We start from the raw sequence: 56,564 nt of genomic DNA, 5'->3' as shown, positions 1-56,564 counted from the left end.
GACACTGAGGGTGCAGTGCCCGCCCGGGGTCGAACTCAGAAGAACCCCATCGGGCCTTCTGCATACGAGACCAGGAGGTTCTTGGTCTGCTGGTAGTGATCGAGCATCATCTTGTGGTTCTCGCGCCCGACTCCCGACTGCTTGTATCCGCCGAACGCTGCATGCGCCGGGTACTGGTGATACGTGTTGGTCCAGACGCGACCGGCCTCGATCGCGCGCCCGGCACGGTAGGCGGTGTCGCCGCTGCGACTCCAGACGCCGGCGCCGAGTCCGTAGAGCGTGTCGTTCGCGATCGAGATCGCGTCGTCGAAGCCGTCGAACGAGGTGACCGACAGCACCGGCCCGAAGATCTCCTCCTGGAAGATGCGCATGTCGTTCGTGCCCTCGAAGACGGTCGGTGCCACGTAGTATCCCTCGCTCAGATCGCCGCCGAGGTCGACGCGGTCGCCTCCCGTGAGCAGCCGCGCTCCACCCTGCTTTCCGATGTCGATGTAGCTGAGGATCTTCTCCAGCTGATCGTTCGACGCCTGGGCGCCGATCATCGTGGCCGGGTCGAGCGGGTTGCCCTGGATCACCTTGCCGACGCGCTCGAGTCCATCGGCGAGGAAGCCGTCGTAGATCGACCGCTGGATCAGCGCGCGCGACGGGCACGTGCAGACCTCGCCCTGGTTCAGGGCGAACATCGTGAAACCTTCGAGTGCCTTGTCGTAGAACGGATCGGCGGTGTCACGGGCGACATCCTCGAAGAAGACGTTCGGGCTCTTGCCCCCGAGTTCGAGCGTCACCGGGATCAGGTTCTGCGAGGCGTACTGCATGATCAGGCGACCGGTCGTGGTCTCACCCGTGAAGGCGACCTTGCGGATGCGCTTGTGCTGCGCGAGCGGGGCACCCGCCTCGATGCCGAAGCCGTTGACGATGTTCACGACGCCGGCGGGCAGCAGGTCGCCGATGATGTCGAAGAGGAAGAGCAGGGATGCCGGCGTCTGCTCTGCGGGCTTGATGACCACGCAGTTGCCTGCGGCGAGCGCCGGCGCCAGCTTCCATACGGCCATCAGGATCGGGAAGTTCCAGGGGATGATCTGCCCCACCACACCGAGTGGCTCGTGGAAATGGTACGCGACGGTGTTCTCGTCGAGCTGGCTGATACCGCCCTCCTGCGCACGGAGAACACCTGCGAAGTAGCGGAAGTGGTCGACCGCGAGGGGGATGTCGGCGGCGAGCGTCTCGCGCACCGGCTTGCCGTTCTCCCACGTCTCGGCGACGGCGATCTCCTCGAGGTGCTGCTCGATGCGGTCGGCGATCCTGTTGAGGATGACGGAGCGCTCTGCGGGGCTGGTCTTGCCCCAGGTGGCGAACGCCTTCCAGGCGACGTCGACGGCGCGGTCGATGTCTTCGACGGTTCCGCGGCCCACCTCGGTGAAAGGCTTGCCGTTGACGGGACTGACGTTCTCGAAGAACTGGCCCTTGACCGGATCCACGAACTCGCCCCCGATGTAGTGCCCGTACCGCGGGCGGTAGGTGGCGACGGCTCCCGGCTGGCCGGGGGCGGCGTACGCGGAGGATGCGGGGGCGGTGGACACGTCTTCTTCGACGATCGTCATCGGAACTCCTTCGACGGGCCACGGCGTCGGTGCTGCGGCTGTCCTCCGACGGTAGGTCGGCGGGGGTTGCGCCCCGATGCGCAACGTTGCGAAGGGTTGCAGGCGGTCACAGGCTGGATCCGCTCGAACGGCTGATGATTCCCCGGATGGCGGGCATACCGTCGGCGTGTGCACGTCCGGGCGGGAATCCGTCAGCCGGATGAACCCGGGTCAGCGATCTTCGATGCGTTCGATGCGCGCGACGAGTCCCGCGCGCTTGGGAGACCGAGCGGGCAGCATCTCGAGAGCGAGACGGAGCGCCGCCGCATCCCCCTGTCCTTCGGGGATCTCGGCGTATTCCAACAGGACGTCGAGGCTCGCCTCCGAGAGCATCGTCTCGCGCAGCGCCGCTCTCACCGATTCCCGGAACTCCTCCACGCCGGGCGAGGTCGACTCGGGAAGCACAGGGCCGCGATAGGCGGTGAGCGCGACGCGGTGCGCGCCTCGGTCGAGCAGCGAGAGCACGTCGTGCGCGTCAGTCTCGAGCGGCACAGTCAGTCGGTAGGGCCGGGACTCGGGGACGAGGCTGGGCGCATGCTTCTCGAGGACCTTGCGCAGGCGCACCATCTCCGGACGCAGGGTGTCGGCAGACGCTTCGGGTCCGTAGACGAGTTCGCTCAGTCTCTCGGCGGACAGGCCCTGACGGTTCACCGCGAGCATCAGCAGGATGGCGGCATGGCGCGCACTGAGCTCGATCATCGACTCCTCGAGCTCGCTCTCGGACTCGAGGCGCGCCCTGTCCCGCCCCAGCACGTGCAGGGTCGCACGGGTCGTGGGCTTGGCGCGAGAAGAGAACGTCGTGGGACGGGGCGATTCGCTGCGCGCCCGGAGCCGCGCCACCAACAGCTCGGATTCGACGGCGCGCGCGGTCGCATCGACCAGAAGCCGCGCCTGAGTCGAGACGACCTCGTCTCCGCCCGTCACGTCGATCACTCCGAGCACCCGCTTCGTCTCGGGGTCGCGCACGGGCGCCGCGGTGCACGACCACGGATGCACCAGTCGGTTGTAGTGCTCCGCCCCCCGGATCTGCACCGAGTGACCGAGCTCGAGGGCGGTGCCGGGAGCCGTCGTGCCCACCGCATCCTCCGCCCAGTTCGCGCCGGCCACGAATCCCATCCCCTCGGTGAGCGATTGCAGCTGGCGGTCGCCTTCGATCCACAGCAGTCGTCCGGCCTGATCGCCGACGGCGACGACGACACCCGACTCGTCAGGGGTGCCGGGGAGCAGAAGCGCACGGATCATGTCCATCGCGGATGCGAGCGGATGCGCGAGTCGATACGCCTCGAGCTCCTCGGTCACGAGCTCGATCCGCGGCGCCTCTTCGGGCCCGACCCGTCCTCGCCACGAGCGCACCCACGACTCGCGCACGAGGGGACGCACCTGCTGCAGCCGTTGATCGTCGAGGTTGCCGGCGATGAGCTCTTCATGCGCACGCTCGATCAGCAGACGAGAGGCCTCAGGAGGGCCATCGCGTGACACCTGCCACGACGCAACCACAGCGTCTCCGTTCGTCGTCGGTGGAGCGTTACCTCAGTGTAAGAGCCGGATGCCGTGGGCGGAAGGTGCGATATTCCGGTGCGCTCGTCTTGAATGCATGCTCAGATCACAGACGCATGCCGAGACCGACGATCCGAGCATACGAGTGTCATCCGACCACGCACATGCGCGGTCGATGGCCGAGCGGAGCGAGACACGCAGTTGCGCACCTCGCACACTACTGTGCACTGCGTGGTAGCGTGCACTGCATCGAAGGAGATCGGATGGACACCACCCAATTGTTGAAAGGCGTGCTCGACGTCGCGGTGCTCGCCGTGCTGCGCACCGAAGACGGCTACGGCTACGACATCGTGCGAAGGCTGCGCGATGCAGGCCTCGGCGACGTCGGAGATGCCTCGGTCTACGGCACCCTGCGGCGCCTCTACGCCGCGGGCAGCCTCTCGAGCTATGTGGTCCCCTCAGACGGCGGACCGCACCGAAAGTACTACGCGATCAACCCCCAGGGCCGCACAGCCCTGGAGACACAGACGGTCACGTGGCTCGACTTCGCGGGAGCGATGTCGACGCTGCTCACCGCCGACAGCACAGACACACCCACGATCGGAGAGAACCGATGAACGACACCGCCGTCTCGATCGATGAGCACATCCGCTCCTTCGCGCTCGCCGTTCGAGAGAACCTCGATGACCTTCCCGCAGACGAGCTCGACGAGATCGTAGGCGGGCTCACCGCTGACCTCGCCGACCAGGCCGCCGACAACGACGGCGAGCTCGACCTCGGCGACCCGGCTGCGTATGCCGCGGAGCTGCGGTCGGCCGCCGGCCTGCCCCCGCGAGCCGAAGCGCGGCGGCGGGTGCGGATGAGGGCACGCCTACGCACCTGGCGCCACGGCGCGGTGGACGGCATCCGTCGCAGCGCCGCCGGCGCGTGGATCCTCGATCTGCTGCTCGCCCTGCGGCCGGTGTGGTGGGTGCTGCGCGGCATCGGACTGTATGCGGTGGTCTCGGTCGTCGTCGCCGTCATCCCGCCCTTCTCCTACCTGCCGATCGAGTCGTACACCGCGTGGGCCATCCCCACCTCGCCGCTGCAGTGGATCGCGCTGTTCGTGTTCGTGCTCGTCAGCGTGCAGTGGGGTCGCGATCGGTGGTTGCCGAGGAACCCCCTTCGCCACGTCCGAACGCTCGCGGGCATCCTGGCGGTGATCGTGCTGCCGGGTCTCGTCGCCTCGGTGCTGTCGCCTCGCGTCGAGCACGTCTACGCGACCGAACCCGTCGGCATGATGGGCCTCGCTCTCGACGGCGTGCAGATCAACAACATCTTCGCCTACGACGCGCAGGGCAATCCGATCGACCACGTCCAGCTGTTCACCGGCAAGGGCACTCCCCTCGACCTCTACGGCTCGGCGGGCGGTCAGGAGGCCTTCTCGGACGAGAACGGCATGACCGAGTTCGGAATGCACGACGACGGGCTGCTGGCGACGATTCCCTCCGAGGACTACCGAGGAAAGTCGGTCTGGAACATCTACCCGCTGGACGAGGCGGAGTGGGATCCGATGACCGGTCAGCCCGACGTCTCGACGAAGAAGCAGCCGGAGCCGCCGTTCCAGAAGGCTCCGAGCATCGAGGCAGCGGATGGGACGCCCGCGCCCATCCCTGATCCTCAGACGACCCCTCAGCCCACCGAGACCCCTGCTCCCTAGGAGACGACATGGCCGAGCGAATCATCTCCATCGACATCTCGCACCTCGTCCGGGAGGCGCTCGCACAGGCCGTCGAGGTCGACGAGCCGGAGGAATGACGGGCCGGCCCGGTCGGCGCACGACCCCGGGGATCACTTTCAGCGGGGCCACCTGAACCGGTGTACCGGTACTCCGCAACGAAGTCCGTATCATGCACGAAGACACCTGCTGGTACGACCGTGGTGGCCTCTCGCGAACGGCGCGACGCCCCGGGCGCGGTGACACCCCGGGACGACCTCTCGCGGCGCACACCTCCTCCCCTCCGTCCGCTGCCTCCCGACCAGGTGAGTCGTCGCGAGCGGAGGGGTCATGCGCACAGGCACGGTCGCGGCATCCATCGAAGAGACGCCACCCCGAAGAGCCTCGCGGAGCGCCATTCTCGTGGCGCAGACACTCGCATTCGCCACACTGCTCGCGGCTGCGCTGGTCGGCGCGCTGCTCTTCACGGGAGCGGAGAACGCCCGCGGCGCCGTCGGAATGCTCACGGGTGGCGTGGCCGATGAGCTGGCCGACCGGATTCTGAGCGGCGACCCTCGACCGATCGGACGGCCGTTCTCGCTGTATGCGGTCATCGACTCCGACGAAGAGGTCATCGCGACCGCCGGAGCCGAAAGAGAGCGGGCGAACGGCCTGCACCTCACCGGCCTCGTCGACGAGCCGGGAGCCCCCGTGGCGGGCGGCTACTCACTTCCGCTCGAGGGGGGTGGGTGGTTGTACGTCGAGGTCGACTCCCGTTGGAGGGACGGGCGCGTCCTCGGGATCGCGCTGCCGATCGCCCTGCTCATCATCGGCGCCGGCGTGCCGTCGTTCTACGTGCTCAGGGTGCTCTCAGTGCGCTTCACGCGGGCCGCCTATCGGATGGAACCGGAGCAGGTCGACCAGATAGTCCGTGAACGCGCGGCGCTGCTCGAGAGCATCCAGGACGCGGCGATCGGCATCGATCGCGACGGCAGGCTGCTGTGGTTCAACTCCACCGCCGGCGAGCTCCTCGCGCTGGCGGACGACGACGTCGGCGAGGACGCCGAGCAGCTTCTGTCCACGGCGTGCGGAGGCCACGGTGGGCGTGCACTCGATGCGCAGCTGATCCAGATCGGCGATCGCGTGCTCATGCTCTCCGCCGACAGGGACGTCTCCCCCGTCGCCGGAGAGAGTCGGCTCGTGATGCTCCGGGACTACTCGCGCGACGCCGCCCTGCTGCGAGAACTGGATGGGGCGCAGAACCTCATAGACGCGCTGCGCTCGCGCGGCCACGAGTTCGCCAACACTCTTCACATCATCGAGGGGCTGCTCGACATGGACGAACCGGATCGCGCTCTCGCCTTCGTACGCGCCGGAGGCGTGTCGGGGGAGTTCGGCATGCCGGACCACGGAGTCGAGGACCCGAGTGTTCGCGCACTCGTCTACGCGCACCGCGCCCGCGCCAGAGAGCGCGGCATCAGTCTGGTCGTCTCTCCGTCGGCCGCACTGCCGGATCTCGCCGACGCTGACCACGGTTTCGCGCAGGCGATCCTGCTGATCGTCGGCAACTTCCTCTCGAACGCGGTCGAGAGCTGCTCGTCGGGTGACGACGTGGAGCTGACGATGCGCGTCGGCGCGGCTGCCGACGGATCCGGCCTCGTACTCGACATCGCGGTGGATGACAGCGGTCCAGGCGTCCCGGAACACCTGCGCGATCGCGTGTTCTCTCTGGGAATGAGCACGAAGACAGGTCGGGACGCCCGCGGCTACGGTCTCGCGATCGTGCGCGGAGCCGTCACCCGACTCGGTGGAAGCTGCGCGTGCCGGACATCGCAGCTCGGCGGCATGAGGTTCGAGGCGAGCATCCCGGTTCCGGATTCGGAGTGCTCGAGGTTCACGGATGGCTGAGCTCCGCGTGCTGATCGTCGACGACGAGCCGATGGCGGCACAGCTGCATCGGATGTTCGTCGAGAGGACTCCCGGTTTCCTCGTGAGCGGAGTCGCCTCCTCCGGCGAGGCCGCGGTGGAGCTGATGCAGAGCGACCCCCCTGATGTCGTCCTGCTCGACCTTCAGCTCCCGGGCATCTCGGGAGTCGACGTCCTGAGGTATCTGCGGACGCATCTCGGCGATGACGTCGATGTCATCGCCGTCACCGCGGATCGCCGAGCGACCAGTGTGGCGCAGATGCGGATGCTGGGCGTCGCCCACTACCTCGCCAAACCGTTCTCGGTGCGAGAGCTGCGCTTCAGGCTCCGCTCCTTGGCGAGAGTGCGCAGCGCCCTGGCGTCGCGGCAGAGCTTCGAGGGTCAATCGCAGATCGACGAGGTGATGCACAGTGAGTTCGTCGGTGCAGATCTCTCGCCGAGCCGAGCGGGGGACGCCGCCGATCAGGAAATCCGCGCTGGTCACCCCCTCGATGCGCTGCGCGAACGCGGCGACCTCGTGATCTCGGATCGAGGCCATTCGATCGATTTCGGTCTCCACACCCTCGCCGACGCGCTGCACGTATCGGCACGTCAGCTGCAGAGGGCGTATGCGCGCGATGAGCGCTCAGTCCAGGATGCGATCCGCGACCACCGCGTCGGGGTGTCCGCGATGCTGATGCTCGGAGTCGAACGCCTGACAGCGGGCGAGATCGCACGTCGCAGCGGATTCAGCAGCCCACGCAGCATGCGACGCGCATTCCAGGACGTGCACGGGGTGGCACCGGCGAGATGGAGAGCCGCACACGCGACCTTCGAGGTCGACGAGTCGCGATAGCGACGGGAAAGGGACAGAACGCGTCGGGCTGACGGCGAAAGCGTCGTCGGCTGCGGGTGCTGCGTCGCGAACAGCGAGGATACTCGGGAGGTTGCTGCGGTTCGAAGGCAGCGGAGTTGCCGCTCGAACGCTGGATCCTCGGTCGCGCGTGGGGCGCGACGAAGGCACACGTCTTCGGACGTCTGCGTCAGAGGAACCGATGAGGTCTCCTCGCCGTGAGGGGGCGTCATCTGGGGGGACCCCCCTCATGGGGGCGCCCGCGCGCGCCGCCGCGTCGCGGTCGGTGCGGCTCGACGAGCTCAGACCCGGGCGGCCCACCATTCGCGGAGGCGCTGCTCGGCGGCATCCGTGCCGATGACTCCTTCGTCGAGACGCAGCTCGAGCAGGAATCGGTAGGCCTCGCCGACCTCGCGACCAGGCGCGATGCCGAGGATCTGCTGGATCTGATTGCCGTCGAGCTCCGGGCGGATGGAGTCGAGCTCCTCCTGCTCGCGCAGCGCGGCGATGCGCGACTCGATGTCGTCGTAGGCTCCGGCGAGGCGGCCGGCCTTGCGCTTGTTGCGCGTGGTGACATCGGCGCGGGTGAGGATGTGCAGGCGCTCCAGCAGGTCGCCGGCATCGCGCACGTAGCGGCGCACTGCGGCATCCGTCCACGCACCCTCTGCGTACCCGAAGAATCGCAGGTGCAGCTCGATCAGCTTCGAGACCGACTCCGTCGTGTCCGAGTCGAAGCGCAAGGACTGCAGGCGCTTGCGGGCCATGCGCGCGCCGACCACGTCGTGATGATGGAACGTCACCACTCCGCCGTCTTCGAGCTTGCGGGTGCGGGGCTTGCCGATGTCATGCAGCAACGCAGCGATGCGCAGGGCGACATCGGGCTCGGCGCCGGGGTGCCGCGAATGCTCGAGCGAGATCGCCTGGGCGAGCACCGTGAGCGAGTGCTCGTAGACGTCCTTGTGGTGGTGATGCTCGTCGACCTCGAGGCGCAGAGCACTCACCTCGGGCAGGAACTCCTCGATCAGTCCCGTGTCGACCAGCACGCGGATGCCGCGCACCGGGTCGTCCGTCTGCATGAGTCGCACGAGCTCGGACTGGATGCGCTCAGGGCTCACGATCTCGAGGGTCGCTCGCAGCTGAGTGATCGCGTCGAAGGTGTCGTCGTCGATGCGGAAGCCCAGCTGTGCGCTGAAGCGCGCGGCCCGGAGCATGCGCAGCGGGTCGTCGCCGAACGACACCTGCGGGTCGGCAGGAGTGCGCAGGACACCGGCGATGAGGTCTTCGACTCCCCCGGTCGGATCCACGAGCTTCACGGCCGGGACCAGCAGCGCCATCGCGTTGACGGTGAAGTCCCGTCGGTGCAGGTCGGCGTCGATCGTGTCGCCGAACTCGACGGTCGGCTTGCGGGTCACGCCGTCGTAGCTGTCGGCTCGATACGTCGTGACCTCGACCTGCTCGCCCTGCACCCGCGCGCCGATGGTGCCGAACGCGCGCCCGATGTCCCACTGGGCGGTCGAGATCGGCTTGACGATGCGCAGGATGTCGTCGGGCATCGCGTTCGTCGTGAAGTCGAGGTCGTGGGTCGGCCTGCCGATCAGCGCGTCACGCACCGGCCCGCCGACGACAGCGAGATCGAAGCCCGCCTTCTCGAACGCCTCCGCGAGGGTGCGGACGACCGGATTCTCGGCGAGCGCGCCGAGACGGGCGAGGCCGTCAGCCATGTTGAGCATGGGTTCCAGCGTACCGGGGCACGGGTGTCATCCGTCGGCGCCGGTGAGTCGGGGCAGGGCGTCAGAACAGGGGGTTCTCGCCCTTGGCCTGCGCCACGGCGCGAACCCGCGCCTGCATGAGCCGCACGAGGAACATGCTGAGCAGGAAGCCACCGACGAGTGCGACGGCGACGATGAACCAGATGCCGATCTCGGGGTCGATGACCTCGAACCCGTAGATCGCGACAGCGAGGAGAAGAAGCACCGGTCCCTCGATCAACGCGAACGTGACGAACAGTCGCGTCTGGCGGCGACCGAAATCGGCGTTGACCGCCCGGACACGCGCCTCGATCGAAGACTCTCCCGCATAGCTCATGCCCCCACGCTACCGGCGCGCCTGCCTTCCGCGACGGCGTCTGCTCTCGTGCTCGCAGCGTCCGCATCCTAGGATCGGGCACGTGGCCGCAGATGCGAACGAGTCCCCCGCAGCGCCCGAGCCCTCCCGGCGCGGATTCCTCAGGATGGGCGGCGCCGCACTGGCCGGCGCCGTGATCGGCGGCGCCGGCGGCGCGGCGATCGGTGCGAACCTCGCGAATCAGCGCAGCGGCTTCGCCTCCGAACCCGACCCGTTCGCCGCGCTCACGCCGCGCAGCGAACCCGGGTTCGACCACCTCGTCGTCGTGATGGGCGAGAACCGCTCCTTCGACAATCTGCTCGGGTATCTGTACTCGAAGGACACGCTTCCGAAAGGCGAGAAGTTCGAAGGGCTCGCGTTCGGGACGCACACCAACACCGCGTCCGACGGCACGGTCGTCGACGCGCACGTCTACACCGGCGACACCGACCGCATCATGAGCCTTCCCGACCCCGACCCCGGCGAGGAGTATCCGCACGTCAACACGCAGATCTTCGGCACGGTCGACCCGAAGGACAACGCCGACCTGTTCGTCGACCAGATGACGGCTCCCTTCAACGCGCCGACGCACGGCGAGAAGGCGACGATGTCGGGGTTCCTCGAGGACTACATCATCAACTTCCGGCGTCTGCGCAAGGGCGTCGAGCCGAAGCCCGAGGAGGCCGCGCACATCATGGGCTCCTTCTCTCCTGAGATGCTGCCCGTGCTGTCGACGCTCGCCTCCGAGTTCGCGGTCTTCGACCACTGGTACGCGGGAGTGCCGTCGCAGACCTTCTGCAACCGGTCGTTCTTCCACGCCTCGACCTCGCACGGCTTCGTCACCAATCAGGCGGGCGGCGGATACCGCAAGTGGCTCGACGCCCCCGCAGCTCCCACCGTGTTCAACCGCCTCGAAGACGAGAAGGTCAGCTGGAAGGTCTACATCGACAAGCTGCAGCTCGTGTCGTTCACCGGGATGCTGCACGCCGCAGTGCTCGAGAAGTACTGGCGCACCGAGCACTTCGGCACGATGGAGGACTTCTACGCCGACGCGAAGAACGGCACCCTGCCGGCATACGCGTTCATCGAGCCGCGCATGGTCTACGACCACAACGACTTCCACCCGCCGTTCGGATCACCTCGCGAGAGCGAGGTCGATGGCGAGCCCGTCTACGACAGCGCGATCTCCGACGTCAGGGCCGGAGACCGTCTCATCCACGACATCTACGAGGCGGTGCGCACCAGCGCATCGCCGAAGGGCTCCAACGCCGTCAACACCCTGCTGCTCATCACCTTCGACGAGCACGGCGGATGCTACGACCACGTGCCGCCGCCCGCCGCCACCAAGCCGACGAAGGACACGAAAGCCGGCGAGATGGGGTTCACCTTCGACCGTCTGGGATGCCGTGTGCCGGCGATCGCGATCTCGGCCTACACGAAGCGCGGCACGATCGTGCACGACGAGATGCACCACGGGTCCGTCACCGCGACGCTCTCCCGGCTGCACGGGCTGAAGCCGCTCAACGACCGAGACCAGTCGGCGAACACACTCTTCAACGTCGTGAACCTCGACAGGCCGCGCCACCCGGCCGACTGGCCCGTCACGACGCCCGCCTACACACCCCCGAACCCCGAGGAGCGCACGCCGAAGCCGGGCGCGGCCGATCAGCTCAAGCCGCTCACCCCGCCTGCCCGCGGTCTGCTGGGTCTGCTCATCGCCAAGTACGGCAAGCCCGGCGAACCCGATCCCGAGACGTTCGCCGACGCCTACCGCCTGCTGCACGAGCATGGCGAGGAGCTGTTCGGCCCCGCGAAGGGCTCGAAGTAGCAGCGCCAATAGGCTTGCCGCATGACCGACAGCGCCGTGCTCACCGCCTTCTGGAATCATGTCCGCGCGGAGGATCCTGCGCTTCCGGTGCCGACGCCCGGCGCCTGGGCCTTCGGTGCGACGCCTGACCATGCCGACTCTCTGCTCGCTCTCGTCCTCGCCGGGGTGAAGACCGGCACGGCCTCCGCGCAGTGGGACTACGACGCGACCGGCGATCCCGAGCCGTACGTCGGCGAGCTGAGCATCATCCTCGACGGATCCGGTGGGCCGCGGGCGGTGATCGAGACGACCGCCGTCCGCACCGTGCCTTTCGATGAAGTCACCGAGGAGCACGCTCACTCGGAAGGAGAGGGCGACCGCACGCTCACCTATTGGCGTGAATCACACGAACGGTATTGGCGCGCCCACTCCGAGAACCCTCGAGGCTTCGAAGCGGACATGCCGATCATCTGCGAGCGGTTCCGGGTCGTCCGCGCATACTGACTGCCCATCCACCGCCGCGCACGCAACGGACCTCAGTCGCGGTTCGAGCGGCGACGCGAGATCAGGAAGAGCACGGCGCCGATCACGAGCACCGCACCGCCTGCTGCGGCCCAGATGAACGTCTCGGAGCCGAGGCCTGTGCCCGGCAGCTGACCCGCCCCCGTGTCCGGAGGCGACACCGGTTCTGCCGGGGTCGGTGTGGGCGGGTCCGTCGGCGTGACGACGGCGGCCGAGACCGTGAAGCTCGGGCCCACGAGCGACTCTCCGGCAGACGTGATGACGAAGGTGGCCGTCGCCGGGCCGATGATCGTGCGTCCTTCCGGCGCGGTGATCGTCATGTCATACGAATCCGGCGGCAGGTCGGTGATCGCGTAGGTGCCCTCGGCGTCGGTGGTCACCTCCTGGGAGATGTCATCCGACTCCACCGTGATGATCACTCCCGCCACGGGTGTGCCGTCGTCCGTGCGCACCGCCCCCGAGATCGAGCCCAGGCCGGCCAGTTCGAAGTCGACGTTCGCGAGGTCGACCGTGGTGAGGTTCTCGGTGCGAGTCGCCGGGCCGGATGCCACATAGCCGTCGGGGGTCGTCATCGTGATCTCGTACTCCCCCGCCGGCAGGCGCGGGAATGTGTAGGCGCCGTTCTCGTCGGTGACCGCAGTGACGGTGTCCGTGCCGTCAGAGGCGGTGATCGTGACGCCGGCCACGCCCGCTCCGTCTACGCGCACCGTGCCGCTGAGATCGGGGTTCTCGAGAACGACGAGGTCTTCGAGGACGATCGGCTCCTCGCTGTTCTCCGGCACCACGATCTCGATGGGCTCGGTCGTGCTGAATCCAGGAGGCGGGGTGATCTCGACGGTGTGCGGGCCGGCCGGCACCCCCTCGATCAGGAACTCACCCGCAGCGTCGGTCGTCGCGGGATCAGCACCGTCGATCGTGACGATCGCACCGGGGACTGCCTGCTCCTCCTCGTCGACGACCCGGCCCGAGACGTCCACCCCGACCTGCTCGTCGTCACGCACCTCGAAGGAAGCGCTGCCGTCTTGGAGCGTGAGGTCGACGGCCTGCGCGGTCGGCCCGACGGCGGTCTTGCCGTCGGGAACCGTGACCGTCACCGTGTACCCGTCGGTCGCGATGAACCCGGGGAAGGAGTATGCGCCGTCGGCATCCGTCGTGGTGGTGCCGACCACCGTCCCGTTCGCATCAGTGAGGGTGAGCGTGGCTCCAGGCAGCGCGCCCTCGGCCTGGTCGGTGACCGTTCCCGTGATGTCACGCGCGATCGAGGCGAACCAGGTCTGGTAGATCGGGAATCCCGAGCGCTGGGTGAAGAAGAACGTCAGCGAGGTGATCGGCGCCGACGGCTCGAACCAGGCCGCCGAGCCACTGGTGTCGGACGCTGCCGCGTTGCCGGTCAGGGTCTGGGTGGCGGGATCCCATGCCGGGACGTCTGTGGCGACACCCGAGCATGAGGGCTTGCCCGCGATGCCCGGCGCGCAGTAGTTGAAGCCGCCGTTGAATCCGATCTCTTCAGCGGTGAGGGTCTGACCGTCGACGCCGATCGCCTCGATGCGCACGGCGTCGGCGTCGATGTCGCCCAGCACGAAGGTCCAACCGGATGCCGGCGTGGGCGTCGCGAACGTGTAGGTGGTGGTCGACGGACTCGTGGGGCTGTCGGCCTTCGGTCGCAGGTTCAGATACTGCTGGTTGATGCTGCTGCCGTACTTCTCACCGACGGGGGTGCCCTGTGACAGCCAGGTCGAGGCGCCCGAGATGACACCGACCTGTCCGGCGCGGGAATCGGTGGTCATCGTGGCGGTCAGGGCGGGCTGCGCGGCCACCTGCACGGTGGTCGAGTAGGCGCCTCCCGTTCCGGTGAGCGGCTGCCAGGTCGCCCAGGCGGTCGTCGTGGCTGCGGCGGCCGGCGGCGCACCTACCAGCACTGCTACGAGGATGATGACTCCGGCCAGGATTCCGCTCTTCGGCGCGCGCATGCGGCCAGCGTATCGATATATCGCTCAGGGAGTCGAGAGAAAAAGAGGGGCGGATGCAACTCGCATCCGCCCCTCTCATCCGCAGTGCCGGTCAGTCGTCAGACCGGATCGCCCTGCACAGGACCCTCGGTGTTCGGCTTCCAGCCGAGTGCCGGAGCGACATGCGTCGCGAACGACTCGAGCACGTGGAGGTTGTATGCGGGCCCCAGCTGGTTCGGGATCGTCAGCAGCAGGGTGTCCGCCGACATGACCGCCTCGTCAGCCAGCAGCTGCTGGATCAGCACATCGGGCTCGGCCGCATACGTCTTGCCGAACGTCGAGCGGAAGCCGTCGATGATGCCGATCTGATCGGCGTTCTCCTCGCTGCGCAGGCCGAAGTACGCCCTGTCCATGTCGGAGACCAGCGGGAACACGCTGCGGCTCACCGAGACGCGCGGCGTGCCTGTGTGCCCTGCCTCTTTGTAGGCGGCGCGGAAGAGGTCGATCTGCTCGCGCTGCAGCTGGTGGAACGGCACGCCCGTCGCCTCGGTGAGGAGCGTGGAGCTCATCATGTTCAGGCCCTTGCGACCGGTCTCCTCAGCCGTGGCCCGTGAACCCGAACCCCACCAGATGTGGTCGCGCAGAGTCGGCGATTGGGGTTCGATCGCGAGATAGCGGCCCGCGCCGACCATGCGCGGGTCGCCGGGGGCGAGACCCTCGCCATCGATCGCGCGGAGGAAGAGATCGAACTTCTCGCGTGCGATCACGCTGCCCCGCTCGGGGTCCTCCTCGTCGTGGAAGCCGAACGTCTCGTATCCGCGCAGAGCCGTCTCGGGTGACCCACGGCTCACACCGAGAGCGATGCGCCCGTCGGCGATCAGGTCGAGGGCGGCCGCCTCCTCGGCGAACTGGAACGGGTTCTCGTACCTCATGTCGATCACGCCAGTGCCGACCTCGATGCGCTGAGTGCGCGCCGCCATGGCCGACAGGAGCGGCATCGGAGATGCGGCCTGGCGAGCCCAGTGGTGAACACGAACGGAGGCGCCGTTCACGCCGATCTCGTCTGCACCCTCCGCGATCTCGATGGTCTGCTTCAGCATGTCCCCCGCGGTGCGGGTCGCCGAACCGGGCACGTCTGCATAGTGCCCGAAGGAGAGGAATCCGAAAGCCTTCATGGTGTATTCGAACGCATAGATGCGGTGCGGTATTCCTGCATCACTCCCCCGGAACCAGCAGTCCGTCGAGCACGAGCTGTCGGATGCGAGGTTCGAGGTCGGCCCACAGCTCGACGAGCGGCACCTCGAACAGGTCTGCAAGAGCCCCGACGATCTGCATGACGGTGAGATCGCCGTCGCACGCCCCCACGAATCCGGCGAGCGCGGGGTCGACGGCGATCGTGCGCGCGAATCCACCGCCCTGTCGGAGTTCGATGATGCTCGGGTCGTCGTTGCCGGGGAGCAGGTGCCGCGCCTCGGTGACATCGGGCGCGACCAGCAGAATGGCGGGCAGTCCTCCTGCGAGCACGTCGTGGGCTGCGAGACCCGAGCGCAGCGCGCCGGCCACATTCGAGACGGGTTGCGTCACTCGCTCGAGACGGCGCAGCGGGATGCCGTCGGCGTCGGGCCGGCGCACCAGGATGTAGCCGAATCCGACAGCCGTGACGCCTCGAGCGGTGAAGTCGTCGAGCCATGCCGTGAGCAGGGGGGTGAACGCGGCGTCTCGCGGTGTCGTGCCTCCGTCCCGGATCCACAGTTCGGCGTAGCCGAGCGGCGAGAGCTCCTCCCGCTGGATCACCCACAGATCGAGGTCGCCGGGAACCCACGACGAGACGCGGTCGAGGCCGGCCCGGCCGCTCAATGACGCCTGACCCCCGCGTGACTCCCAGTTTCCGAGCAGCTGCGCCACGCCTCCCGGGGTGAGGAACGACGGAACCGCGCGCAGGAACTGCTCGACGAGGGCGTCACCGACGAGGCCTCCGTCGCGGTACTCGTATTCGGGCACCCCTTCTGTGCGCGGGGTGATCACGAACGGCGGGTTCGAGACGATCAGGTCGAAGGCTTCTCCCGCTACGGGCTCGAACATGCTCCCCAGGCGGAACTCGATGTTCGAGACGCCGTTCAGCTGAGCGTTCAGCTCGGCATAGGCGAGTGCGCGCGCAGAGATGTCGGTGGCCACGACCGACCCTGCGTGGCGTGCGACCAGAAGCGCCTGGATGCCGCATCCGGTGCCCAGATCGAGTGCACGGTCGACCTCGATCGGCATGATGATCTCGGCGAGGGTGCGCGATGCTCCGCCGACGCCGAGCACGTGATCCGCCGGAAGCGCACCGTCGAGCGCCACCTCATCGAGGTCGCTCGCGATCCACCATTCGCCGATCCCGTCGGAGTCGACGAACGACTGCGGCCGCAGAAGAGCAGTGGGAACCACCTCGGTCCCCTCGATCCTCGCGAGGCCGAGAGCGGCGAGACCGTCGGCGCCGAGTCTCGGGAGGGCGTCCTTCACAGCGGCGAGCGGCTGCGGCATTCCGAGCACGAGGAGCCTGCCGAGAGTCGCGAGCACGCCGTCGTCACCGGCGATCGAGCGCAGGATCGGCTCCCGCATGCCTCTGGCCAGCGCGTCGTCCTCCTCTTCACCCCACAGGCGACGGAGCGGCTCCGAACGCAGATCCGCTGCGTCGAGATCTGCGGCGAGCGCGGTGCTGCGGAGCGGATCGGGCGTGGGGGCGAGGGTGTCGGACACGGCCGTCACTCTACGCGTCTTCAGGGTTCTCATTCAGCCAGCCGCCTAGAATCACAAGGTCAGCACTCACGAGCAGCCTGGGATCCCCGGCGTTCGAGGAAGACCTTCATGACCGCGACCATCTTCGAGAACGGCCTCCGCACGCGCCTGCACCGCCTGGCACGCGGATCCGTCATCTCGGCGATCGTTCTCGGCCTCGCCGGCACGGGCGTCGGCAGCGCGTTCGCAGCGACCGATGCCGAGTCGGAGAGCACTCCGGTCGAGCTGGTGCTCTCGGCAGGAGTACGAGGGACGGTCGCTCCCGGAACAGCGACGACGGCCTCGATCACGGTGCAGAACGACTCCAGGTCGGAGCTCTCGTCCGGTCGCGTGACAGTGGAGATCAACCGCACTCCGCTCGCCGACGAGACCGCGGTCACGAACTGGCTCGACGATGCCGATACCGCAGGCGGCTTCGAACAGCTCGGCTCAGACACGACTGCGCCGGTCGACGCCGAGGCGTCTGCGACCACGAGCCTCTTCCTCCCACCCGAGGTGCTGGGCGATCTCGCTCCCGGCGTCTACCCGTTGCGCGCGACTCTCAGCGGGGCGCAGACCGACGGCCAGGACGATGCGCGGTCGGTCACGTCGACCTCGGTGCTCGTCGTGACTGCTGCCGCGAGCCCGCCCGTCGCCGTGATGGTGCCGATCACGGCGACCCCCGACGACGGTGCCATCCTGACCGCAGACGAGCTCACTGCGCTCACCGCCCCCGACGGCGCGCTCACCGCGGTGGTCGAGGGAGTGCGCGGGACCTCGGCGATCCTCGCGATCGACCCGGCGATTCCGGCGGCCATCAGGGTGCTCGGATCTTCGGCGCCGCAGAGCGCCCGCGAATGGCTGCGCCTTCTCGAAGCGCTGCCCAACGAGCGCTTCGCTCTGCAGTTCGGTGATGCCGACGCCACCACCCAGGCGCAGGCGGGGCTCGTCGGGCTCCTGCAGCCCACGACGCTCGCGCCGTTCCTCGACCCGGGCAGCTTCACAGAGCCCGCAGAAGAGACCCCCACGCCCACCGCCACCGCTGCCCCGACACCCGCGTCAGTGCCGACGGACGGCACGTCACCGACGCCTGCTCCGACGCAGGAGCCGATGCCGAGTGAGGAACCGACGCCTCAGCCGTCTGATGGACCCGTGCTTCCCGATGATGCCGAACTCACCGCGATCGAGGGAGCGACACCCGGCATCCTGTGGCCGCGCAGCGATGTGACCGCCGCCGACCTCGACGTGTTCTCCACCTATGTCGGCGACGGCGCCGTCACGGTCCTGTCGTCCTCATCGGTGGGAGCCGCCGTCGGTGCTCACGCCGGTGTGGACGGGCGCAGCGTGCTGGTCACCGCGGACGCCGCATCCGATGCCCTGTCTCAGGCCGCCGGTGAAGACGACACCGCTACACGTCAGCAGGCGCTGGCCGAGGCGAGCGCACATCTGTCCCTGGCGGGTCAGGCGAGTCCGACGACGCCGCTCCTGATCGGGCTCGATCGCGACGAGACTCGCACGGCCGAGGCGCTCAGAGAAGCCGTCGCATCGGTCGACTCCCTCGGCTTCGGACTCTCCGAGGTCCTCGCAGTCCCGGCAGCCCCGGCGACGCTCTCGACCGATCCGGACCAGACGCGCGCGACCGCACTGCAGCGCATGCTCGACAGCGAGGTCGTGCTCGGCCAGTTCTCCTCGATCCTCGACGACGCACAGGTGCTGCTGAGCCCCAAGCGCATCCAGATCATGCGGGCGACCGCGGTCGGCCTGAGCGACAAGGGGTTCGACGAGGCGGTCTCGGACGTGAATGTCGCGACGACAGAGACGCTGAACGCCGTCGACATCCCGCCGGCGAGCACGATCCAGCTGCTCTCCGCCAACGCCGATCTGCCCTTCTCGGTGCGCAACGACCTGCCGTGGCCGGTGAACATCCAGCTCAGTGTCAAACCGAGCGACCCTCGCCTCGACGTCCAGTCGGTGACGCCGTGGACCATCCAGCCCGGCACCACGACGAGGGTCAAGGTGCCCGTGTCCGCCCGAGTGGGCAGCGGCGAGGTCACCCTGACACTGTCGCTCTCGAGCCCCACGGGCGTGCCCATCAGCCAGCCCGAGAGCGTCCGCGTCTCGGTGCGGGCCGAATGGGAGGCCATCGGTCTCGGGGTCTTGGGCGCCCTCATCGTGGTGCTCCTCGGTCTCGGCATCATCCGCACCATCCGACGGCGGCGGCGTGAGGCCCTTGCTGAGAACGACCAGGAGACGGCGTCCGAATCGGATGCCGTCGAGGAGATGAATGAGTAGTCTCGGGCGCGCCAGCGCACTGATCGGGGCGGGCACGCTCATCTCGCGCGTCACCGGTCTCCTGCGCACGATCGTCCTCGTGGGCGTGATCGGCTCCGTGAGCGCGGGAGCGGCAGACGCGTTCGCCATCGCGAATCAGCTGCCCAACAACGTCTTCTCGTTGATCTCGGTGGGTGTGCTGACCGCCGTGATCATCCCCCAGATCGTCAAGGCGGCAGCGGATGCCGACGGCGGCAACGCCTTCATCTCCAAGCTGTTCACGCTCGGCACAGTTGTGCTGGTCGTGATCACAGGGCTCGCCACGGTCGCGTCCCCGTGGCTGGTGGGTCTCTACGCCGGCAAGGACGCATCCTCCGAGTTCCTCGCGCTAGCGACCGCGTTCGCCTATTGGTGCATGCCGCAGATCCTGTTCTACGGCCTCTACGCGCTTCTCGGTGAAGCGTTGAACGCCCGGCGCATCTTCGGTCCTTTCACCTGGGCGCCGGTCGTCAACAACATCGTGTCGATCATCGGCTTCCTGATCGTCGGCGCGCTGTTCGGCGGTCCGCTCACCCGTGTCTCCGAGTGGACGCCCGAGATGATCGCCGCGCTCGGCGGAACGGCGACACTCGGCATCGTGATCCAGGCCGCGATCCTGCTGATCTTCTGGCGTCGCACAGGTCTCGCGCTGCGACCCGACTTCCGCTGGCGCGGTGTCGGGCTGGGCACAGTCGGCAAGCTCGCCGGGTGGACATTCCTGATGGCGCTGGCCAGCCTGATCGCGGGTCTCGTTCAGACCCAGATCCTCACCGAGGCGGCCGGCAAGGGCGCATCGGTCGCCACGTTCCAGTACGCCTGGCTCATCTTCATGCTGCCGTACTCGATCATCGTGCTGTCCATCGGAACGCCCTACTTCACGCAGATCAGCGAGCATGCTGCCGCCGGCAGACACGCTGAGGTCCGCAAGGACATCGCTCAGAGCATCCGCACGCTGCTCTTCTTCATTGCGGTCGCGGTCGCCGCCGTCGCCGCCGCTGCTGTTCCTGCGTCGCGCGTGTTCACGAACGAGGCGTCGGATGCCGAAGCGGCAGCTCTCGTGCTGGTCTGCTTCCTGGTGTGTCTGGTGCCGTTGACGATCCTGTTCATCGTCCAGCGCACCTTCTACGCCTACGGTGACACGCGCACTCCCTTCTGGTTCACGCTCTTCCAGTGCGCGCTCGTCGTCGTCAGCGCGCTCGTCGCACAGTCGCTGCTCGCCGCCGGTGCCTTCGAGGTCACCTCGCTCGCCGCCGCGATCGCACTGGGGCAGTCGATCGCCAGCACGATCCAGACAGTGGTCGCCGTCTGGCTTCTGCATCGCAAGATCGGCGGACTCGAGATCCGCACCTGGATGAGCGCCATCCTCCGCTTCGCGATCGCCGCCGTTCCTGCTGGAGTGGCGGGATGGGGCATCTTCCTCCTCCTCGGCGGCCCGACCGGCTGGACCACCGCCGACAAGATCCAGGGCGCCCTCGGCACGTGCATCATCGGCCTCGCGGTCGTCGCCGTCTACGTCGGCGTCCTGGCCCTGCTGCGCGCGCCCGAACTCAAGGTCGCAGGCTCCATGCTGCGGCGTTTCCTGCCGGGCCGCTGAGCCCCCGCGCGCGGGAATGTCGCGCGGTTACCATTGGTTGAAGCAGTCGAACGTCTTTCGGCGTCTCAGCATCTACGACGGAGAGCACATGCGTCAGGTCATCATCATCGGTTCCGGCCCCGCCGGATTCACCGCCGCCATCTACGCGGCGCGCGCGAACCTCAAGCCGCTGCTCATCGCGAGCACCGTCGAGGTCGGCGGAGAGCTGATGAACACCACCGAAGTCGAGAACTACCCGGGCTTCCCCGAGGGGATCCAGGGACCCGAGCTCATGGCGAAGTTCCAGGAGCAGGCTGAGAAGTTCGGCACCGAGGTCGTCTACGACGACGTCACCGAGCTCGACCTCGCCGGCCCCGTCAAGAAGGTCACGCTCGGCAGCGGAACCGTGCACGAGACCCAGTCTCTGATCTACGCGACGGGCTCGGCCTACCGAAAGCTCGGCATCGAGGGCGAAGAGCGCCTCTCGGGCTACGGCGTCTCCTGGTGCGCCACGTGCGATGGCTTCTTCTTCCGCGAGAAGACGATCGCTGTCGTCGGCGGCGGCGACTCGGCGATGGAAGAGGCCACGTTCCTCACTCGCTTCGCCGAGAAGGTCTACGTCATCCACCGCAAGGACTCCCTGCGCGCCTCGAAGATCATGCAGGAGCGCGCCTTCGCGAACGAGAAGATCGAGTTCGTGTGGAACAGCGAGGTCGCAGAGATCCTCGGTGGCGACTCCGTCTCGGGCGTCCAGCTGCGCAACACGGTCGACGGCACGCTGAGCGACCTTCCGCTCGACGGCCTGTTCATCGCGATCGGCAACGACCCGCGCACCCACCTCGTGCACGACAAGCTCGAGCTGACGGCAGAGGGCACGATCTGGGTCGACGGCCGCTCGTCGGTCACGTCGGTGCCCGGTGTCTTCGCCGCCGGCGACGTGATCGACCCCACCTACCGTCAGGCCATCACGGCTGCCGGCTCGGGAACGGTCGCCGCCCTCGACGCCGAGCACTTCCTCGCGGATCTCGAGGACGCCTCAGTCGAGTTCCCGGCTGCGGAAGCCGCCGAGATCATCACCGCCTGAGCGGTCGGGAACAGTTTCACCTCGTCTGCTGTTGTAGCAGGCGAACCTCGAACAAGGAGAACTCTGATGAGTGCAAAGGCTACGAGCCAGGCGACCTGGGAGCAGGACGTTCTGCAGGCCGAAGGTCCCGTCCTCGTGGACTTCTGGGCCGAGTGGTGCGGACCGTGTCGCATGGTCGCCCCAGTTCTGGACCAGATCCAGGCCGACAATCCCGACAAGATCACCATCCTCAAGCTGAACGTGGACGAGAACCCGCAGCTGGCGATGAAGTACCAGATCACCTCGATCCCCGCGATGAAGGTGTTCCAGGGCGGTGAGGTCAAGACGACCATCATCGGCGCCAAGCCGAAGCCCGCCCTCGAGCAGGACCTCGCCGCGTTCATCGGCTGATCACGCGTCGATAAGGGCCGTCACTCCTTCGGGAGTGGCGGCCCTTTCTCGTACCCGCCGTGCCGATCGTGTCTTCAAGTCCGGGTCCTGGATGCCCATTCTGCACACCCTGCCCCGTCCTGCGGTCGATTCCTGTCAGAGCATGTGCAGATCGGGGCGGCGTCCGCTGTCCGGGGCGCGTGTGGCCCTACTTGTCGTAGACCGGCACCGACGGCAATCCCCGGGCCGCCCGGGCGCGGTCGACGATCTCCTGGATCACGGGCGTCTTCGCGGCATTGTAGGTCGACGTTCCGCGCGCGGCGGCGGCCACGGCGTCGCATTTGGCATGGGCGTAGCGATCGGCGTCGTCCGGATGTGATCGCAGCCAGTCCCTCAGCAGCCGCTGGTGCACGGCATCCCACTCCCCCGCGAAGAAGAAGTGCGCGATCGCGATGCGGATGCCGTCGGGTTCGAGAATCATCACCGGGTGCGTGCGTACGGAGCTGCCCCGCCGCCAGCCAGCGGCCTGCAGAGCCGGGCTGTGATGCTCGAAGTGCTCGAGGTCTCGGATCCTGACGGCCAGATCGATGATGGGCTTCGCACGCATTCCCGGGATCGCCGTCGATCCGATGTGCTCGATCAGCCAGTCGGCATCCCCCAGCGTGCGGATCTCCCGAGCGATGCTCTCGAACTGCTCCGGCCAGGTGGGGTCGTAGCCGACAAGCATTCGAGGCACGGTTCTGCGGTCCTCAGGAGGCGTCGGCGACCGAGGGATCCCAGCGGCGGTGGCGCTGCTTCTCGTCGAGAAGGCCCCAGACCGCCGGAGTCAGCTCCGGGTACTCCAACGCGATCTGGCGGAGCACACGATAGTGACGCGCGGCGTTCGGGCGCACGCCGTCGTTCGCGGTGATGTTGTCGGCGCGCAGCAGGTACACCACGAGCTCATCGACGCTCGGCAGCTCCTCCATGAATTCCCAGGGGTCTTCACCGCTGAGGAGCCGCTCCTGGATCAGCACGGCGAGTTCGTCCGACGCTTCTGCTCTCAGCACTTCGAGGCTGGCGCGGCGCGGAACGGACTCGGTCATGCTTCCAGCCTACGTGGCCTTGCGGGTGCCCCGGCGCTCCACCTTCAGCTCGTCGGTCATCTCCTCCAGCTCTTTGCCCTTCGTCTCCGGCACCTTGAAGTACACGAAGAAGAACGACAGCAGAGCGAAGAACGCGTAGAAGCCGTACGCGAAGGTGAGGCCGATGTCGGCGAAGATCGGGAACGTCGTCGAGATGAAGAAGTTGGCCGCCCACTGCGCGGCCGCAGCGACAGCGAGGGCACCTGCACGGATCGAGTTCGGGAAGATCTCGCCCAGCAGGACCCACACGAGCGGGCCCCAGGTGGCGCCGAAGAAGACCACGAAGCCGTTGGCGCAGATGAGCGCGACCGTCGCCCATGGATCGGGAAGCGTCGCCGCACCTTCGGCGTCGAGGGTGCCGAACGAGAAGGCGAGTGCCATCAGTCCGAGAGTCACCGTCATGCCGACCGAACCGACCAGGAGCATGATGCGTCGACCGATCTTGTCGACGAGCAGGATCGCGACGATCGTCACGACGATGTTCGTCACGGACGTGATGACCGACGTCAGCAGGGCGCTGGACTCATCGAATCCGACCGACTGCCAGAGCGTGGTCGAGTAGTAGAAGATGACGTTGATGCCGACGAACTGCTGGAACACCGACAGCAGGATGCCGACCCAGACGATCGGCTTGAGCCCGAGGCGGCTGCCGCGGAGGTCTCGCAGCGACTCCTTCCGCTCCGTGTCGATCGTGCTCGTGATCTCCTTGATCTTCGCGTCGACATCGACGGCACCTGTGACGGTCTCGAGCACCTCGGCAGCGCGCTTCAGTTCACCCTTCCGCACCAGATATCGCGGCGACTCCGGGAGCCTCAGGGACATCACCCCGTAGACGAGGGCAGGGATCGCGGCGACCATGAACATCCAGCGCCATGCCGTGAGTCCCCACAGCGGCTGGTCCGCAGCCCCGGCGATATTCGCGAGCAGGGCATCAGACAGCAGCGCCGCGAAGATACCCGTGACGATGGCGAGCTGTTGCAGCGAGCCCAGTCGCCCTCGAATCGCCGCCGGTGAGACCTCTGCGATGTAAGCGGGGGCGATGACGGATGCTGCACCGACGCCGAGGCCGCCGATCACCCGCCAGATGATCAGGTCGACCACGCTGAAGGCGAGTCCCGATCCGATGGCCGATATGAAGAACATCGCTGCGGCGACGACCATCACGGGGATGCGCCCGCGTTTGTTCGCGATCGGGCCTGCGAACCAGGCGCCCACCGCGCAGCCGATCAGAGCCGACGAGACGGCGAAGCCCTTGAGCCCGACTCCGAGATCGAAGCCCGAGACGTCACCCGCCAGAGCATCGACGGCCCCGTTGATCACTGCGGTGTCGAAACCGAAGAGGAACCCTCCGAGAGCTGCGGCGATACTCACCGCGATGACGCGTCGCCTGACGCCTTCTGGATTCAGCGCTTTGGACATGGCATCCCTCTCGTCATCGCGATGCCGAGAGTCTACGACCGCTCAGGGGCTGTGGCGCGGCATCACGCCGGGCCATACCCCGATTCGCCGAGTTCGCTGAGAATCCGGTTCAGGTCCTGAATCGAAGCGAAATCGATGATGACCTGGCCTTTGCGTGCACCCAAGGAGACCTTCACCCTGGTGTTGAGGCGGTCCCCGAGTGTGCCGGCGACCTCATCGAGATACGCGCGCCGGGCGCCGGGAGTGGGCTTCGCCGTGCGACCGGGCCCTGCCGGCTCGGTCTTCGCGGCGACCTCGGTCGCACGCACCGACAGGTCTTCATTCACGACCTTGTCGGCGAGACGCTGCATCGCCTCCGGTGTCTCCAGACTCAGGATCGCACGAGCGTGTCCAGCGGTGAGCACGCCGGCGGCCACACGCTGCTGCACGGGCACGGGCAGCTTCAGCAGGCGGATCGTGTTGCTGATCTGGGGGCGCGAACGACCGATCCGCGTCGCCAGCTCCTCCTGAGTGATGCCGAAGTCTTCGAGCAGCTGCTGGTACGCCGATGCCTCCTCGAGAGGATTCAGCTCGGAACGGTGCAGGTTCTCGAGCAGTGCGTCGCGCAGAAGGTCTTCGTCGGCGGTCTCACGGACGATGGCGGGGATCTTCTCGAGACCTGCCTCGCGCGCCGCACGGGTGCGCCGCTCCCCCATGATCAGCTCGTACTCGCCGTCAGCATTCTTGCGCACGACAACCGGCTGCAGCACACCGAACTCGCGAACACTGTGCACGAGTTCTGCGAGGTCCTCCGCATTGAAGTGCGTACGCGGCTGGCGCGGGTTCGGCACGATCTTCTGCGGGTCGATCTGGATCAGGTGGATGCCGGGCACCACTTCGAGGTCGACCTCCGCGGCGGGCTGGTCGCTGGTCTGGTCCGTCGCCGGACGCAGATTCGCGCCGGGGAAGAACACATCCACGGGACGCTCGGACTGATCAGCCGTGGGAATGAGGGCGCCGATGCCCCGACCCAGTCCAGTGCGCTTCGCCATCATTTCTCCTTGCTCTGCGTCGCCGTCCGCGACGCGATCTCGACAGCGGCCTCGCGATACGCGACAGCGCCGGCGGATTGCCCATCGTAGGCGATCACGGTCTGACCGAAACTCGGTGCCTCCGACACCCGCACCGAGCGCGGGATGACGGTGTCGAGCACCTGATCGGGGAAGTGTGTGCGGACCTCGTCGGCGACCTGCTGTGCCAGTCGCGTGCGACCGTCGAACATGGTCAGCAGGATCGTGGAGAGGTGAAGTCCGGGATTCAGGTGCTTCTGGATCATCTGGATGCTGCCGAGCAGCTGGCTCAACCCCTCGAGTGCGTAGTACTCGCACTGGATGGGGATGAAGACCTCACTCGCCGCAGTGAAGGCGTTGATCGTGAGCAGGCCGAGCGAAGGAGGGCAGTCGATGATGACGAAGTCCATCGGGTGGTCGACGAGATAGTCGTCGAGCGCTCGTCGCAGGCGATGCTCGCGCGCAACCTGAGCCACCAGTTCGATCTCGGCACCGGCGAGATGGATCGTGCTCGGAGCGCAGAAGAGGTTCTCGTCCTCCGGGCTCTGCTGCACGATGTCGGCGAGCGGAACCTCTTCGATCAGCACGTCATACACACTGGGAGTGTCTGCGTTGTGGGGCACACCCAGGGCGGTCGAGGCATTGCCCTGCGGGTCGAGATCGATCACCAGGACCTTCGCGCCCAGACCGGCGAGGGCCGAGGCGACATTGACGGCGCTCGTGGTCTTGCCCACGCCGCCCTTCTGGTTCGAGACAGTGAGGATGCGGGTGTCCCCGGTGAAGTCGAGATCCACAGTCTCGAGCACCCTGCGTCGAGCGGAGAGGTCGGCGAGTTCCCGCGCGAGCGGCGTATCCATCCCGAAAGAGTCCTTCGGTGATGCCTTTTCGGGCTGTTTCACGTGAAACATCCACTCCTTTCGGGGCCGTCCTCCACTCTAATCGCTGCAGCGGACGTTGCCGCGTCGGTGATGGCCCGCGTGGTCAGGTATTGGGGTGTTTGCGACGAACAGCGGCTGGTTCATGCCTCCCTCTCGGGCAGGCATGAACTGCCCGTTGGGTCCGCCGAGGTCTTCAACGGTCGATCCGGATCTCGGGCCGTCAGGTGCTTGCAGTCTCCCGCGGTCGAACGAGCGCTGATAACGGTCCCTGGCAAGGTGCCCGGTCTGGCCGTGCCACCTGTCGCAGCTGGAGATCCGGTGCCCGGCCGGCCACGTATGCCGTCACACGAGCGATGACGCGCCCCGCCACGGCCATCCACTGCGGTGTCACCGCGTCTGGGTCAGCCCGGATGCAGCACGTCTGGGGCGGCAGCTGCGTGAACGAATGCCAGTGCACTGTTTCACGTGGAACGGTCAGGTACGCACCCGCAGGAGATCCTCCACCTGGTCGACCACGTGCAACAGTGGCTGCGTCGCGTCGATCTCTGTCGTGGCTGTCGCGCGGAGCAGTGGCTCAACCAGTGCGTGATTCGACGTGATCTCCTCCCGCTCCTCGGCGGTCGAACCATAGGGGTTCGACGTCCGACCCCGGACTCGATCGAGCAGCACGGTAATGGGCGCCGACAAGAGGACCACGTGGTCGAAGCGATCGTAGAAGTCACCCTGGTTCTGTACGGTGCCGGAGACGATGACTTCAGTGCTCTCGCCAAGCAGAGCACCCATCAGGACGTCATCCCACAGCCCTGATTCGGTCTTCCAAGGCCCGTAGTCGGTATCCACAACCTCGTGGCCCCTCTCCCCCAGCTCCCGGAGAACGCTCGACTTGCCCACCCCCGACATCCCTGTGATGAGCAAGCGAACCATGTCCACACAATATCGATGTTTCACGTGGAACGCTGCTGGAGTTCGCGTGTGCAACTGTCCGCCTTCGATGACCGGTGTCGCCAGTTACCTGATGACACCGGTGAATCTGGCGCCCGTGGCCCAACTGCGGCACGCCCTGGCGGATCCTGTCATGTCGCGGAGCGGAATGATCTTCATCTGGCGCGCCTGGCGGCGTGCGTTCCATGCCGCGTTGGGCTACTACCGCACCAGCAGCCCTCGCTACGCCGCCGCGAAGCCCGACACCCGCACTCCCCACTCCCCCGGAACCCCGCTCCCCCATAACCCCATAACCCCATAACCCCGCAGCCCCTCAGTCGCTCGGTCGCTCAGCCCCTCAGCCCCTCAGCCCGATCCACGCTTACGCTCCGCAGTTCACACTCCGCTGTGCGGGCGCCGCCCCACGTCCGATCCCGAATTGCCCGATCCTCCCCGCAATCCCGCGGTCGTGGCCACGCTCACGCTCCCGAGCTCCGCCATCCCGCTTCCCGCTTCGCGCAATCACTCCCTTCCCACGCCCCACCCGCCGCAAACGCGGCAATCCCGCAGTCTGACAGTGCCGCAGTCATGGGGCACGCTCACCCTCTCGAGTTCTCACTCCTTCCCCGCAATCCATCCACACTCCAGCGCTCCATCTCCCGGGACGCCGCGATTCCGGAGTCCCGGAGTCCCGGGGTCCCGCTCCACGCTCCGCCATTCCCCAGAGCCCGAAATCCCACTCACCGCACCTCCTTCCCACTCCCCAGCCCCATTCCGCACGCCCCCGCAGCCCCACCCCGTACGCCACGCACCACGCACCACGCACCACGCGCCACACGCCACACGCCACACGCCACACGCCACACGCCACACGCCACACGCCACACGCCACACGCCACACGCCACACTGATTGTGAGGATACATAAGCCCCTCCCCTCCGCGGGCAGTGTCCTCGCCGCCTCAAGCTCACGCGTTGCGTGGGGGCACGCCTCATTTGAGGCGAGATCAGAGGTTCTCCTGTCGCATGATTGCCGAAGAAGCCACGAAACTCGCGTGTGGGCGCTGAGGAATCCCCCTGCTGACAACGTCGATCCGCAGCAGGTGTTCTCGCAGTCTCTTGCCCTGGGAGCCGGTGCGCGGGAACTGTCTTCAGCCTGAACTTGCCCCAAAACGTACTTAGAAGGCGCAGATCTGGCAATGAGGTCGAGTGCTCGCTCCTATCGCGGCCGATCGCGAGACTGCAAGGAGCAGCTCGATCGCTGTGCGCGTTCGGCCCACCCACCCATCAGCACGTGCGTTTCACGTGAAACATCCTTTGGTTCCGCACCAAGCCGCCTAGTCCTCAGCACAGTCGTGCTTCCATTCAACAGCTGCGACCAGACGGACTGGGGCTGCTGCGAAGCAACCGCCCGACTGAGAGGCGCCGCAACTCTCCGCGGACGAGTCGGTGCTGTGCGAGCTCCGAACCGCTTTCATGGCCTCTCCACGCGCCGTGTGGTCGACCAAGCGCCATCAACGAGCGGCTCTCAAATGTCACTCGCCACCGCCGTCACGTACGTGACACGAGTAGGCCGGCGGCTACGCGCCTTCGCCGGCCCCTCTTTCCCATGGGTCGAGGACACTCCAAGGTCCGCCGGATGACGACATACCTGCCACTGCAAGCACGACTCAGGCGGATCGTTTCACGTGAAACATGCTGGTCCCACCGCGCGCATTCACCCCGACAACTCGATGGGACCACACACTGAGTGCTGACAACGAGTCCCATCCCTTTCGATAGTGGGAGCTTGTCCAATGCTGAGTGTCAACGGGATCTCGCATCGACTCCCCAGAGGGACTCGAACTCTCACGCACGATGCAGAGCGCCACTACCAAGCGTCGATGCGCCTCTCGTCGGCGAGGAGAGGCGGCAACACAGGGACGTCAGTCAATCAGCGAGCTGCGCACAAGCCGGCGTACCGGAGGTTTCACGTGAAACATCCTGTTGTTCACAGGTGCACTGCACCGCGCCGCGGTCGGAAGTCGTCTCGTCCGCGTCGACGGCTCTGACAATGCCTGCGATGCATGGCACAAAGCGGCACAAGAGACCACTCCCCCGTACTGAACGTGGGCAAGAAGGTGCATGCTGACGGGACTCACTCCGTGGTACTCCCCTTACACGAGCAAGAACAGAGTCGTCGCCTGTACCTCAACCGACTCTGTCTCTGAACCGCCTTCCGATCGCAGGAGTCCGTGGATGTCCAAGGCAAGCGAGATGGATGCGCAGCGCGACAGGTCCGCGTAGGACATGTCGGCTCTGCCCCTCGCCTTGCGCCCGAGGAAGCACGTCGAGCCGTCACAGCAGAGACCACGGGCTCACCACGCGCGCTGCGGTACGTGATCACTGTGATGACGTGTTTCACGTGAAACACGAGGCCGCCGCTGGTCACCTATGGCTTTCCCCGACGACGACGACCGGCTACGGCAATTGGTTCGAAATCTAACGAGCAAGCCTCCGCCGCTGGAACCGGGCTATCGGTATCCGACCGGCACCCACACTCGTGGACCATGACGTTTCACGTGAAACATGCATGAGCCACGTGACACTCTCTAGGCATGCGATCGCGCAAACCGCGCGAACGCTGTAGTACCCCAGTGTGGGGCCTTCGGTCCTACTGGGCCCGTGTGCAATGTCCGCGCTCGGTATGAGTCAACCGCGGGGGCGCTGCATAAGTCCCAATGAGTACAGCGGCCTCATCGTGCCCGGAATCCATCTCGTGGGCAGGCCGCCTGCAAATGTAGACCTCTCGCCATCCGGGTCGTAGCCGCTACTCGTCGGCAGAGCTGTCTGCGAGGACGTTTCACGTGAAACGCATGAGTGGCGTACGACCCCGAACCAACCACATGATCAGAGCAACCGAGACCCGCACCTTACGTGGGTCACTCCAACCACTGCCATCTTGTGCCAACGCGTCCGGCGCTGTTCAAGGGGGCGCCAGCCGGTATCCGGGTAAGCACCACGGGGCATTCCCGCACGATGATTCGCAGCAACGAGCTGCACGAGAACCTGTCTGGCCTCAACCGTCGGCTATCGAACGACGGCCCGGACCACTCTCGTCGTCTCAGGAAGCACGCTCTCGCCGAGCGTCTCCACCCTCACGTCGGACAGACGGAACTTCTTGATCTGCTTCTGAGCTGCTTCGATCTCATTCGCAGCATTCATTCCCTTGAGCAGCGTCAGTTCGCCGCCGTCACGCACGAGGGGCGCGGTGAGAGGGATCAGTGTTCTCAACGCGCTCACCGCCCGCGCGGTGACCACATCGAACCCCACCGGGAGACGCACGTCCTCAGCTCGAGCACGGAGCACCTCGACGTTGTCCAGGCGCAACTCCGTGACCTGCTCGTTCAGCCATGTGACACGACGTTCCATCGGCTCGATGAGCGTCCACTGCACGTCGGGGCGGGCGATCGCGAGAACGATTCCGGGCAACCCAGCCCCGGAGCCGATGTCTGCAACAGATCCGTGAAACAGGGGGGCAGCGATGACGCTGTTCAAAATGTGCCTGGTCCACAGACGCGGCAGTTCGAGAGGGCCGATCAGTCCTCTCTCCTCACCATGCTCCGTCAGAGCCGCAGCAAACTGGCGCGCCAGTTCGATCCGATCCCCGAACAGCTCAACAGCTACGGAGGGTTCGACCTCGACGACACTCATGACCGCACCCCGCCTGGATGTTTCACGTGAAACGTCAACGACGACGCAAGACGGTGTGGCGGTCAGCGCCTTCGCCGTAGGACTCGGAGACAAGTCCCTGATCAGCGGCAATATCGTGAACCAACTTGCGCTCGTAGCTCGACATCGCGGGCAGCGATGCCTGGGTCGCTCCATCGTCGAGCTTCGCGGCCGCGGCGTTCACGAGCGTCTCGAGCTGCCGGCGGCGTGCGTCGCGCGATCCACCGACGTCGAGGATCAGCCGCGAGAACGAACCGGTCTTGTTCTGAACCGCGAGACGGGTCAGCTCCTGCAGGGCCTGCACCGTGTCGGGCGCAGAAAGCACGGCAAGCCCATCGCCTTCAGCCTCGACCGACACATATGCGCGGCCCTGGCGGACATCGAGATTCAGATCGCCGTCAATGTCGGCGATGTCGAGCAGCTCCTCGAGGTAGTCGGCTGCGACGTCTCCCTCGTTCTCGAGCTCGGCGACCGTGGGTTCCACGATCTCGGTCACGTTGTCGGTCACGAACCGCTCCCCTTCTTCTTCGAACGCTTCTTGCCCACCGGCTGCTGACGCTTGGGTGCCTGTGCCTTCGCGCGCTCGGCCTCTTCGAGCAGACGCTGCTGCTCTGCTTCGTAAGCCGCCATGGGAACGACCTTGCCCGATCCGTCGATCGCCTTGCCCTTGCGAGCCAGTCGCTCTTCCCGCGCCTTGGCTGCTTCAGACCCGGGAGTAGGCATCTCGCGGATGACGAGGAACTGCTGCCCCATCGTCCAGAGGTTCGAGATGAACCAGTACACGACCACACCGAGCGGGAAGAAGATGCCCGAGAAGATGAAGCCGAGCGGCAGCACGTAGAGCATGATCTTCTGCATCTGGTACGCCTGGCCGGTCTTGGCCTCGGGCGACAGGTTCTTCGAGATGATCTGCAGCTGGGTGAAGAACTGCGACGCGATCATGAGCACGACGAGCGTGACCAGGATGACGATCGCCGTCGTGTTGCCTGCATCCACCGCGTTGCCGAGAGTCTCGTGCAGTGATGCGACTCCGAAGAGCTCGGCGTTGTAGAACTGCTCGGTCAGCTCGGCGTTCAGCAGGCCCACACCACCGACACCCAGGTTGTGGTGCTTGGAGACATCACTCAGCACGCTGAACAGCGAGAAGAAGATGGGCATCTGCACGAGAAGCGGCAGACAGCTCGACATCGGCGTCGTGCCGTGCTTCTTATACAGCGCCATGGTCTCGCGGCTCATCGCCTCACGAGACAGCTGATCCTTCTTACCCCGGTACTTCTCCTGAACTTTTCGCAGTTCAGGAGCGATTTCCATCATCTTTCGCTGGCTCTTGATCTGCTTCACGAAGAGCGGGATCAGCGCAGCGCGCACCACGATCACGAGTCCGACGATCGAGAGCACCCAGGTCAGACCGGATGCTGCCGGAAGGCCGACGGCCGTCAGCAGCCAATGCCAGGCGACGAGCACGAGCTCGACGACCCACTTGAGGGGCCAGAGGATGGTTCCGATCAGATCGAAGCCGCCGGAGGCAGGCTCCGGCGAAGGTGTTGCGCTGGCGAGCAGAAGGTCAAGACCCACCGATCAATCCTTTCGGGCAGGGACGACGAAACCGCGAGCGGTCAGGTCATAACGGAAGTGTTGGTGCGGACGGACGTCATCGACGCCGCCGTGGCTCCAGGGATTGCAACGGAGGATGCGCCATGCCGAGAGCATCGCTCCCCTCACCGCGCCGTGCTGTTGCACCGCACCTACAGCGTAAGCGGAACAAGATGGGTAATAGGCACAGACATCTCCGTACATCGGGGAGATCACCTTGCGATACCCGGTGAGGAAACCCAGAACCAGATTCCTCGGGATCAGCGGGATGCTGCGCAGCACATCCCCGGTCTGCAGATGCGCGGTTCCGATCGAGGATGCCGGGAGGGCGGTCATGCTCGAGCCTGCCCGAGGCGGTCGAGACAGCGATTCACATCGGCGCTCAGCTCTGCGTATGTCGCTGTCGCAGATGCAGGAAGGGCACGGATGACGACATCCATGCCCTCGGGGACCCGCGCCAGCGCATCCGCACACACGGCTTTGAGTCGCCGACGCACGGTATTGCGCACCACAGCGGTGCCCACCTGCTTGCTGATGATGAATCCGAACCTCGCGGCTCTGTTCTCGCCCGTCGCCAACATCGAAGTGACGACCTTGGCTCCGCCACAACGGGATCCGCGTCGAACGACCAGGCGATAGTCGCTCCCGCGGGTCACACGAAACGGGCGGGCGAGCACAGCGATCTACGCGGAGAGCTCGGTGCGGCCCTTCGCGCGGCGAGCCGAGAGGATCGAACGGCCGGCGCGGGTGCGCATGCGAAGACGGAAGCCGTGCTTCTTGGCGCGACGACGGTTGTTGGGCTGGAAGGTGCGCTTGCTCATGAAATCACTCCGGGAATGCTGCCACCGGGATCATTTTGACCGGAGACATAGGGATCTGCCATTCAGGCATAAGTCAACCGATTAAGGGTACGTCCTGACGGCGCGCAGAGCAAATCTGCGCGCTTCGGCCCGGACCCCGACACGATCCGCACAGCTACTATCCACAACCTCGGGCGTGCACGTATGCGCAACACGCGCGCGGATTTCCGTGGGCAGGTTGCCGTTCACAGCCGTGGTGACTACCGTGGCATCCGAAGTTATCCACAGGCGAGCCGCGTGATCCCGACGGCCCGTCGCCCCCTCAGCACGGAGCGTCATGTCATCACCTGCCCAGCCCGACGTTCCGATCTGGACCACGGTGCAGGAGCTCCTCGAAGCGGATGACAGGGTCACCCCTCAACTCCAGGGATTCCTCAGCCTCGCCGTTCCGGCTGGAGTGATGGCGGCGACGCTCTATCTCGAGGTGCCCAACGATCTCACCGCTGCGCAGATCAACAAGAGACTGCGGCTGCCGATCATGGAAGCCCTCTCCCACATCGGCGAGGAGGTCACCTCCTACCGAGTGGTGGTCAACCACGAGCTCGCCGAGCAGCCGACGGCGCCCATCGCGGTCGCGGACTACGGTCGCCAGGAGCAGATCCGCGTCGAGTCTCCGATGGAGCAGCCGACGCAGCAGCGTCACGAGTCGCGGCTCAACCCCAAGTACACCTTCGACAACTTCGTCATCGGACAGTCGAACAGGTTCGCGCACGCCGCAGCGGTCGCCGTCGCCGAGGCGCCGGCCAAGGCCTACAACCCGCTGTTCATCTACGGTGACTCCGGTCTCGGCAAGACCCACCTGCTGCACGCGATCGGCGACTACGCCCAGTCTCTCTACGCAGGCGTCAAGGTCAGGTACGTGTCGAGCGAGGAATTCACGAACGACTTCATCAACTCGATCGCGAACAACAGGGGCGCAGCCTTCCAGGCCCGCTACCGCGATGTCGACATCCTCCTGATCGACGACATCCAGTTCCTGCAGGGTCGCGCCGAGACCCAGGAGGCGTTCTTCCATACCTTCAACACTCTCCACGACCACAACAAGCAGGTCGTGATCACGAGCGACGTGGCCCCGAAGCACCTGACAGGCTTCGAGGACCGCATGCGGAGCCGGTTCGAGTGGGGTCTGATCACCGATGTACAGGCTCCTGACCTCGAGACGAGAATCGCGATTCTCCGTAAGAAGGCGCAGAGCGAAGCCCTTCATATTCCCGACGAGGTACTCGAGTACATCGCGACGGTGGTCTCGTCGAACATCCGTGAACTCGAGGGGGCGCTGATCCGTGTCTCGGCCTTCGCCAGCCTGAACCGCTCGGCTCTCGACATCTCTCTCGCCCAGACGGTGCTGCGCGACATCATCGACACGGCTGAGGACAACATCATCTCGCCGACCGACATCATCACCGCGACCGCGCAGTACTTCAAGCTGACCGTCGACGATCTCTACGGCTCGAGCAGATCGCAGCAGATCGCCACGTCACGCCAGATCGCCATGTACCTGTGCCGAGAGCGCACCAGCCTCTCGCTGCCGAAGATCGGGCAGTTGTTCGGCAACCGGGACCACACCACGGTGATGTACGCCTACAAGAAGATCAGCGAGCTCATGAAGGAGCGGCGTTCGATCTACAACCAGGTGACAGAGATCACCACGCAGCTCGGTCGACGCTGAGCCCGCGCCACCTCGAAAAGGGGGTCGTGGCTTCCGATGGGAAGCCACGACCCCCTTTCTGTGCGCCTGAGAGGCATATGGCCGGCTCGATCGATGCCAGTTTGCACATGTGGATAACTTGTGGATGAATCGCCTCGAGATCGGGACGGATGTGTGAGAAACCGCCGAACCTGTGGATAACTGTGGGAGACGGTGCGACCCCCGGGAAGCTGTCCACCCGCGGATTCCTCAGGGTTTCCACAAGTGACAACCGTGTAGTTCCCTACTGGCGTCTGCTTTCCACCGAGTTATCCACAGTATCCACAGGTGTTAACACCGTTAAGGAGTTAATTCAATTCAAGGGCGATCCGATCACCAGACGGTGGGGAAAGTCGAACGGACCCGCGGTTTGCTCCGGTCGTAGGGATCCGCCCGACTGTGGGGCTAGCATGGGAAGCCCTGCACAGGCAGGAACGATGACGACACGTCTCAGAATGACGACAAGGGAGCACCCGTGAGGTTTCAGGTCAACCGCGATGTCTTCAGCGAGGCTGTGTCCTTCGTCGTCAAGCTGCTTCCGCAGCGGAACCCGCAGCCGATTCTCGCCGGAGTGCTGATCGAGGCCGACGGATCAGGGCTCACGCTCTCGGCCTTCGACTACGAGGCATCCGCTCGGACCACCATCGAAGCCACGGTCGACACCCCCGGCACGATACTCGTCCACGGTCGACTGCTCTCCGACATCGCCAGCCGCCTGCCCAACGCGCCGATCGAGATCGCCGTCGAGGACGACGGCAGCATCACCGTCACGTGCGGCTCCGCTCGGTTCACCCTCGCAGCCATGCCGGTCGAGGAATATCCCTCCATCCCCGAGGTGTCCGGCTCGTCCGGCGTCGTCCCGGCCGATGATTTCGGAACCGCGATCGCTCAGGTCGGCTTCGCCGCATCGCGTGACGACGTGACCCCCGTGCTCACGGGTGTGCAGCTCGAGGTCTCCGGACACACGCTCAGCCTGGTCGCGACGGACCGCTATCGTGTCTCGCTCCGAGACGTCCCGTGGGATGGCGAGGCGGTCGAAGCGAGCGCACTGGTCCCTGCACGCACGCTTCTCGAAGTCGGAAAGACCTTCGGTCACGCCGGAACCATCCAGATCGCATTCTCCGGAGCCGGCGATCGCGAGATCATCGCCTTCACGGCAGGCAACAAGACCGTGACCTCGCTGCTGATCAAGGGCAACTTCCCGCCTGTCCGCCGTCTGTTCCCCGAGCAGACCGAGCACTACGCGGTCGTGAACACCGCCGACCTCGTCGAAGCGGTGCGCCGCGTGTCGCTCGTGCTGGATCGCGCAGCTCCGCTGCGCTTCACGTTCACGTCCGACAGCGTCACGATGGATGCATCGGGCAGCGAGCACGCACGTGCCTCCGAGTCCGTCGACGCGATCCTGAACGGTGGCGACGATGTCACTCTCGGCCTCAACCCGCAGTACCTCATCGAGGCACTCGGAGCGGTCAAGAGCGAGTTCGTCCGCGTCACGTTCACCTCGAGCGACAACGCGAACAAGCTCAGTCCCGTGCTGATCACCAGCCAGACATCGGTCGATCAGGCCGGGCTCGACTCGTTCAAGTACCTGCTGCAGCCGAACCTGCTGCTCCGCTGATCCTGCGACGGGCGAACGCCGCGCGGGGACAGCGGTGTCAGACCCCGAAGGTAGGCTGACAGCGTGATTGTGGAACACCTGAGCCTGGTCGACTTCCGCAATTATGCGACCGCGGATCTCGCTCTGCACAAGGGCCCCAACGTCTTGGTCGGCCGCAACGGTCAGGGCAAGACCAACCTCGCAGAGGCCGTCGTCTTCCTCGCCACTCTCGGCTCCCACAGGGTGTCGTCGGATGCGCCGATGGTGCGCGAAGGCCAGGATTTCGCGATCATCCGCGCACGCCTGTCGCACGGTGAACGCAAGGTGCTGATCGAGGTGCAGCTCAACAAGCAGGGTACGAACAAGGCGCGCATCAACGGATCTCCCTCGAAGACGAATGAGCTTCCCCGATATGCCCACGTCGTGCTGTTCGCCCCTGAAGATCTGCAGATCGTGCGCGGCGACCCGTCTTCTCGCCGTCGTTTCGTCGACCAGCTGCTGATCCAGCGCACTCCTCGCATGTCGTCAGTGCTCGCCGACTACGACCGTGTGCTCAAGCAGCGCAACGCCCTTCTGAAGTCGGCGCGAGCGCGCGGCATCAAGGGCGAAGGGCTGAGCACCCTCGATGTATGGGACGACAAGCTCGTCTCCCTCGGAGCCGAGATCATCACGGCGCGTCAGCGTCTCGCGGCCGATCTGCAGCATCCGGTCGCAGAGGCGTATGCGGCGATCGCCGGCGAGGATCATCGTCCCCAGCTCGACTGGGCGCTCTCGGTGCGAGGCGCAGATCCCGAAGAGGGAGTCGATGCGCCGGCCGAGACCTCGGGAGACATCGCCGAGATGTTCCACGCCGCACTGCTCGCCAAGCGATCGAACGAGCTCGACCGCGGACTCACCCTGACCGGCCCTCATCGCGATGATCTCGTTCTACGGGTTCGCGGTCTGCCGGTGAAGGGTTACGCATCGCACGGGGAGTCCTGGTCTGTGGCGCTCGCGCTACGCCTCGCCTCCGCCGAGCTGCTGCGCAGCGAGTCCCCCGCCGGCGACCCCGTGCTGATCCTCGATGACGTGTTCGCCGAACTCGATGCCGATCGCCGACAGCGCCTCGCGGCGCTCACCGCGGGTTACGAGCAGGTGGTCGTGACCGCGGCAGTGGAGGAGGATATCCCCGAGGTGCTCCATGCCCACGTGGTCAGGATCTCGGCCGGCACCATCAGTGACGAGAGGGAAGTGGCAGATGAGTGACATCGCACCTGTCCCGGCATCCGCTCCGACACCGGAGACCCCCGAGACGGTCGCGACCTACCTGCGTCTGCGTGGCCTCGCTCCGAGTTCGAAGTCGTGGAAGCGCAAGCGACGGATCGTCGCAGACGACGACAACGCTCCCTTCACACCCGGTCGTGACCCCGGTCCCCTCGGGGCGGTGCTCGACAAGCTCACCCGCGACGCGGGCTGGCAGAAGACTCTCGCCCGCGAAGACCTGGTCAGGCAGTGGTCCGATCTCGCGGGCACCGACACGGCGAAGCACTCCGAACCGGTCTCTCTCGAACGCGGAGTGCTCACCGTGAAGTGCGATTCGACGGCCTGGGCGAAGAACCTCCAGTACATGCGCGGGACCATCCTCACCGAGATCGGTCGACGGTATCCGGATGCGGGAGTGGAGAACCTCCGCTTCATCGGACCGGACGTACCCTCATGGAAATGGGGTCCCAGAGTCGTTCCAGGACGGGGCCCGCGCGATACCTACGGGTAGGGCACCGTTCAGGGGGTTCGAGAGGCTCAGAGGGCCATACACGGCCGTTCAGCGGGATTTCGACTCGAAAGACCGCTAGAATGGGAGTTCGTGATATCGATGTGGAGAATGCCCTCTGATGACGCCTGAATTCCCTGCTGACGAGACGGAATCGACCACCGGGGAAACCCCTGACCCCTCCCAGGGCGCAGAGACCCAGACTCCCGCGGAAGCGGAGGTGAGGTCCACATCGATCTCCCCCAAGATCAAGCAGCCCGGCGAGTACGGTGCCGATTCGATCCAGATCCTCGAAGGACTCGAGGCGGTGCGCAAGCGACCCGGCATGTACATCGGATCCACGGGTCCGCGCGGTCTGCACCACCTGGTCTACGAGATCGTCGACAACTCCGTCGATGAGGCTCTCGCCGGCTACGCCGACACCATCTTCGTCACCCTGCTCGAAGACGGCGGCGTGCGCGTGATCGACAATGGCCGCGGAATCCCGGTGGATCCGCACTCCTCCGACCCGTCGAAGTCGACGGTCGAGGTCGTGCTGACGATCCTGCACGCCGGTGGCAAGTTCGGCGGCGGCGCGTACGCCGTCTCGGGCGGTCTGCACGGCGTCGGCTCCTCGGTCGTGAACGCCCTCTCGACGCGTTTCGACGTCGAGGTCAAGCAGAAGGGCTTCGTCTGGCGGCACAGCTTCGCCGACGGCGGAGTGCCGCAGCAGAAGCTCATCAAGGGCGAAGAGACCGAGGACACCGGCACGAGCATCACGTTCTGGCCGGATGCCTCGATCTTCACCGAGACGACCGACTTCGACTACGACACCCTGCGCACGCGGTTCCAGCAGATGGCGTTCCTCAACAAGGGTCTCCGCATCGAGCTGCTCGACGAGCGCGCGTCCTCGGCCTACGAGGTCGAAGAAGCCGGCGTCACCACGACCAAGCAGCCCGGCGACGTCTTCTTCTACGAGCGCGGACTCGTCGACTACGTCGAGTACCTCAACAAGGTGCGTCACGCGGAGGTCGTCAACGAGGAGATCATCGCCTTCGAGTCCGAGGACACGGCGCGCAAGATCTCGCTCGAGGTCGCGATGCAGTGGACCACCTCGTACACCGAGAACGTGTTCACCTACGCGAACACGATCAACACGCACGAGGGCGGCACCCATGAAGAGGGCTTCCGCGCAGCGCTCACCACGCTGGTGAACAAGTACGCGCGTGCGAACAACATCCTCAAGGAGAAGGACGACAACCTCTCCGGCGACGATGTGCGCGAGGGATTGACCGCCGTCATCTCGATCAAGCTGGGCGAGCCCCAGTTCGAGGGTCAGACCAAGACCAAGCTGGGCAACACCGAGGCCAAGGCGTTCGTGCAGAAGGTCGTGGGCGATCAGCTCGGCGACTGGTTCGACCGCAACCCCGCGCAGGCGAAGAACATCATCCGCAAGGCGCTCGACGCAGCGACCGCGCGTCTCGCCGCTCGCAAGGCGCGGGAGACCGCACGGCGAAAGAGCGTGTTCGAGTCGGCTGCCATGCCCGACAAGCTCAAGGACTGCACCAGCAAGGACCCCTCGATCAGCGAGATCTTCCTCGTCGAGGGTGACTCGGCCGGCGGCTCCGCCGTGCAGGGACGCGACCCGCACACGCAGGCGATCCTCGCGCTCCGCGGCAAGATCCTCAACGTCGAGCGCGCTCGCCTCGACAAGGCGCTCGGCAACCGCGAGGTCCAGGCGATGATCCAGGCCTTCGGCACGGGCATCGGCGAGGACTTCGACATCGAGAAGGCGCGCTATCACAAGATCGTGCTGATGGCGGATGCCGACGTCGACGGCCAGCACATCACGACGCTGCTTCTGACGCTGCTGTTCCGTTACATGCGCGGCCTCATCGAGGCCGGTTTCGTGTACCTCGCGATGCCGCCGCTGTACCGCCTCAAGTGGTCGAACCAGCCGCACGAATACGTGTTCAGCGACGCGGAGCGCGATGCGCTGCTGAAGTTCGGCCTCGACAACGGCAAGCGCATCCCGAAGGATGCCGGCATCCAGCGCTACAAGGGTCTCGGCGAGATGAACGCCAAGGAGCTGTGGGAGACCACGATGGATCACACGACGCGGACGCTCCGCCAGGTGACCATCGAGGATGCCGCGGCGGCAGACGAGATCTTCAGCGTGCTGATGGGTGAGGACGTCGAATCACGACGCAGCTTCATCCAGCGCAACGCCAAGGACGTCCGCTTCCTCGACATCTGAGGCGCCCCGCGCCCTGCATTCGCTCGAATAACGACCGGAATCGACAACACACATGACTGACGAAGTACGCCCCGAGCCCCCGGCCCACGACCACGGGAACATCGACCAGGTCGACCTGAAGTTCGAGATGGAGCGCAGCTATCTCGACTACGCGATGGCCGTGATCGTCGGACGTGCCCTCCCCGACGTGCGCGACGGTCTGAAGCCGGTGCACCGCCGCGTGATCTACGGCATGTACGACGGTGGGTTCCGCCCCGACAAGTCGTTCTCGAAGTGCGCCCGTGTCGTGGGCGAGGTCATGGGTCAGTACCACCCCCACGGTGACTCGGCGATCTACGACGCCCTCGTTCGTCTCGTTCAGCCGTGGGCGCTGCGGTACCCGCTCGCGCTGGGTCAGGGAAACTTCGGATCTCCCGGCAACATGGGAGCCGCTGCTCCTCGATACACCGAGACGAAGATGGCTCCGCTCGCGCTCGAGATGGTGCGCGACATCGAAGAAGACACCGTCGACTTCCAGGACAACTACGACGGCCAGACCCAGGAGCCGACAGTCCTTCCGGCGCGGTTCCCGAACCTGCTCGTCAACGGCTCGGTCGGAATCGCCGTCGGCATGGCGACCAACATCCCCCCGCACAACCTGCGTGAGATCTCGGATGCCGCGCTCTGGGCGCTCGACAACCCCGGCCTTCCGCGTGAAGAGCTCCTCGACGGGCTGATCCAGCGCGTTCCCGGCCCTGACTTCCCGACCGGCGCTCAGATCCTGGGCACCAAGGGAATCCACGAGGCCTATCGCACCGGTCGCGGATCCATCACGATGCGCGCGGTCGTCAACGTCGAGGAGATCCAGGGCCGCACGTGCCTCGTGATCACCGAGCTGCCGTACCAGGTGAACCCCGACAACGTCGCTGTGAAGATCGGCGACCTCGTCCGTGACGGCAAGATCAGCGGCATCGCCGACATCCGCGACGAGTCCTCGGACCGCACGGGCCAGCGCCTCGTCGTCGTGCTCAAGCGCGATGCCGTCGCGAAGGTCGTGCTCAACAACCTCTACAAGCACACGCAGCTGCAGGAGAACTTCGGCGCGAACATGCTCGCGATCGTCGACGGCGTGCCGCGCACCCTGGCGCTCGACGGGTTCGTGACCTACTGGATCACCCACCAGCTCGAGGTCATCGTCCGCCGCACGCGCTTCCGCCTGGCGAAGGCCGAGCGTCGCATGCACATCCTGCGCGGCTACCTCAAGGCGCTCGACGCGCTCGACGAGGTCATTGCTCTGATCCGTCGTTCGGCCACGGTCGACGACGCCCGCGAGGGGCTGAAGAAGCTCCTCGAGATCGACGACGACCAGGCCCAGGCCATCCTCGACATGCAGCTCCGTCGCCTCGCGGCGCTCGAGCGGCAGAAGATCCTCGACGAGGCGGCCGAGCTCGAGCGCCTCATCGCCGAGTACCAGGCGATCCTCGCCGATGAGTCGCTGCAGCGCGACATCATCCGCGAAGAGCTCACGGGTATCGTCGATCGCTTCGGCGACGACCGTCGCACGCACATCCTGCACGGTTTCGACGGCGACGTCTCGATGGAAGACCTCATCGCCGAGGAGGAGATGGTCGTCACCATCACCCGGGCGGGGTACATCAAGCGCACCCGCAGCGACAACTACCGCTCGCAGCACCGCGGCGGCAAGGGCATCAAGGGCGCCCAGCTGCGGGCGGACGACATCGTCGAGCACTTCTTCGTGACGACGACCCACCACTGGCTGCTGTTCTTCACCGACAAGGGGCGCGTCTACCGCGCGAAGACCTACGAGGTCCCCGAAGCCGGGCGGGACGCGAAGGGCACGCATGTCGCCAACCTGCTCGCGCTGCAGCCCGACGAGAACATCGCTCAGGTGCTCGACATCCGTGACTACGCGGTCGCCGACTACCTGGTGCTCGCGACGCGCGACGGTCTGGTCAAGAAGACGCGCCTCGACACGTATGACACCAACCGCCAGGGCGGCGTCATCGCGATCCGCCTGAACGACGAGGACGAACTGGTCTCGGCGCTCATGGTGAACGCCGAGGACGACATCCTCCTCATCAGCCGCCGGGGCATGTCCGTCAGGTTCAGCGCGACCGACGATGCGCTGCGACCGATGGGACGCGCCACCGCCGGGGTGAAGGGCATGAAGTTCCGCGAGGGCGACAGCCTGCTGTCGGCATCCGTCGCGGCTCCCGGTCAGTTCGTGTTCGTGGTGACCGACGGCGGCTACGCGAAGCGCACGGCGATCGAGGAATATCGCGTCCAGGGACGCGGTGGTTTCGGCATCAAGGTGGCCAAGCTCAACGACGATCGGGGCACTCTCGCGGGTGGTCTGATGGTCTCCTCCGACGACGAGGTCCTTGTGGTTCTGTCCAGCGGCAAGGTGGTACGCTCTGCCGTGGCCGAGGTGCCCGCCAAGGGCCGAGACACCATGGGAGTGGTGTTCGCACGGACGACGGAAGCCGACCGGATCCTCGCCATCGCCCGCAACGGCGAGCGGGGCCTCACCGAGGAAGACGAATCGGATGAGGCAGAGGTGGACTCCGAATCCACCGCCACCGCCCCCGAGACGAACGAGAACCCTGAGGAAGCAGACGCATGAGCACAGTAGCCGAAAAGCTGGCGAAGAAGTCCACGCGCAAGACCGGCGGGAAGCAGGTGCGCCTGCGCCTCGTCTACGTCGACTTCTGGTCGGCCGTGAAGCTCTCGTTCCTCGGAGCGGTCGCACTCGCGATCGTCACCATGGTGTCGTTCTTCCTGATCTTCCTGGTTCTCCAGGCGACGGGACTCCTCACTCAGGCTGACGAGATCGTCGGTGCGATCACCGACAACTCGGTGCGCATCTCCGAGGTCGCCGGGCTGCCGCAGGTGATGGCGTTCGCCGCCGTCGTCTCGATTCTGAACCTGATCGTGTTCACGGTGCTCGGCGCCGTCGTGGCCGGCATCTACAACGTCGCCGTGAAGGTGACGGGCGGTCTGCTCGTCGGCTTCATGTCGAACTGACCCTCCAGATTCGAAGAGGGGCGGATGCTTCGGCATCCGCCCCTCTTTCTGTGCTCCCGTGGAGTAGGGAAAACCCGAAGCCGGGTGTCTGGCTGGCTCGGTGTCGGCCTGATCGGCGCCGCCGTACCTTTGAACCATGACGACACACACTGCCACGCCGCAACCGGCGACGGCCACGAAGCCGCCGCTGCGCATCGTGCTCACGATCCTGCATCTCGCAGGGATCGGAGTCATCGGCGGCTTCATCTTCGCGACTCTCTCCGGACTTCTCGGCACCGGTCTCGGCCTGCTCTTCGCGGCCGGCGTCGGCATCGTGCTGCTCGTCGGACTCGTCTACGCCCTCTTCGGCGTGGGCTGGTTCGAGGTGGCGCGGGTCAGCGCCCTCTACCGCTCGCCGATCACACCGCTCAGGTGGCGCCCGCGCGATCGCCCCGGCTTCGTGGGCTGGCTGCGGTCGCTCGGACGTCAGGCCATCGACGGCCGCATGTGGCGGGCCCTCGCGAACTTCGCGATCACGGCCGTGCTCGGTTGGATCGTGCTGCGCCTCGCATTCGGTCTCGTATGGTCGATCACCATCTCGTTCGCGCCGCTCACCGGAGCGGATGCCGTGATGGGCCCGTTCGGCGGAGGCGGCATCGACCCGGCGTGGGCACCGCTCATCGGCATCCTCGGCATCGCAGCCTGCCTCGCCGGGATGATCGGCCTGGCATTGCTGAACCGGGTGCTCTCGCTCGCCATCGTGGTTCGCAGCCGTGAGGCAGAACTCACGGAGCGCGTGCGCACCAGCACCGCTCAGCGCGAGGGCGCGGTGCGCGCCGCAGACGTGGAGCGCACCCGCATCGAGCGGGATCTGCACGACGGGGTCCAGCCGCGTCTCGTCTCGGTCGGGATGACCCTGGGACTCGCCCAGCAGAAGATCGACAACGATCCGGATGCCGCCAAGGAGCTCATCGCCGAGGCGCACACCTCGACGAAGGCCGCGATCACCGAGCTGCGACAGCTCGCCCGCGGCATCCATGCCTCCGTTCTCGACGACCGCGGGCTCGACGCGGCGCTGTCCGCCCTCGCGGGGCGATCCCACATCCCCGTGCACCTCGACGTGCGCATGGAGGGGCGCTGCAGCCGTGAGGCCGAGGCCGCCGTGTACTTCTCGATCGCCGAGTCGCTCACGAACGCAGCCAAGCACTCTCGTGCCAGCGAGGCGCGGGTCACCGTTCGTCTCCGTGACGGTGGGGTGCTCTGGGCTCGTGTCGAGGACAACGGCATGGGCGGCGCACAGGTGCAGCCCGGCGGTGGCCTCGACGGCATCGCGAACCGCATCCTCGCGGCCGGCGGAACCTTCCGCCTCGAGAGCCCCGTCGGCGGGCCGACCAGCCTGGAGGTGAATGTGCCATGCGCATCCTGATCTGCGAGGACTCGGTCCTGCTGCGCGAAGGACTCGTACGACTGCTGGAGGACGCCGGACACAGCGTGGTCGCGGCTCTGCCCGACACCGGCGGCCTCACCGAAGCCGTGATCGAGACCGATCCTGAGCTCTGCATCCTCGATGTGCGGCTTCCTCCGACATTCACCGACGAGGGAATCCGCGCGGCTCTCGGACTGCGCGACACGAACCCCGCGCTTCCGTTGCTCGTGCTCTCGCAGTACGTCGAGGAGCGCTACGCGTCCGACCTCATCGCCGCGCAGGGCGGGCCCCTGGGCTATCTGCTCAAGGACAGGGTCGCCGATGTCTCCGAGTTCCTCGCCTCGGTGCAGAGGATCTCGGAGGGTGCGACGGTGCTCGATCCGGAGGTCGTCGCCCAGCTGCTCACCCGCCGCAACCGCGACGACCGCATGCAGCGCCTCACAGAGCGCGAACGGACCGTGCTGGCGCTGATCGCCGAGGGCAAGTCGAATGGGGCCATAGCCGGCCTGCTCTTCCTCTCGGAGGCGAGCGTCGAGAAGCACATCACCGCGATCTTCCAGAAGCTGGGCTTCGAGCAGGGCGAGTCGGGCAACCGACGCGTGCTGGCGGCCCTCGCACACATCGAGAACACGGGCGGCACGACGCCGACCGGACAGACAGGACTGGGACGATGACCACGAACAACGAAGACTTCCAGGGCGGGCACACCCCGCTCACTCCCCCGCCGGCATCCCCGCCCCAGGGGCAGGCGCCCGCACCGGCGCCCGCCGCTGCGCCCGCACCGGCACCCGCCGCTGCGCCCGCGCAGGCGTCTCCTGCCGATGCGGGACGCTCATCGGGAACGACGGCGATCATGATCGTGACCGCGATCGTCGGCGGGCTCGCCCTCCTCGGTGCGGGTGGGTCCGCGGCCGTCGCAGCGACCGGCAGCATGATGGGGTCCACGCAGGGCAGCGACTCGGTGCTGACCGAGGATGCAGCCGGGATCGAGGGGCTCGACCTCGACGTGGATGCCGGAAACATGCGCATCGAGTTCGGGGACGTCGATGAGGCCCGGCTGGCGGTCACCGACGCACGTGGACCCGCATGGACACTCGAGCGCGAGGGCGACGACCTGGTCGTGCGGAGTCCGGAGTTCCGTTTCGGATGGTGGTTCGGCAGCTGGTTCGGCGATGACCAGTCGGCCGTGCTGACTCTTCCGGAAGATCTTCTCGATGCGCAGCTCGATGCCGACCTCACCCTCGATGCGGGCAGCCTCGATGTGGTCGGCGAGTTCGGCGCTCTCGACGTCACCGTCAACGCCGGTGCCCTCGATGTCGAGGGCGTGGCGCGCAGTCTCAGCATCGACATGAGCGCCGGCCGTGCGGATGCTCTGCTCGACGGCGTCGACGAGGCCGATCTCAGCGTCTCGGCAGGCGATCTGAACGCCGAGCTGACCGGACGCGCGCCGTCGCAGACGACGATCGATGTGAGCGCGGGGTCGGTGGACCTCACAGTTCCGGACGAGTCATACTCGATCACTCAGGACGTCAGCGCCGGATCACTCGACGCGAAGATCGACCAGTCCTCAGGTACCCGGAACGCGATCGATGTGACCCTTTCAGCCGGCAGCGTGACGATTCGCCCGGGACGCTGACCACGATCGAGGGCGAGGGCGCGCCGGTGCCCCGCCCTCGATTGGGTATTTCCACGAATCTCCGGTAAAGTTTCGGAGGTTGACGGGCCCATAGCTCAGGCGGTTAGAGCGCTTCACTGATAATGAAGAGGTCCCAGGTTCAAGTCCTGGTGGGCCCACTCCTCAACTCAATAGATTCCCTCACGGGGCCTTAGCTCAGTTGGTAGAGCGCCTGCTTTGCAAGCAGGATGTCAGGAGTTCGAATCTCCTAGGCTCCACACTGTGTTGAGACAGTTCGAGAAGGCCCCGCCATCGTGCGGGGCCTTCTCGTTTTCCGGTCTCCACAGGTGTTAACAACCCTGTTAACAACTCACGTGGCCCGCGCGACGCGGTGCTCTCCGAGTCCACAGATGTGGATCGATCTGTTGACAACTCGCCGGTCTCGAGACGGATCCGAGTGGCGGACGCCGTCGAGACGGGCCTTCGAAATCAGACTCGTCTCAGGAGAGACGTCAGTAATCAACCCCCCTTCACACTTCCGGTTCACGGGCGTAGCGTGCACGCATGGCTGACGGGGAGATGATGATCCAGACCGAGATCGTGTTCGACGGATCGAGCTTCCTGCTCTCCCAGGATCAGGATGTCGACGATCTGCGAGAACGCATCGAATCGGCGACGAGGACCTCCGGCACGTTCGTCGACCTGGTCGTGGTCGGAAACAGGGCCGTGAGCGTGCTCATCACCCCGAACACCCAGGTCAGGATCAGCGTCGCATCGGTGGCATACGACCCGCGTGACACCGGCGACGTCGACTTCCCCTACAGCGGGTACCACGACGAGCTCTGAAGCCCGGATGCGGCTGGATGCCCGTTCGGGATCAGAGCTTCGGTCCGCGCACCATCCGCACCGGACCACGAGCGTCGCGGATGCTCACTTCGTCACCCTTCTGCGTCACGACGATCTCCTCGCGGTCCGCGAGCACCGCGGCGACCCGCCGGACGTCCGCCATCACCGACCGCCACGACTCACCGCCGACCGCCCGCGCCACATCGCTCGGACAGATCGAGGACCCGTCCCGCTTGCGCGTGAGAGCGCGCATCGCAGCCGCGATCCTCTCGTCGAAGTCGTCGCCGACGCGATCCTCCCACCAGGGCGCCCCGCGTTCACCCAGCGCGGTCTTCGCATCGTGCACCCGGCGTCGTGCATCGGGATCCTGAGCCTTCACGGCACGGCGAGCAGCCATCAGCTCATCGACCAGCTCCTGACGGAACGTATCGGGGATCGACGGGTCGGTCGCTCGCCATCGTCGGCCGTCGATGATGACGTGATGCCCGTCGGCGGTGTGCTCTGGGTCACGCGCCTCGCCGTCGCGGGCGCTCGCATCGGATGCCATGGTCACAGTCTGGCCGCCCGGATCGCGCCCACAAAGGGGCTTGACCGGTCGCGAACCCAGCGACCCGACAGACCGGTTCAGACCCCGGTGAGCCCGTGGCGCGCGGTGTTCAGGCGCTCGCACCCGTCAGCCGTCACGACGACGATGTCTTCGATGCGCGCACCCCACTCGCCCGCGAAGTAGATGCCGGGTTCGATGCTGAAGGCCATGCCCTCGCGCAGCACGAGGTCGTTGCCGGGCGCGATGTAGGGCTCCTCGTGCACCGAGACGCCGATGCCGTGACCGGTGCGGTGCAGGAAGGCCTCTGCGAACCCTGCCTCAGCGAGCACCGACCGTGCGGCGGCGTCAACCTCCTCGGCCGTCGCCCCGGGGTGCACGGCGTCGACGGCGGCCTGCTGAGCGCGGACGAGCACCGCGATGCGATCGGCGGCCTCAGGGTCGGGAGTGCCGACCACGTAGGTGCGGGTGCTGTCGGAGTTGTAGCCGCTCGGCACTGCTCCCCCGATGTCGACGACCACGATCTCTCCGTCGCCGATCACGCGATCCGACACCTCGTGATGCGGGTCGGCGCCGTTGGGGCCGGAGCCGACGATCACGAACTCGACGGTGCGGTGTCCCTCGGCGACGATGGCCTCGACGATGTCGGCCGCCACTTCGCGCTCGGTGCGACCTGCGCGAAGCCACTCGGGCACGCGGCGGTGCACGGCGTCGATCGCGGAGCCGGCTCGCCGCAGCTCGGCGACCTCTTCGGCATCCTTGATCATGCGCCCCTCGCGCAGCACCGGTGTAGCGAGCTCGACGCGCACGTCGATCCGATCGGCCAAGGGGATCACGTGCAGGGCCGGCAGAGCGTCGGAGACGCCCACCCTCGAGACGGTGCCGAGCGCTGCGGCCACGAGGTCGTAGGGGTTCTCGCCGTCGACCCAGTCGGAGACCGCGAGTCCGAGCTCGCCCACGGCGGTGGTCCTGACCTTCGCGAGCTCCATGCGCGGCACGATGATCGTGGGTGCCAGTCCCGGCCCGAGCACGAGTGCCGTGAGCCGTTCGATCGTGTCGCCCTCGACGCCGACCAGGTACTGCAGATCGGGGCCAGGCCCGACGACTATCCCGTCGAGACCGACGCCGGCGGCGAGAGACGCGGCGCGGTCGAGACGAGCGGAATACACGGAGGCGGGGAACGGCAGTGTGCTCACGGCATCCACGCTACTGCTCGGGCCGGGGTCAGGGAACGGCGACTCAGCTGACGGCGAGGCGGATGCGCTCGGTGAGCACCTTGCGGTTCGCGGCGGTGAGGTCGAGCAGCGCGTAGGCGGTCGGCCACATCGTGCCGTCGTCGAGGTTCGAGATGGGCTCGAATCCGAACGTCCCATAGCGGACCTTGAACTTGCTCGCCGGCTGGAAGAAGCAGAGGACCTTGCCGTCCTTGCCCCACGCCGGCATGCCGTAGTAGGTGCGCGGCATCAGCTCGGGGGCCACCTCGGTGACCAGGGCATGGAGGGCCAGCGACAGCTCGCGATCCTTGTCGTCCGGCAGCTTCGCCACGGCCGCTTCGAGATCTGCCACTCCCTCGGCGCGCACCTCTTCCGGGCTCTTCTTCGCCCGAGACCTCGACTTGCGCTTGTCGGCCGCGGCCTCCTTCATGGCCTCGCGTTCCTCGGCGCTGAAGTTCTTCTCGTTGTCAGCCATGACAGGTTCCTTTCTCGGCGTGATCTGCGGTGAACCTCACACTACGGATGCCGCGGGTCGCTGTGCTTCTCGATTCCTGATCGATCTCGCGATCGGGGATCCGAATCCGGGCCTGCGATCGTGGTGACGGCGTTCCGTGCTGCACAGGCAGCGTCATCTGACGGGATCAGAGGTGTCGGTCGCCGTCGCCGCCAGTAGTGTGAGGGCATGGACATGCGGGTCGCGGCATACGCGGTCGTCACCGATGACGACGGACGCATACTTCTGGCGCGCTGGATCGAAGGGCGACGGGTCCCGTGGACGATGCCCGGTGGTGGTCTCGAGGCCGGTGAGGCACCCGAGGACGCCGTCCGGCGGGAGCTCCGCGAGGAGACCGGCTATGCGGTCAAGGTGGGCGAGCTGCTCGGCATCCACTCGAGGGTCATTCCCGCCAGCCAGAGAGTGAACCAGTCGGATCAGCCGCTGCACACGCTGCGCATCGTGTACCGGGCATCGGTGACTGGCGGCAAGCTGACCTTCGAGGCCGACGGCTCCACCGACATGGCGGAGTGGTTCCCTCTCAAGTCGGTGAAGGAACTGCAGCGAGTGAAGCTGGTCGACATCGCACTGCGGATGGCGGGCATCCTCTGACTCAGTCTCGAGCCTCTTCGGGAACCGAGATGTCGGCCACTGTCGCGCCGTAGGCGGCGATGAGGTCGTCAGCATCGACGAACAGGCTGTACCCGTGAGCACCGGCGCCCATCGCGATGCGCTGGCCGACGATCGACTCATCGGCGAAGACAGGCCAATCGGTGGTGCTGCCGATCGGGACGATTGTTCCGCGTTCGTAGCCGGTCGCCGCGAGCGCGAGATCCGGTTCAGGCAGGCGGAGCTTGTTCACACCGACGACTGCACGCAGCTTCGGCCACGAGATCGACCTGCCGCCGGGAACCAGCGCGAACAGGTACGTGTCGTCAGAGCGCTTGACCACGAGGGTCTTGACGATGCCGGAGGGCAGGATGCCGAGCAGCTCAGCCGCCTCGAAGAGGCTTCGGGCGGCGGGCCGCTCGCGGATCTCGATATCGAGTCCACGTGCGGCAGCCGCATCCCTCACCCGAGCATGGAGATCCCCCGGCTGAGTGGCCGGGGGCTCCGATGTCGAGGTCACGCGTCAGGTGCGGAGAGCGGGTCGTCTGCGACCCAGAGCTCGTCGTCCGCGCGCAGGGCCTGCCAGGCGGCGTACAGAACACCGGCTGCCGCGGCGACGCCGAGGATCAGCGCGATGATCGAGCCGACGCCCGGACCCTTGGGCTCGGGCTTGGTGGCCTTGCGCACCTTGCGCACGACACCCTCGCGCTTGGCGTTGGCCACGTCCCACGCGGTGAGCGCGGTTCCGACGACTCCGCCGACGATCGGGACGACCTTGTCGTCCACGACGTGGTGGCCGAAGCGGACGCCACGGTCGACGACCGGGGCGAGGCGACGGTTGTAGGTGTCCTGCACGACAGGACCGACCTGCTCGCGGCCGAAGTGGCCGAGCTGGCGTCCGGCCTCACGGGCGACGTCGGCGGCGTGGCCGACCAGGACCTGCTGGTTCTCCCAGAGCTGGTTCGCGTCGTTCTGAAGACGACGCAGCTCCTTCTTCCGCTTGCGGCTGATGCTCACGATGCTCTCCTGTCGATTGGAGTACGGATTCCCCATCTTGCCACGCGACCCCGGATGGGGCGAGGGAATCGCCGAACCCTTGCGTCGGAGGGCGATCAGCGCTAGACGCGGGCCAACTCATGGGAAGCTCTGCGAGAATGGACGCATGGCTCACGCTTCTCATGTCGCAACCCTGCACACCAACCACGGTGACATCGTCATCAACCTCTTCGGCGACCACGCCCCGAAGACGGTCAAGAACTTCGTCGGCCTGGCCGACGGCACCCAGGAGTGGACGCACCCCGCCACCGGCAAGCCGGGCGAGGGCGCTCTCTACAAGGATGTCGTCTTCCACCGCATCATCCCGAACTTCATGATCCAGGGCGGCGACCCGCTCGGACAGGGCGTCGGCGGCCCCGGTTACAACTTCGACGACGAGATCAACATGGAGCTCAACTTCAACGAGCCCTACATCCTCGCGATGGCGAACGCGGGTCTGCGTCGCAACGCCATCACCGGCAAGCCCGAGGGCACCAACGGTTCGCAGTTCTTCATCACGACCGACCCCACCCCCTGGCTCCAGGGAAAGCACACGATCTTCGGCGAGGTCGCCGATGACGCCTCCAAGGCTGTCGTCGACGCGATCGCCGCCGTGCCGACCGCCGCGGGCGACCGCCCGATCGAGCCGGTCGTGCTGCAGTCGATCGACATCGTCGCGGCCTGACGCCGACGCTGGCCGATCCGGATGACCACGCCTGAGTTCGCGGACAACCGCGAGAACTTCTGCTACCGGCATCCGGATCGGCAGAGCTTCGTGCTCTGCCAGCGGTGCCTGCGCACCATCTGCCCCGAGTGTCAGACGCAGGCGCCGGTCGGGGTGATCTGCCCCGAATGCATGGCAGCAGAGCGCAAGAACCGCACTCCCGCCCAGAAGCGGGCCGAACGCCGGTGGGGCGGGCGTGGCACCGCACTCGCTTCGAGGAGCAGCGGCAAGCCGGTCGTCACCTACGCGCTGCTCGCGGTGACGTCTTTCATAGGACTCCTTCAACTGATCCCGGGGATGGGCCAGGCGATCACCGGTCAGCTGCTCTTCGCAGCCGGGTATCTGTATCCGGACCTGTCGCTCATGCCGTTCGAGCCCTGGCGACTTCTCACAGCCGTCTTCGTGCACGGCGGGTTCCTGCATCTCGCCCTCAACATGCTCGCTCTGTGGATGCTCGGGCAGAGTCTCGAACCGATGCTGGGTCGGGTCCGCTTCCTCGCGTTGTATCTGATCAGCGGCCTCGGCGGATCCGTCGCCGTCGCACTGCTCGCGCCCGGGACCGCCACGGTCGGCGCCTCCGGAGCGATCTTCGGCCTGATGGCCGCGCTGCTCATCATCGGCAGGCACATCGGTGCGAACGTGACGGGGATCCTCGTGATCCTCGGCATCAACTTCGTCGTCGGGTTCGTGTTCTCCCAGAACATCGCCTGGCAGGCACATCTCGGTGGGGCGATCGTCGGCGCGCTCGTGGCATTCATCCTCACCAGAACCCGACGACGGGAGCAGCGCACTCTGCAGATAGTGCTGCTCGCCGCGGTCGTCGTCGCCCTGATCCTGATCGTCGCCCTGTTGGTACCTTTCCTGATCACGACGGTTTACTCCTGATCAAGAGTTGTTAACAGGGTTGTTAACCGATGTGAATAACATGGGTGTAATTCTCCCCAGGGTGGGGATAACCTGTGGATAACTCGCTGTCGGCGAAGCCGGTCACGAACGAAAGAGGCCCCTCTCGCCGCGGCGAGAGGGGCCTTCTTCGAAGACGAGGGTCGGCGTCAGCGCCAGCGTGTGGTCATCAGGAAGCCGATGAGGGCGATGCCCAGGCCGATCGCGAGGTTCCAGTTGTCGAGCCCCGGAATCGGGAACTGCATGCCCGAGATGTAGAACACGAGAATCCACACCAGACCCAGAAGCATGAAGCCGACCATCACCGGCTTGAACCACACGGCGTTGGGTGCGGCTTCGCCTTCGCTGCGCGGGGCTTCGGGTTCTTCGATCTTGCGGTCGCGTGCCATTCCCACAGTGTACCCAAGAGTGTCATATCGCGCGGAAAGCGGCATCCGAGAGCCTGCGTACAGGTCTGCCGGATAAGATCTGGCCATGACTGCATCCGTCGTCTCGGGGGAGCGACGCGCACGCCGGCGTCGCCCACGATCGCGCGCGACCTTCACGAGTGTCCTCGGTGAGCTGCTGCTCACCGGTGGGGTGCTCGTGCTTCTGTTCGTCGCGTGGCAGATGTGGATCGGTGACATCATCATCGCCGCGCAGAAGAACGACGAGGGCGCGGCCATGTCGCAGACGCTCGCCGAGGCTCCGGCGCCCGAACCGCCGCCCCTGGTCGAGGGGGAGGACGGCAAGACCTACTACGAACCCGTGATCCCTGCCGCACCGGCGGACGCGCAGTGGTTCGCACAGATGCATGTCCCGCGCTTCGGTGCCGAGTACAACGTCGGGATCTACGGCGGCACCAGCCGTGCGCGCACCCTCGACGACCTCGGAATCGGCGTCTACACCGACTCGAAGATGCCCGGCGAGGTCGGCAACTTCGCGATGGCCGGACACCGCACCACCTGGGGCAAGCCGTTCAACCAGCTCGACAAGCTCCAGGTCGGCGATGCGATCGTCGTCGAGACACCCGACGGGTGGTTCACCTACCGCTTCCGGACCCTGGAGTACGTCAAGCCGACTCAGACCGACGTGCTGCTGGATGTGCCGCAGATGCCCGGCGTCGAGACGGGCGAGAAGTACATCACCCTGACCGCCTGCTCCCCGCTCTATTCACTGGCCGAGCGCATCGTCGCCTACGGGGTGTTCGAAGGCTTCCAACCGCGCGCCGAAGGCCCGCCCACAGCGCTCACCGACCCACCGCCTCCGCCGGCAGCGCCGTCGATCTAGCCGAACGGAACGAGACGTAATCATGTATGCCGCACTCTGGAGCCTGCTGCCCGGTCCGTGGTGGCTGAAGCTCTTCATCCTTCTGGTGCTCATCGCCGCAGTGCTCTACGGGCTGTTCTGGTTCGTGTTCCCCTGGGTGAGTCCCCTGATCACTCCGGGCGAGGTCGATCTCGAATGACCCGCGTGCTCGTCGTGGACAACCACGACAGCTTCGTGCACACCCTCGTCGGCTACCTGCGTGAGCTGGGCGCCGACGCCACCCTGATCGAAGCGGATGCCGTTGCGGCGTCGCAGCTCGAAGGGATTCTTCCCGATTTCGACGCGTTGCTCCTGTCGCCCGGTCCGGGGGCTCCCGCTGACGCCGGGGTCTCGATCGATGCCGTGCGCCTGGCCGCACGGGTGCGGATGCCGCTTCTCGGCGTCTGCCTCGGGCACCAGGTGATCGGGGCCGCGTTCGGCACCGCCGTGTCGGAGGCGCCCGAGCTGATGCACGGCATGGTGTCGCGCGTCACGCATGACGGGTCGGCTCTCTTCGCCGGCATCCCCTCGCCGTTCGACGCGGGCAGGTATCACTCTCTCGCTCTGGCGGAGTCCGAGCTGCCGGACGAAGTCGTCGTCACAGCCCGCACCGACAGCGGCACCGTGATGGCTCTGGCGCATACCCGGCTGCCGATCCTCGGGGTGCAGTTCCACCCCGAGAGCGTGCTCACCGAAGGCGGCTACCGTCTGCTCGCCAACTGGCTCGCGCTCTGCGGCGACTCAGACGCCGTCGCGTTGTCGTCGAGCCTGCATCCGCTGTCGGGGACCGACCTTCGTGCGGCTCAGCCGGCGGCGACGCAGTAGCGCAGTTCGACCGTCGAGCCGATCGCGACATCGCCGGGTGCGGCCGACATCGACGACACGGTCGGGGGCTCCGTCGGAGTGCAGTCGATCAGCTCGACCGGGCTCGGAGTGAGTCCGATGCGTTCGAGCTCGGCCTGCGCGGCGTCCATCGTCCATCCCGTGACGTCGGTGAGGGTGACTCGACCGCTGGCGACCACGAGGTTCACGACGGTCTGCGGTGCGACCTCGCTCTCCGCGGCCTCGCTGGCCTCCATCACCGTCTCGGCCGCCAGGCCCTTGTCGTTGCGCTGGATCACCGTGCCGAGCTCGAGACCGGCTGCTGCGAGGGCGTCCTTGGCGGCGGTCAGCGACAGACCCTCGAGGATCGGCACCACCACGGTCTCCTTGCCGGACGACACGTAGACGGTGACGGAATCTCCCTCGCTGACGGCTGTGCCGCTCTCCGGATCGGTGCGGGTGACATTGCCCTCGACGATGTCGTTGCTCGACTCGAGCACGAGCTTGGCCGTCAGATCGAGCTTGCCGAGGTCGTCCTGAGCGCGCTCGGATGACACGTTGACGAGGTCCGGCACGACGCGAGCGCTCGACGGCACGTCATCCGGCCGCATGCTGAGCGTCCACACCCAGAACAGCACGGATGCCAGCAGCACCGCGAGCAGTGCGACGCCTGCCCAGATCCACGCGACGGGAGGACCCGACTGCGTGCGAGCCATCGTCGTGTCGGTGCTCAGCTGACGCAGCGATCGGGCGGTCTCCTGCGCGGCGCGCGGACTCGGACCATACAGCTCGCTCGTGAGCGCGCCGAGTTCCTTGCGGCTCGGCGCATGGCCGGAGACCGCAGAGTCGAGCGCGGCGCGGAAGTGCGCAGCATCCGGGTACCGCTGGTACGGGTCCTTCGCGAGCGCTCGCAGGACGATCGGATCGAGCGCGCCGGGGGAGTCCTCGTTCACCTCGGTCGGAGGGACCGGGGTCTCGCTCACATGCTGGTACGCGACCGCGACCGGCGACTCGCCGCGGAACGGCTGACGCCCGGTGAGCAGCTCATAGAGCACGACACCGGTGGAGTAGAGGTCCGCCCTGGCGTCGACAGGCTCGCCCTTGGCCTGCTCGGGCGAGAAATATGCGGCTGTGCCGATGATCTGCGTGGTCTC

The 56,564-nt window shown here is 66.4% G+C and carries 53 protein-coding genes and 2 tRNA genes (1 of these 55 only partly in view); 29 read left to right on the top strand and 26 right to left on the bottom strand.

All coding sequences use genetic code 11. From position 1 onward, the window contains the following. Window positions 1-35: 35 nt before the first annotated feature. Together ACIP5T_RS12190 and ACIP5T_RS12185 are read right to left on the bottom strand one after the other, a co-directional pair. Entirely contained in the window at window positions 36-1,601 is a 1,566-nt protein-coding gene (locus ACIP5T_RS12190) for an aldehyde dehydrogenase family protein (RefSeq protein ID WP_400863429.1), read from the bottom strand. 210 nt (window positions 1,602-1,811) lie between these two features. Continuing rightward, on the bottom strand, window positions 1,812-3,137 hold the full coding sequence (locus tag ACIP5T_RS12185; protein WP_400863426.1) for a GAF domain-containing protein: 1,326 nt from the start codon (window positions 3,135-3,137) through the stop codon (window positions 1,812-1,814). A 263-nt stretch (window positions 3,138-3,400) separates the two neighbouring features. Between ACIP5T_RS12185 and ACIP5T_RS12180 the strand changes: the two genes are divergently transcribed. The 4 genes from ACIP5T_RS12180 to ACIP5T_RS12165 all read left to right on the top strand — a co-directional run bounded on the left by ACIP5T_RS12180 (window position 3,401) and on the right by ACIP5T_RS12165 (window position 7,594). After that, window positions 3,401-3,754 carry a PadR family transcriptional regulator gene (locus ACIP5T_RS12180; protein ID WP_400863423.1) on the top strand — a complete coding sequence of 118 codons (354 nt, stop codon included), beginning with the start codon at window positions 3,401-3,403 and terminating at the stop codon, window positions 3,752-3,754. After that, entirely contained in the window at window positions 3,751-4,836 is a 1,086-nt protein-coding gene (locus ACIP5T_RS12175; protein WP_400863421.1) for a hypothetical protein, read from the top strand. Before ACIP5T_RS12180 ends, ACIP5T_RS12175 begins: the two co-directional genes overlap by 4 nt. A gap of 348 nt (window positions 4,837-5,184) precedes the next feature. Continuing rightward, a complete protein-coding gene (locus ACIP5T_RS12170) occupies window positions 5,185-6,741 on the top strand; it encodes a sensor histidine kinase (protein WP_400863418.1) in 1,557 nt (518 codons plus the stop codon). Then, window positions 6,734-7,594 carry a response regulator gene (locus ACIP5T_RS12165; RefSeq protein WP_400863415.1) on the top strand — a complete coding sequence of 287 codons (861 nt, stop codon included), beginning with the start codon at window positions 6,734-6,736 and terminating at the stop codon, window positions 7,592-7,594. The genes ACIP5T_RS12170 and ACIP5T_RS12165 overlap by 8 nt, the downstream gene beginning before the upstream one ends. Before the next feature lie 299 nt (window positions 7,595-7,893). On the opposite strand, the gene ACIP5T_RS12160 is transcribed toward ACIP5T_RS12165, so the two are convergent. Together ACIP5T_RS12160 and ACIP5T_RS12155 are read right to left on the bottom strand one after the other, a co-directional pair. Next, on the bottom strand, window positions 7,894-9,321 hold the full coding sequence (locus tag ACIP5T_RS12160; RefSeq protein WP_400863412.1) for a CCA tRNA nucleotidyltransferase: 1,428 nt from the start codon (window positions 9,319-9,321) through the stop codon (window positions 7,894-7,896). A 61-nt stretch (window positions 9,322-9,382) separates the two neighbouring features. Then, window positions 9,383-9,676 (bottom strand): hypothetical protein, encoded by a 294-nt coding sequence (locus ACIP5T_RS12155; protein WP_400863410.1) that lies wholly within the window; start codon window positions 9,674-9,676, stop codon window positions 9,383-9,385. A gap of 82 nt (window positions 9,677-9,758) precedes the next feature. Here ACIP5T_RS12155 and ACIP5T_RS12150 point away from each other — a divergent pair, with 82 nt between their 5' ends. Continuing rightward, the gene (locus ACIP5T_RS12150) at window positions 9,759-11,522 is read left to right on the top strand and encodes an alkaline phosphatase family protein (RefSeq protein ID WP_400863407.1); all 1,764 of its coding nucleotides are present in this window, start codon (window positions 9,759-9,761) and stop codon (window positions 11,520-11,522) included. Between the two features lie 21 nt (window positions 11,523-11,543). Beyond that, on the top strand, window positions 11,544-12,005 hold the full coding sequence (locus ACIP5T_RS12145; protein ID WP_400863403.1) for an ASCH domain-containing protein: 462 nt from the start codon (window positions 11,544-11,546) through the stop codon (window positions 12,003-12,005). 32 nt (window positions 12,006-12,037) lie between these two features. Here ACIP5T_RS12145 and ACIP5T_RS12140 read toward each other — a convergent pair whose 3' ends face one another. The 3 genes from ACIP5T_RS12140 to ACIP5T_RS12130 form a co-directional block, all read right to left on the bottom strand. Beyond that, a complete protein-coding gene (locus ACIP5T_RS12140) occupies window positions 12,038-13,993 on the bottom strand; it encodes a carboxypeptidase regulatory-like domain-containing protein (protein ID WP_400863400.1) in 1,956 nt (651 codons plus the stop codon). Between the two features lie 98 nt (window positions 13,994-14,091). Further along, complete coding sequence (locus ACIP5T_RS12135) at window positions 14,092-15,147, bottom strand: LLM class flavin-dependent oxidoreductase (protein WP_311258224.1); 1,056 nt, start codon at window positions 15,145-15,147, stop codon at window positions 14,092-14,094. A gap of 40 nt (window positions 15,148-15,187) precedes the next feature. Beyond that, window positions 15,188-16,720: a class I SAM-dependent methyltransferase gene (locus ACIP5T_RS12130; RefSeq protein ID WP_400863396.1), complete on the bottom strand. Its 1,533-nt coding sequence runs from the start codon at window positions 16,718-16,720 to the stop codon at window positions 15,188-15,190. A gap of 99 nt (window positions 16,721-16,819) precedes the next feature. On the opposite strand from ACIP5T_RS12130, the gene ACIP5T_RS12125 reads away from it, so the two are divergent. The 4 genes from ACIP5T_RS12125 (at window position 16,820) to trxA (ending at window position 22,086) form a co-directional block, all read left to right on the top strand. Further along, a complete protein-coding gene (locus tag ACIP5T_RS12125) occupies window positions 16,820-19,021 on the top strand; it encodes a DUF6049 family protein (protein ID WP_400863393.1) in 2,202 nt (733 codons plus the stop codon). Then, window positions 19,014-20,633 carry a murein biosynthesis integral membrane protein MurJ gene (gene murJ, locus ACIP5T_RS12120; RefSeq protein WP_400863390.1) on the top strand — a complete coding sequence of 540 codons (1,620 nt, stop codon included), beginning with the start codon at window positions 19,014-19,016 and terminating at the stop codon, window positions 20,631-20,633. Before ACIP5T_RS12125 ends, murJ begins: the two co-directional genes overlap by 8 nt. An 88-nt stretch (window positions 20,634-20,721) precedes the next feature. Continuing rightward, window positions 20,722-21,696: a thioredoxin-disulfide reductase gene (gene trxB, locus ACIP5T_RS12115; protein ID WP_400864724.1), complete on the top strand. Its 975-nt coding sequence runs from the start codon at window positions 20,722-20,724 to the stop codon at window positions 21,694-21,696. A gap of 66 nt (window positions 21,697-21,762) precedes the next feature. Next, window positions 21,763-22,086 carry a thioredoxin gene (gene trxA, locus ACIP5T_RS12110; RefSeq protein WP_042541543.1) on the top strand — a complete coding sequence of 108 codons (324 nt, stop codon included), beginning with the start codon at window positions 21,763-21,765 and terminating at the stop codon, window positions 22,084-22,086. 187 nt (window positions 22,087-22,273) lie between these two features. Here the strand turns inward: trxA and ACIP5T_RS12105 are convergent, their stop codons facing one another. The 12 genes from ACIP5T_RS12105 to rpmH all read right to left on the bottom strand — a co-directional run bounded on the left by ACIP5T_RS12105 (window position 22,274) and on the right by rpmH (window position 33,580). Further along, the gene (locus ACIP5T_RS12105) at window positions 22,274-22,792 is read right to left on the bottom strand and encodes a GrpB family protein (RefSeq protein WP_400864721.1); all 519 of its coding nucleotides are present in this window, start codon (window positions 22,790-22,792) and stop codon (window positions 22,274-22,276) included. A gap of 22 nt (window positions 22,793-22,814) precedes the next feature. Further along, on the bottom strand, window positions 22,815-23,150 hold the full coding sequence (locus ACIP5T_RS12100; RefSeq protein ID WP_042541545.1) for a hypothetical protein: 336 nt from the start codon (window positions 23,148-23,150) through the stop codon (window positions 22,815-22,817). A 9-nt stretch (window positions 23,151-23,159) separates the two neighbouring features. Continuing rightward, complete coding sequence (locus tag ACIP5T_RS12095) at window positions 23,160-24,608, bottom strand: sugar porter family MFS transporter (protein ID WP_400863387.1); 1,449 nt, start codon at window positions 24,606-24,608, stop codon at window positions 23,160-23,162. A gap of 62 nt (window positions 24,609-24,670) precedes the next feature. Next, window positions 24,671-25,639 carry a ParB/RepB/Spo0J family partition protein gene (locus ACIP5T_RS12090; protein ID WP_400863386.1) on the bottom strand — a complete coding sequence of 323 codons (969 nt, stop codon included), beginning with the start codon at window positions 25,637-25,639 and terminating at the stop codon, window positions 24,671-24,673. Next, window positions 25,639-26,514 carry a ParA family protein gene (locus ACIP5T_RS12085; protein ID WP_400863384.1) on the bottom strand — a complete coding sequence of 292 codons (876 nt, stop codon included), beginning with the start codon at window positions 26,512-26,514 and terminating at the stop codon, window positions 25,639-25,641. The genes ACIP5T_RS12090 and ACIP5T_RS12085 overlap by 1 nt, the downstream gene beginning before the upstream one ends. 495 nt (window positions 26,515-27,009) lie before the next feature. Continuing rightward, the gene (locus tag ACIP5T_RS12080) at window positions 27,010-27,459 is read right to left on the bottom strand and encodes an AAA family ATPase (protein WP_400863383.1); all 450 of its coding nucleotides are present in this window, start codon (window positions 27,457-27,459) and stop codon (window positions 27,010-27,012) included. A 3,065-nt stretch (window positions 27,460-30,524) separates the two neighbouring features. Then, entirely contained in the window at window positions 30,525-31,148 is a 624-nt protein-coding gene (gene rsmG, locus ACIP5T_RS12075) for a 16S rRNA (guanine(527)-N(7))-methyltransferase RsmG (RefSeq protein ID WP_400864718.1), read from the bottom strand. Window positions 31,149-31,182: 34 nt separating this feature from the next. Further along, complete coding sequence (locus tag ACIP5T_RS12070) at window positions 31,183-31,674, bottom strand: protein jag (protein ID WP_400863382.1); 492 nt, start codon at window positions 31,672-31,674, stop codon at window positions 31,183-31,185. Then, window positions 31,671-32,741, bottom strand: a complete 1,071-nt coding sequence (gene yidC, locus ACIP5T_RS12065; protein ID WP_400863381.1) for a membrane protein insertase YidC — start codon at window positions 32,739-32,741, stop codon at window positions 31,671-31,673. The genes ACIP5T_RS12070 and yidC overlap by 4 nt, the downstream gene beginning before the upstream one ends. 3 nt (window positions 32,742-32,744) lie before the next feature. Further along, window positions 32,745-33,095, bottom strand: a complete 351-nt coding sequence (gene yidD / locus ACIP5T_RS12060; protein ID WP_400863379.1) for a membrane protein insertion efficiency factor YidD — start codon at window positions 33,093-33,095, stop codon at window positions 32,745-32,747. Continuing rightward, window positions 33,092-33,436, bottom strand: a complete 345-nt coding sequence (rnpA, locus tag ACIP5T_RS12055) for a ribonuclease P protein component (RefSeq protein ID WP_400863378.1) — start codon at window positions 33,434-33,436, stop codon at window positions 33,092-33,094. Before rnpA ends, yidD begins: the two co-directional genes overlap by 4 nt. Before the next feature lie 6 nt (window positions 33,437-33,442). Next, window positions 33,443-33,580 (bottom strand): 50S ribosomal protein L34, encoded by a 138-nt coding sequence (rpmH, locus tag ACIP5T_RS12050; protein ID WP_042541555.1) that lies wholly within the window; start codon window positions 33,578-33,580, stop codon window positions 33,443-33,445. Window positions 33,581-33,896: 316 nt separating this feature from the next. On the opposite strand from rpmH, the gene dnaA reads away from it, so the two are divergent. From dnaA to ACIP5T_RS11985, 13 genes are all read left to right on the top strand, one after another. Then, window positions 33,897-35,288, top strand: a complete 1,392-nt coding sequence (dnaA, locus tag ACIP5T_RS12045; RefSeq protein WP_400863376.1) for a chromosomal replication initiator protein DnaA — start codon at window positions 33,897-33,899, stop codon at window positions 35,286-35,288. Window positions 35,289-35,781: 493 nt separating this feature from the next. Further along, on the top strand, window positions 35,782-36,924 hold the full coding sequence (dnaN, locus tag ACIP5T_RS12040; protein ID WP_042541557.1) for a DNA polymerase III subunit beta: 1,143 nt from the start codon (window positions 35,782-35,784) through the stop codon (window positions 36,922-36,924). A 63-nt stretch (window positions 36,925-36,987) separates the two neighbouring features. Then, complete coding sequence (gene recF / locus ACIP5T_RS12035; protein WP_400863374.1) at window positions 36,988-38,148, top strand: DNA replication/repair protein RecF; 1,161 nt, start codon at window positions 36,988-36,990, stop codon at window positions 38,146-38,148. Continuing rightward, on the top strand, window positions 38,141-38,656 hold the full coding sequence (locus tag ACIP5T_RS12030) for a DUF721 domain-containing protein (protein WP_400863373.1): 516 nt from the start codon (window positions 38,141-38,143) through the stop codon (window positions 38,654-38,656). Before recF ends, ACIP5T_RS12030 begins: the two co-directional genes overlap by 8 nt. Before the next feature lie 118 nt (window positions 38,657-38,774). Beyond that, window positions 38,775-40,889, top strand: coding sequence for a DNA topoisomerase (ATP-hydrolyzing) subunit B (gyrB, locus tag ACIP5T_RS12025; protein ID WP_400863372.1), 2,115 nt, complete (start codon window positions 38,775-38,777; stop codon window positions 40,887-40,889). Window positions 40,890-40,941: 52 nt separating this feature from the next. Beyond that, window positions 40,942-43,512, top strand: coding sequence for a DNA gyrase subunit A (gene gyrA / locus ACIP5T_RS12020; RefSeq protein ID WP_400863371.1), 2,571 nt, complete (start codon window positions 40,942-40,944; stop codon window positions 43,510-43,512). Continuing rightward, entirely contained in the window at window positions 43,509-43,913 is a 405-nt protein-coding gene (locus ACIP5T_RS12015) for a DUF3566 domain-containing protein (RefSeq protein ID WP_400863370.1), read from the top strand. The genes gyrA and ACIP5T_RS12015 overlap by 4 nt, the downstream gene beginning before the upstream one ends. 136 nt (window positions 43,914-44,049) lie before the next feature. After that, entirely contained in the window at window positions 44,050-45,318 is a 1,269-nt protein-coding gene (locus ACIP5T_RS12010; protein ID WP_400863368.1) for a sensor histidine kinase, read from the top strand. After that, on the top strand, window positions 45,306-45,992 hold the full coding sequence (locus ACIP5T_RS12005; protein WP_400863366.1) for a LuxR C-terminal-related transcriptional regulator: 687 nt from the start codon (window positions 45,306-45,308) through the stop codon (window positions 45,990-45,992). The genes ACIP5T_RS12010 and ACIP5T_RS12005 overlap by 13 nt, the downstream gene beginning before the upstream one ends. Continuing rightward, entirely contained in the window at window positions 45,989-46,954 is a 966-nt protein-coding gene (locus ACIP5T_RS12000; RefSeq protein ID WP_400863365.1) for a DUF4097 family beta strand repeat-containing protein, read from the top strand. Before ACIP5T_RS12005 ends, ACIP5T_RS12000 begins: the two co-directional genes overlap by 4 nt. An 84-nt stretch (window positions 46,955-47,038) precedes the next feature. After that, a tRNA-Ile gene (locus ACIP5T_RS11995) sits at window positions 47,039-47,112 on the top strand. Window positions 47,113-47,138: 26 nt separating this feature from the next. Next, a tRNA-Ala gene (locus ACIP5T_RS11990) sits at window positions 47,139-47,211 on the top strand. 286 nt (window positions 47,212-47,497) lie between these two features. Continuing rightward, a complete protein-coding gene (locus ACIP5T_RS11985) occupies window positions 47,498-47,779 on the top strand; it encodes a hypothetical protein (protein ID WP_400863364.1) in 282 nt (93 codons plus the stop codon). A gap of 31 nt (window positions 47,780-47,810) precedes the next feature. Here the strand turns inward: ACIP5T_RS11985 and ACIP5T_RS11980 are convergent, their stop codons facing one another. The 3 genes from ACIP5T_RS11980 to ACIP5T_RS11970 form a co-directional block, all read right to left on the bottom strand. Next, on the bottom strand, window positions 47,811-48,326 hold the full coding sequence (locus ACIP5T_RS11980; RefSeq protein WP_400863362.1) for a DUF3253 domain-containing protein: 516 nt from the start codon (window positions 48,324-48,326) through the stop codon (window positions 47,811-47,813). 77 nt (window positions 48,327-48,403) lie between these two features. After that, on the bottom strand, window positions 48,404-49,519 hold the full coding sequence (locus ACIP5T_RS11975) for a M24 family metallopeptidase (RefSeq protein ID WP_400863361.1): 1,116 nt from the start codon (window positions 49,517-49,519) through the stop codon (window positions 48,404-48,406). Between the two features lie 43 nt (window positions 49,520-49,562). After that, window positions 49,563-50,012, bottom strand: a complete 450-nt coding sequence (locus tag ACIP5T_RS11970; protein WP_400863359.1) for a hypothetical protein — start codon at window positions 50,010-50,012, stop codon at window positions 49,563-49,565. A 207-nt stretch (window positions 50,013-50,219) separates the two neighbouring features. Here ACIP5T_RS11970 and ACIP5T_RS11965 point away from each other — a divergent pair, with 207 nt between their 5' ends. Continuing rightward, window positions 50,220-50,642 carry an NUDIX hydrolase gene (locus ACIP5T_RS11965; protein ID WP_400863358.1) on the top strand — a complete coding sequence of 141 codons (423 nt, stop codon included), beginning with the start codon at window positions 50,220-50,222 and terminating at the stop codon, window positions 50,640-50,642. A gap of 1 nt (window position 50,643) precedes the next feature. On the opposite strand, the gene ACIP5T_RS11960 is transcribed toward ACIP5T_RS11965, so the two are convergent. Both ACIP5T_RS11960 and ACIP5T_RS11955 read right to left on the bottom strand, forming a co-directional pair. Continuing rightward, the gene (locus ACIP5T_RS11960; RefSeq protein ID WP_400863356.1) at window positions 50,644-51,105 is read right to left on the bottom strand and encodes an aminoacyl-tRNA deacylase; all 462 of its coding nucleotides are present in this window, start codon (window positions 51,103-51,105) and stop codon (window positions 50,644-50,646) included. A 50-nt stretch (window positions 51,106-51,155) separates the two neighbouring features. After that, a complete protein-coding gene (locus ACIP5T_RS11955; protein WP_400863354.1) occupies window positions 51,156-51,656 on the bottom strand; it encodes a DNA helicase in 501 nt (166 codons plus the stop codon). A 145-nt stretch (window positions 51,657-51,801) separates the two neighbouring features. On the opposite strand from ACIP5T_RS11955, the gene ACIP5T_RS11950 reads away from it, so the two are divergent. Both ACIP5T_RS11950 and ACIP5T_RS11945 read left to right on the top strand, forming a co-directional pair. Then, window positions 51,802-52,359, top strand: a complete 558-nt coding sequence (locus tag ACIP5T_RS11950; RefSeq protein WP_215171201.1) for a peptidylprolyl isomerase — start codon at window positions 51,802-51,804, stop codon at window positions 52,357-52,359. Window positions 52,360-52,380: 21 nt separating this feature from the next. Further along, window positions 52,381-53,283 (top strand): rhomboid family intramembrane serine protease, encoded by a 903-nt coding sequence (locus ACIP5T_RS11945; protein ID WP_400863352.1) that lies wholly within the window; start codon window positions 52,381-52,383, stop codon window positions 53,281-53,283. 167 nt (window positions 53,284-53,450) lie between these two features. Here ACIP5T_RS11945 and ACIP5T_RS11940 read toward each other — a convergent pair whose 3' ends face one another. Beyond that, window positions 53,451-53,690, bottom strand: coding sequence for a cell division protein CrgA (locus ACIP5T_RS11940; protein ID WP_400863350.1), 240 nt, complete (start codon window positions 53,688-53,690; stop codon window positions 53,451-53,453). An 85-nt stretch (window positions 53,691-53,775) separates the two neighbouring features. On the opposite strand from ACIP5T_RS11940, the gene ACIP5T_RS11935 reads away from it, so the two are divergent. The 3 genes from ACIP5T_RS11935 to ACIP5T_RS11925 are packed head-to-tail and all read left to right on the top strand — an operon-like array spanning window position 53,776 to window position 55,413. Next, on the top strand, window positions 53,776-54,570 hold the full coding sequence (locus ACIP5T_RS11935) for a class E sortase (RefSeq protein WP_400863348.1): 795 nt from the start codon (window positions 53,776-53,778) through the stop codon (window positions 54,568-54,570). A 22-nt stretch (window positions 54,571-54,592) separates the two neighbouring features. Further along, on the top strand, window positions 54,593-54,748 hold the full coding sequence (locus ACIP5T_RS11930) for a hypothetical protein (protein ID WP_400863346.1): 156 nt from the start codon (window positions 54,593-54,595) through the stop codon (window positions 54,746-54,748). Further along, window positions 54,745-55,413, top strand: a complete 669-nt coding sequence (locus ACIP5T_RS11925; protein WP_400863344.1) for an anthranilate synthase component II — start codon at window positions 54,745-54,747, stop codon at window positions 55,411-55,413. The genes ACIP5T_RS11930 and ACIP5T_RS11925 overlap by 4 nt, the downstream gene beginning before the upstream one ends. On the opposite strand, the gene pknB is transcribed toward ACIP5T_RS11925, so the two are convergent. After that, window positions 55,392-56,564, bottom strand: partial view of a Stk1 family PASTA domain-containing Ser/Thr kinase gene (gene pknB, locus ACIP5T_RS11920; protein WP_400863342.1) — the 3' portion only. 522 nt of this gene lie beyond the right edge of the window; 1,173 of the gene's 1,695 nt are visible here — the last part of the coding sequence; its start codon lies off the right edge, out of view; the stop codon is at window positions 55,392-55,394. The genes ACIP5T_RS11925 and pknB overlap by 22 nt on opposite strands.

This window comes from Microbacterium sp. NPDC088619 (assembly GCF_044752825.1).
Classification (GTDB): Bacteria; Actinomycetota; Actinomycetes; order Actinomycetales; family Microbacteriaceae; genus Microbacterium.
The sequence above is the reverse complement of the archived record's forward strand: the minus strand, read 5'-3'. Positions and strand labels throughout refer to the sequence as shown.

Coding starts and splice junctions, on each gene's coding strand:
- ACIP5T_RS11985 (WP_400863364.1), top strand. CDS start 47,498: ATGGCTGACGGGGAGATGATGATCCAGACCGAGATCGTGTTCGACGGA.
- rpmH (WP_042541555.1), bottom strand. CDS start 33,580: ATGAGCAAGCGCACCTTCCAGCCCAACAACCGTCGTCGCGCCAAGAAG.
- gyrA (WP_400863371.1), top strand. CDS start 40,942: ATGACTGACGAAGTACGCCCCGAGCCCCCGGCCCACGACCACGGGAAC.
- ACIP5T_RS11945 (WP_400863352.1), top strand. CDS start 52,381: ATGACCACGCCTGAGTTCGCGGACAACCGCGAGAACTTCTGCTACCGG.
- murJ (WP_400863390.1), top strand. CDS start 19,014: ATGAGTAGTCTCGGGCGCGCCAGCGCACTGATCGGGGCGGGCACGCTC.
- ACIP5T_RS12090 (WP_400863386.1), bottom strand. CDS start 25,639: ATGGCGAAGCGCACTGGACTGGGTCGGGGCATCGGCGCCCTCATTCCC.
- ACIP5T_RS11965 (WP_400863358.1), top strand. CDS start 50,220: ATGGACATGCGGGTCGCGGCATACGCGGTCGTCACCGATGACGACGGA.
- yidD (WP_400863379.1), bottom strand. CDS start 33,095: ATGACCGCCCTCCCGGCATCCTCGATCGGAACCGCGCATCTGCAGACC.
- trxA (WP_042541543.1), top strand. CDS start 21,763: ATGAGTGCAAAGGCTACGAGCCAGGCGACCTGGGAGCAGGACGTTCTG.
- ACIP5T_RS11935 (WP_400863348.1), top strand. CDS start 53,776: ATGACTGCATCCGTCGTCTCGGGGGAGCGACGCGCACGCCGGCGTCGC.
- ACIP5T_RS12000 (WP_400863365.1), top strand. CDS start 45,989: ATGACCACGAACAACGAAGACTTCCAGGGCGGGCACACCCCGCTCACT.
- ACIP5T_RS11925 (WP_400863344.1), top strand. CDS start 54,745: ATGACCCGCGTGCTCGTCGTGGACAACCACGACAGCTTCGTGCACACC.
- ACIP5T_RS12030 (WP_400863373.1), top strand. CDS start 38,141: ATGAGTGACATCGCACCTGTCCCGGCATCCGCTCCGACACCGGAGACC.
- ACIP5T_RS12175 (WP_400863421.1), top strand. CDS start 3,751: ATGAACGACACCGCCGTCTCGATCGATGAGCACATCCGCTCCTTCGCG.
- ACIP5T_RS11970 (WP_400863359.1), bottom strand. CDS start 50,012: ATGGCTGACAACGAGAAGAACTTCAGCGCCGAGGAACGCGAGGCCATG.
- ACIP5T_RS12180 (WP_400863423.1), top strand. CDS start 3,401: ATGGACACCACCCAATTGTTGAAAGGCGTGCTCGACGTCGCGGTGCTC.
- ACIP5T_RS11930 (WP_400863346.1), top strand. CDS start 54,593: ATGTATGCCGCACTCTGGAGCCTGCTGCCCGGTCCGTGGTGGCTGAAG.
- ACIP5T_RS12155 (WP_400863410.1), bottom strand. CDS start 9,676: ATGAGCTATGCGGGAGAGTCTTCGATCGAGGCGCGTGTCCGGGCGGTC.
- gyrB (WP_400863372.1), top strand. CDS start 38,775: ATGACGCCTGAATTCCCTGCTGACGAGACGGAATCGACCACCGGGGAA.
- ACIP5T_RS12165 (WP_400863415.1), top strand. CDS start 6,734: ATGGCTGAGCTCCGCGTGCTGATCGTCGACGACGAGCCGATGGCGGCA.
- ACIP5T_RS12085 (WP_400863384.1), bottom strand. CDS start 26,514: ATGGATACGCCGCTCGCGCGGGAACTCGCCGACCTCTCCGCTCGACGC.
- ACIP5T_RS12080 (WP_400863383.1), bottom strand. CDS start 27,459: ATGGTTCGCTTGCTCATCACAGGGATGTCGGGGGTGGGCAAGTCGAGC.
- dnaA (WP_400863376.1), top strand. CDS start 33,897: ATGTCATCACCTGCCCAGCCCGACGTTCCGATCTGGACCACGGTGCAG.
- ACIP5T_RS12135 (WP_311258224.1), bottom strand. CDS start 15,147: ATGAAGGCTTTCGGATTCCTCTCCTTCGGGCACTATGCAGACGTGCCC.
- ACIP5T_RS12190 (WP_400863429.1), bottom strand. CDS start 1,601: ATGACGATCGTCGAAGAAGACGTGTCCACCGCCCCCGCATCCTCCGCG.
- ACIP5T_RS12010 (WP_400863368.1), top strand. CDS start 44,050: ATGACGACACACACTGCCACGCCGCAACCGGCGACGGCCACGAAGCCG.
- ACIP5T_RS12160 (WP_400863412.1), bottom strand. CDS start 9,321: ATGCTCAACATGGCTGACGGCCTCGCCCGTCTCGGCGCGCTCGCCGAG.
- rsmG (WP_400864718.1), bottom strand. CDS start 31,148: ATGAGTGTCGTCGAGGTCGAACCCTCCGTAGCTGTTGAGCTGTTCGGG.
- ACIP5T_RS12170 (WP_400863418.1), top strand. CDS start 5,185: ATGCGCACAGGCACGGTCGCGGCATCCATCGAAGAGACGCCACCCCGA.
- ACIP5T_RS12105 (WP_400864721.1), bottom strand. CDS start 22,792: ATGCTTGTCGGCTACGACCCCACCTGGCCGGAGCAGTTCGAGAGCATC.
- ACIP5T_RS12095 (WP_400863387.1), bottom strand. CDS start 24,608: ATGTCCAAAGCGCTGAATCCAGAAGGCGTCAGGCGACGCGTCATCGCG.
- ACIP5T_RS12015 (WP_400863370.1), top strand. CDS start 43,509: ATGAGCACAGTAGCCGAAAAGCTGGCGAAGAAGTCCACGCGCAAGACC.
- ACIP5T_RS12100 (WP_042541545.1), bottom strand. CDS start 23,150: ATGACCGAGTCCGTTCCGCGCCGCGCCAGCCTCGAAGTGCTGAGAGCA.
- ACIP5T_RS12145 (WP_400863403.1), top strand. CDS start 11,544: ATGACCGACAGCGCCGTGCTCACCGCCTTCTGGAATCATGTCCGCGCG.
- trxB (WP_400864724.1), top strand. CDS start 20,722: ATGCGTCAGGTCATCATCATCGGTTCCGGCCCCGCCGGATTCACCGCC.
- ACIP5T_RS11980 (WP_400863362.1), bottom strand. CDS start 48,326: ATGGCATCCGATGCGAGCGCCCGCGACGGCGAGGCGCGTGACCCAGAG.
- ACIP5T_RS11940 (WP_400863350.1), bottom strand. CDS start 53,690: ATGGCACGCGACCGCAAGATCGAAGAACCCGAAGCCCCGCGCAGCGAA.
- ACIP5T_RS12005 (WP_400863366.1), top strand. CDS start 45,306: ATGCGCATCCTGATCTGCGAGGACTCGGTCCTGCTGCGCGAAGGACTC.
- ACIP5T_RS11950 (WP_215171201.1), top strand. CDS start 51,802: ATGGCTCACGCTTCTCATGTCGCAACCCTGCACACCAACCACGGTGAC.
- ACIP5T_RS12125 (WP_400863393.1), top strand. CDS start 16,820: ATGACCGCGACCATCTTCGAGAACGGCCTCCGCACGCGCCTGCACCGC.
- ACIP5T_RS12140 (WP_400863400.1), bottom strand. CDS start 13,993: ATGCGCGCGCCGAAGAGCGGAATCCTGGCCGGAGTCATCATCCTCGTA.